Source organism: Arthrobacter sp. UNCCL28 (genome assembly GCF_900102805.1).
Classification (GTDB): Bacteria; Actinomycetota; Actinomycetes; order Actinomycetales; family Micrococcaceae; genus Arthrobacter; species Arthrobacter nicotinovorans_A.
The window spans coordinates 56,868-114,514 of the sequence record NZ_FMWE01000001.1 but is presented as its reverse complement, the minus strand read 5'-3'; the positions used below and the strand labels follow the sequence as shown (position 1 = coordinate 114,514).

The following is a 57,647-nucleotide window of genomic DNA, read 5'->3' as shown; positions in this document are numbered from 1 at the left end:
GGGGACATGAGAGACCGTCCGGCCCAACCCCGGGGGACGTGCGAGAACGTCCGGTCCAACCCCGGGGGACATGAGAGACCGTCCGGATGCAAAAATGCCCGCCACCTCGAAAGGCAGCGGGCATTCACGCTTGATGAAGTATCTCTACTTCTTATTGCGGCGCTGGTGGCGGGTCTTGCGAAGCAGCTTGCGGTGCTTCTTCTTGGCCATACGCTTGCGGCGCTTCTTAATAACTGAACCCACGAAAGTTCCTTACAAACTAGAAGTTCCTGTCTGTTGGAACAGATCCGCGGAAGCAGACAAGTACAACTGACAGATTCTTACATTGACGTAAAACGTTCCTTAACAGAGTACCGCTTCAAAGGGGCACCCTGTGACCACGGTCCGCTGGACGGACCGGGAGGCCTCAGGCGGTCTCGGATTGTCCGTCCACCACTGCACCCTTAAGGTACTGGGCAACGGCCTCTTCAGGAACCCGGAAGGAACGGCCGAACCTGACGGCGGGCATTTCCCCTGAGTGGACCAGGCGGTACACGGTCATTTTGGAAACACGCAGGACGTCGGCCACTTCGGCCACCGTCATGAAACGCGCATTCGAGAAGTTAGTCTCTGCGGACATTTCCCATATTCCTTTGCTCTCAGACAGTAGGACACCCCCAGTAGAACGGTGTGCCGATGCTGAGCCATCCAACAACCATGTGCTAGATACTCTAGAGGCTGATGGGGCCAATGTGAAAGCATTTCCGCAAAGTGGGACCACGCTCCCTCCCCCCGCAGCTGACCTGCCGCCGACCTGCCCTGCCCCCACCGCTCACCCGCAGCGCCCGATTCGTGGGCTCGCTGCCGGGAGTGCCGGGCGCACGGCATGTTGCGCAGCAAAGCCACGAAACGGAGCCGGACCAACCTACCGCCGCGCCGCGCCTACAGGGCAACCACTGCCCGGCGCTTCCGGGCCGAAGCCGCGAGCTGCTCCAGCACCGACGCCGTGACATCCCACTCCATGCAGGCATCCGTGACGCTCTGCCCGTATACGAGTTCCTGCTCCCCGGCCAGTTGCTTGGCGGTGTCGAGGTTCTGGGCTCCGCCTACCAGGAAGCTCTCCAACATGACGCCGGCGATGGGCGAGGTCTCCCCTGCCTCAAGCTGCGCGCCGATTTCCAGGGCTACCTCTGCCTGGCGGTGGTGGCTCTTGCCGCTGTTGGCGTGGCTTGCGTCCACGATCAGGCGCGGGTTCAGCCCTTTGGAGGCGAGTTTGGCGGAAGCAGCGGCAACATCGTCCACTGAGTAGTTGGGCCCCTTGCGGCCACCGCGCAGGATGACGTGGGTGTCCGGGTTGCCGGAGGTTGCCACGAGAGCCGCGCGGCCGGCGTCGTCGATCCCCAGGAAGGCTTGCTCAGCGGCAGAGGCGCCGCAAGCGTCAATGGCCACCTGGAGGTCGCCGTCGGTGCCGTTCTTGAAGCCGATGGGCATGGACAATCCTGAGGCAAGCTGGCGGTGGATCTGGCTTTCGGTGGTGCGGGCACCAATGGCACCCCAGGACACGAGGTCAGCCATGTATTGCGGGCTGATGGGCTCGAGGAACTCGGTGGCAGTGGGCAGACCCAAAGCGGTGACCTGCTTGAGGAAGCCACGGGCGGCGCGCAGGCCCGCAGCGATGTCATGGCTGCCATCGAGGTGGGGATCGTTGATGAGGCCCTTCCAGCCAACGGTGGTGCGGGGCTTCTCGAAGTAGGTCCGCATGACGATCAGCAGGTCTTCCTTGTGCTTTTCGGCCTGGCTGACCAGCCGGCGGGCGTATTCGAGGCCGGCCTTGGGATCGTGGATGGAGCACGGGCCAACGATCACCAGCAGGCGGTCGTCAACACCGTCCATGATGGCGCGGACCTGGTCACGGCCGCGGTCGACGACGGCTGCTGAGCGGGCGTCCAGCGGCAACTCGGCGATGAGGTCCTGGGGCGCCGGAAGCGGCTCGAAGCGGGCTACCCGCAGGTTGGAGGTAGCGGGCTGATCCGGATCGGAGGCGGAATCAAGCGAGTCGGTGGGTTCTGCAGCGATGCTGGTCATGTCTGGGTCCTGTTCCGGGATGCGGAGCGGGCCCCTTTTCAGAACCCGCCGGATATGGCGAAGGGCAGAGAATGATCTCTGCCCTGTTGGCTCTGAAGGAAAGTTGGATGCGTGTCAGTTAGACGCGGGCCCCTCCAGAGCCAACGAAAAATACGCATACCAACGGTTTGTCATAGCCACACCATAACCGCGGTTCTTCAGACCGGGCAAATCGCGTCCGTCATGATGACAAAAGTTTGCGAAGGAACTCCAACTGCTTGATCCAGTGGTGTTCCTGCCCGCCTTCGTGGTTGTTGAAGCGGTACACCTCGATGTCCTTTTCGGGCGCACCGCCGGAAACCCCGTAGCTGTTGTAGCTCGCGAAAACAGTGGACGGAGGGCAGATGTCGTCCATTTGGGCAGCTGAGAAGAGTGCAGGCACGGTGGCAGCACGGCCCAGGTGCACGCCGTCGAAGTAGTTGAACACCGCCAGCATCGGCTCATATTTGTCGCGGTGACGCCCCAGGAACCCGGCAATTTCCGGGTACGGGCCGCGCGGGGTGATGTCGATCGCGCGGGGGAAATCCTGCAGGAACGGGACGTCGGGCAGCGCGGCGATCACGCCGTCGAGCCTTCCAGCCGTCAGCCCTGCGGCCGCCACCGTTATGCCGCCACCTTGGCTGACGCCTGCCAAAACTACCTTGGAAGGGTCGACGGTGGGATGGCTCTGCGCCGCTTCCACGGCACGGAACGCGTCCACGTAGACCCGCCGGAAGTAATAGTTGTCCTGATGGTCTGCTCCGCGGGTCATGAGCCCGGCATAGTTGTTCCCGCCCGCTGACGGGTGCGGGTCCGGGGTGTCCCCTGAGACGCCGCCATACCCCTGGCCGCGGGTGTCCATGATGAAGTGGGCGTAGCCGGCTTGTGCCCAGCGGGTGTTCTGGTTGACCAGTCCACGGCCGCCGGAGTAGCCAATGTATTCCACCACTACGGGAAGCTGTTCCTCCGCCTCACGCTGCGCGGGCAAGTGCAGCCAACCCTTGATGCGGTCTCCGCCGAACCCGGAGAAGGACACGTCAAAGGTGTCGATCACGGAGAGGTAGTTGTCCACAGGTTCGAACACGGCATCGAGCGGAAGGGACCTGGCCTCGGAAATGGTGAGGTCCCAGAAGTGATCAAGGTCTGCCGGCGGAACCGCGCTTGAGGTGTAGTCGCGGAGCTGCTCAAGGGGAAGGTCAAAGAGGGGCATGTGGACATCCTACGTCATGGTTTCGTGTGCCCCGTCACAGGGGCGGGCGCGCTAAAGAGGTGCGATGGACAGGTTTCTGTAGGCGGCTTTTAGGGGTGCCATCTGGCGGATCCCGAAATATCCACCCCCGAGCGGTTCCGGGGATGGGTCGGTCCAGGCAAAGAGCGGCAGCCCGTTGATGGAGAAGGCCACATGCGGGCCGTCCTTGACCACCTCGATGCCATAAAACCCATCGGCATCCACCGCAGGCGGCAAAGGATCCGCCCCTTGGGCCACGAGTTCGAAGCCGGCGCTCTTGCGGAGGTTGCAGGTTCGGAAGGCCCGCTCGGAGGCATGTTTGTGCCGGAAATACGAGATGTGGAGGGCGTCGATATCTCCCGAATGGTATTGCGGATAGAAGCCGGTACGCGGAGCCAAAGCGGAAGAAAACAGGTCCTCGCCACTGTGACCCCGTGCAGCGAAGAACACCATGGCCAGGCCCGGCTCCTCCAAGGGAAGGAACTCCCAACTGATCCTGACGTGGTCCGGCAGCTCCTCGGGGCACCAGAGCGTCCAATGGGCGTGGTCGCCGTGCTCGTCCGCGTCAAGGGAGCCCGACAGGACCAGAGCACTGGTGCCGTCGGCACCCAAGCCGCGCCCGCCGACGTCGGCACCCAAGCCGCGCCCGCCGTCGTCGGCACCCACGCCGCGTCCGTCGTCGTCGGCCGCTCCGAAAACCTGCGCAGAAAGCTGGACCGGCCCCTCGGGGATCCAATCAGCAACGTCGGCGGGGCCCCGCAACGGGTTCGAGTGGATCACGCACGCGCCCCCGCGTTGAGTGCCCCCGCGTTGAGCGCCCCCGCCGTGAGGGTGGCCGACAGGCCGTAGCCGAGGGCCTCCAACTGTTCCGCCACAAAGGCTGCGATCCGCTGCGCACCTTTCTCGTGGAAGTGCGTGTTGTCCTCCAGTCCGCCGGCCCAATGCGCGTGCTCCCCTGGTGCGAAATGGCAGAAGAGACCCTTGGAGCCTTCCTCCCCCAGTTCCTCGTAAAGCCCACGTGTCCATTCATTGAGGTCGATAACGTCCAGGCCGAGCTCCTCGGCAAGTTCCCGGACCACCGCCGGGTAGTCCCCCAAAGTGGCTTCCAGCGTGCCATCAAGCCAATGCCGGCGCTCCACGGACGTGCAGAGAATGGGAATGCCACCCTTGCTGCGGACCTCGGCCACCATCCGTTTGAGGTTGTCCGTGTAGCCGGTGCGGGCGGCCAGGTGTTCACGCTTCTGGTCGTTGTGCCCGAACTGGATCAGGACAACGTCCCCTTGGACGGTCTGGTTGATGAGCTGGTACCAAAGACCCTCCTCCCGGAACGACTCAGTAGTGGCACCGCCCTTGGCGTAGTTGTGGACGGCAGCCCACCAGTACGTCCCGGGGGCAAGGTGCGCACCCCAGCCGCTCATCGGATATTCGTAGCTGGGGCAGACAGCAACGGTGGAGTCGCCCGCGAGGAGGATTTTCATGATTGTCCTTTCATGGAAACAGCAGTCCCTAGCCCTTGACCGAGCCGATCAGCATGCCCTTGGCAAAGTGCTTCTGCAGGAAGGGGTAGAAGATCAGGATGGGCAAGGTGGCCACCACGATCACGGCAAACTTGATGCCTTGCTCGGGAGGGATGTAGGACGGATCCACGTTGCCGGTGCCCAGGAGGTCCGAGGCCGCCGTGACCTGGCGCAGATACATCTGCAGGGTCCACATGTTGTTATCGCTGAGGTAGAGCAGCGGAGACATGAAGTCGTTCCAGATCCCCACCGCGTAGAACAGCGCGAACGTGGCCAGCACCGGCTTGGACAACGGCAGCAGGATCCGCCAAAGGATCCCGATCTCAGTGGCGCCGTCCATTTTGGCGGACTCTTCCAGCTCGGCCGGGAGTTCCTGGAAGAAGTTCTTGATGATGATCAGGCTGAACGGGTTGATGGCTGCCGGCAGGATCAACGCCCAGTAGGAGTTCAGCAGGCCAAGGTCCTTGACCAGCAGGAACGTGGGAATCATGCCGCCGGAGAAGACCATGGCGAAGACCACCAGGGACATGATCAGCTTCCGGCCGCGAAGGTTCTTCTTCGCCAACGGGTAGGCCATGGTGACTGTCAGGATGAGCTGGATCAACGTGCCCACCAGCGTCACCAGCACCGTGGTGACCAGCGCCCTGGTGAAGGCGGGTGTGGAGAAGATGTACTCATAGGCGCCAAGGGTGAACTGCTCGGGCCAGACGAAGAACGCCCGCCGGGTGATCTCGGCCTCGTTGGCGAAGGAACCGGCAATCACGTAGATGAACGGCAACAGGGTGATGATGCCGATCAGGCTCAGGAAGACGTAGTTCGCGGCATCAAAGACCCGCCCGCCCCGGGTGTTGTGAATCTTCATTAGAACAGTCCGCTCTGGTTGAACCGCTTGGACAGCCAGTTGGTGCCAAAGATCAGCACGATTCCCACCAGGGACTTGAAGAGCCCGACGGCGGTGCTGTAGCTGTAGGCGCCTTGGGTAATGCCCACGAAGTACACGTAGGTATCAAAGACGTCTGCCACGCTGCGGTTGAGTGCGTTGGTCATGAGGTAGATCTGCTCGAAGCCGGTGTTGAGCATCTGCCCGATGGCCAGGATGAGCATGACGATGATGGTGGACCGGATGCCGGGCAAGGTGATGTGCCAGACGCGGCGGAACCTGCCGGCGCCGTCGATGATCGCTGCCTCATACTGGTCCTGGTCCACGGTGGCCAGCGCGGCGAGGAAGATGATGGTGCCCCAGCCGGTGTTCTTCCAGATTTCCTGGAGGACGATCAACGGCCGGAACCAGTTGGGATCGGACAGGATGTCCACGTTGGTCCCGAACAGGCCGTTCACGAACTGGAACAACGGTCCGATGTCCAGGGCGAAGAGCAGGAAGCTCAGTGACGCCACGATGGTCCAGGACAGGAAGTGTGGGATATAGACCAGCGTTTGGACGGTCCGCTTGAGCACCGAAAGACGGACCTCGTTAAGCAGCAACGCCAGGATGATGGTCAACGGGAACGCGATGCCCAGGTTCAGGAACGCCAGGATCAGCGTGTTGCCGAGCAGCCGCGGGAAGTCGGGGTTGGCAAAGAAGTCCGTGAAGTTGGTGAAACCCACCCAGGGACTGCCGTTGACGCCAAGGAACGGAACGTAGTCCTTGAAGGCGATGGACACCCCGTACATGGGCCCGTACCGGAAGATCGCGAAGTACAGGACTCCGGGCAACAGCAGCAGATACAGCCACTTGTAGTGCGCGAAGTGGACGGCGAACCCGCGCCGCCGCGACGGGGCGGGCGGCTTGGTGGCCACCCGCTCCGAAGCTTTGGCTTCTACAACCGGGGCAGTCACTTCTTGTTTTCCTGCCAGAGCTTATTGATTTCTTCCTTGACCTTGTCACCGCCGCTGGTGTTCCACAGCTTGATGGCGTCCTTCAGGCCCTGCTCGTCGGTCTGCCCGGCCAGGTATTTGATGCGGGCATCGGCCACGATGTTGTCCAACTGCGCGCCCTTGGCAACGTAGGTGGGTGAAACGAAGGCGGCTGCCGGGTTGTACACAGCGCTCTTGAGGTCCTCGGCCATGACGGATACGCGGTCATCGAAGACCTTCTGCTCGTACGCGGAGGCCTGCTTGACGGGGTAGAAGTTGTTGCCCGTGACGTTGGTGCCCAGCTGCGCGAAGCTCTTGATGTCGGTGTTGACCACCTTGCCCTCCGGGGTTTCGGGCTTGATGGTGGCGGCCAGGCCGTCCTCCACGGTGAAGTTCACGCCTTCGATGCCGTTGTTCATCAGGACGGCAACTTCCTTGCTGTTCAGCTTGTCCAGGAAGGTGAGGACGTTCTTCAGGTCCGCCTCGGTCTTGACGCTGGATTTAGGGATGGCCAGGAAGCCGGAGTAGCCGTCGGTGGGGTGCGCGTGCAGTTCCCCGTCGGGGCCCTTGAGGCTGCCGACGAAGCCCACTTTGTTTTCAAAGTCGTTCGGATTGGCTTGCTTGAAGAGGTTGATCAGCACACTGACGCGGGAGTCGACGTCGATAATGATGCCGCCCTTGCCGTTGAAGAACGGCTCGTTCCATTTGGTTCCGTCGAACGTTGCGAAATCGGGGTTGATGAGCTTCTCATCGACCATCTTCTTGACGAACCGGTTGGCTTCGAGGAACTCGTCGGTTTCGAAGCTGGGAACCAGTTTGCCGTCGCGCTCGGTCCAGCGGTTTCCGGCGCCGTACCAGGTTTCGATCAGGTCATAGGGGCTGTTGGTTCCCAGCGCACCCCACTTGGGGATGGTGATTCCGTAGGTGTCGTTCTGGCCGTTGCCATCCGGGTCCTGTTCGGTGAATGCCTTGGCAACCTTGTAGAGGTCTTCGGTGGTTTCGGGCGCTTTGAGGCCCAGCTTGTCCAGCCAGTCCTGGCGGAACATCACCGCAGCGCGGATCGGGTTGCGGCCGCGGTACACCCCGTAGACCTTGCCGTTGACGCTGGCGTTCTGCTGGACTTCCGGGAAGGTGGTCTTCAGGTTCGGGTAGTCCTTGAGCTTGTCCGTCAGGTCCCAGAAGGCGCCGGCTTCGGCGTTCTTCACGAAGCCGGGGGTTTTGCCCTGGACCACCAGGACGTGCGGGATCTCCGAGGACGCCAAGGTGATGTTCATCTTGTCTTCATAGGACGCGTTGGGCGTCCAGGTGATGTTGACGTCCTTGCCCGTGAGTTCCTCGAGCTTCTTCTGGACGGCGCCATCGGCGGTGGGAGGCTGCGCTTCCAGGAACGGCGCCATGATCTTGACGGAGGAAAGGTCCGACGCCGGCGCTTCGCCACCGCAGGCGGTCAGCGCCAGGGCTGCGGAAACTACGACGGCGGCGGCCAACGTGTGTTTTCTACGGATCATTGTCTTAACTGCTCCACTTCATCGGGGTTGGTGTCTTTCGACTCTTGGTTTGACGGCACACCGGGGAACCTTTTAAGGCTCCATATGTGCTGCCCACTTGCATCTTGATACGTTTCATTAGTACTCGTGCCAGAGGAATGGGCTACCAACTCACTGCTTCCTTGGACATCAAGGGAACGGTGAAGGACGGGCCGGCCTCCAAAGGCGGGTCGAGGACGGTTGAGCTCAGGCAAGGCTGGCCTCCGTAGTGGGGGTTGACGTGGGAACAGGACCGCCGGCCGCTACCGGCATTCGGCCAGCCCTTGGGGTGGCGGGCACCGGGACGGCGGCGGGCACCGGGAGGTTTGCAGGCGTTGCACCTGCAGTGGTGGGGGTTGACGTGGAAACAGGGCCTGGCATTGCACCGGCGTCGGCTGACATCGCTTCGTCGTTGGCAGTAAAGAAGCGGTCGCAGAGCCAGCCCGTGACGTACAACCAGGCGCCCACGCCGAAGAACGGGATCAGCCCCGGAACCGACCGACAGACGAACACGGCCGCGGCGGTCACGAACAGGAGAATCACGGTTCCAGCGAGGTGCCGCATGGCAAAACGCGAGGACATCAGGAAGTACTGCGGAAGGGACAGTTCATAGCGGGCGAACATAGGGAAGAGGTAGCAGACCGTCCCTGCAGCAAAGAGGGCGGCCAGCAGGATCCCGGCCGAAGCGATCTGCGAACCAAAATCCCAGCCCGCGGAGAAGTAGCCCCAATTCAAGGACAGCGCGACACCCACGACAATCAAGGGCAAACCCAGTGCGTTGCCCTTGGCAAAGTTCTTGAAGTACTCCCTGGCAAAGCGCCGCATCAAGGGTGCAGCATTTCCCCGCACCTTGTCACGCACCAGGACGTGGGCGGCAGCAGTACTGGGCCCGATCCCGAGGACAACTCCCCCGAGCACTGTGAAGGTCATCCACAATATGTTCAGGCAGGCAATCCACACGAGTGTGTCGAAGAGCGTGTAAGCGCGGAAGCCAAATCCTCCAGAGGCCATGGCGCTCCCCCCTTTCTCCATCGTTGCAGAACAGGCCCGCATGACTGCCGCTAGGATTCGCCGAAGAGCTTCGGAGCAACCGTGGTCGCCAGTCAGTTGGGGTAGGCCCCAGTGGGCCATGTCACTAAAGTAAACGCTTTCCCAGCAACTTAGACGCCGGGGAGGGGTCCAGTCAAGGCGTTTCTTGAATCGTTACATTTGGACTGCAGCCGCGATACACTGGGCGGAACCGGAACTGGGAAAGCGCTTGCTAGGTATAGCCTGAACCAGCCTGAACACTTACGTAACAACCCCGACGAAGGCGTCGCCGCCCTCGTTGCAGCGCCAGCAGAGGAGAGCCATGGACACCCCTTCCATCGAGCCCATCACCAGCCCTGACCCGCACCGGGCTGCCCCGGCGCCCAAGAACGCACCGGCCCGGATTGCCTTGGTGGGAGTCCACGGTTTCGGAACACACCACCTGAACAATCTCCAACGGCTGGCCAGGATGGGAGCAGTTGACCTCGTTGCAGTGGCGGACCCCAATCCCCCGGCAGCCGGCGCCCTGCCTGAAACCACAGCTGTTCACGCCACGCTCGATGACCTGTTGGCCGGGGACCACCGCCCGGACGTCATCATCGTGGCTACGCCGATTCAAACCCATGCACCGCTGGCCCTCTCCGTCCTTGCCTCCAACGCGGACCTCTACCTCGAAAAGCCCCCGGTGGCCTCCATGGCCGATTTCCTCCGCCTCCAGGACGCGGCCGCCGCAGCTGGGCGCAGTGTCCAGATCGGATTCCAAAGCCTGGGCTCCCACGCGCTCGCCCCGCTGGCACAGTGGGCCGCCGGCGAACCATCGGAACAACTGCCCGGTATCGGCACGCTCAAAAGCATTTCCGCTACGGGCCGCTGGGTGCGGGACCGCGCCTACTACAAGCGCTCGCGATGGGCCGGCAAGCGGAACCTCGACGGCGTGGACGTTGTGGATGGCGTTGCAACCAACCCCCTGGCCCACGCGATCGCCACTGCCCTCCGCATCGCCGGAGCCCGCAAGGCCGAAGACCTTGCCTTTGTGGATACGGATCTCTACCGGGCCAACGACATCGAAGCGGACGACACCTCCGTGATCCGAATGCAGACCACCAGCGGATTGCCCATAACGTGCGCCCTCACACTGTGCGCCTCCGAATCCGTGGAACCGTACGTCACACTGCACGGCACCGAAGGCACTGCTGTATTCCACTACACCGAGGATCGTGTGACCGTCCGAACCGAGGCCGGCGAGACCTCCCGGATTTTTGGGCGGGAAGACCTCACCGGAAACCTGCTCCAGCACCTCGCGGAGGGCACCGCGTTGCTCAGCCCCTTGGACCACAGCGGCGCCTTCATGAGGGTTCTCGAAGCCATCCGCACAGCTGAAGCTCCTGCCCTGATCCCCACGGAATTCGTCACGTGGGTAGGGGACGGAGACCAGGCCCACGCTGTGATCCCACAGATCGAGGACATCCTGGAACGGGCCACGATGGCCCATGCCACGTTTTCCGAGCTCGCCCTCCCCTGGGCTCGGCCTGACACAACCTCCACCGAGGCACTCTTCGCCGACGCCGCTGCCGACGCTGCCATTCCCGTCGTCGGCTCTCCTGACGACGTTGCCACGCCCGCCGTCAGCTCCCCAGACGACGCTTCTCCCGCCGACACCGCCGCCGTCCTCCGCCGCGGCACCGGCCTTGATACAGCGTTGTCGCCGCGCCCTTACCTGCATCCGGTGACCACCCGGGGTGGCATCCTGGTTACGGACCATATGGCGTCCGACCATGTGTGGCACTTGGGCGCCGGTTTCGCGCTCCAGGATGTCAACGGCAGCAACTTCTGGGGCGGCCGCAGCTATCGAAGGACCGCAGGGAAGTACGTGGACCTGAACGATCACGGCAGGATCGTGGTCGAGGGCATTACCCACGGTTCGGACCAGACCACGGCCGACCTCCAGTGGCTGGGTGCCGATGGCGGACTGCTGCTCCAGGAGCGGCGCACTTTCCGTCGCACGCTCCTTGACCACCGCTCGCTCCTCGACCACCGCACGTGGCGACTGGATATCACCACGGAACTCACCGCCGTCGTTGATGTTTCGCTGGGGAGTCCGGGGTCCCATGGCGCGGCCGGCAGCGGGTATGGCGGCTTTTTCTGGCGGTTGCCTGCCAACGCAGATTCCCGCGTCTTCTCCTCCACAGCCGTCGGCGAACATGCAGTGCACGGTTCGGTGACGCCGTGGCTGGCTTGGTCCGGAGAGTTCGACGGCGGCCCTGCAACGCTGGTGTTTGGCGCACCTTCGGAATCGCCCGATCCTTGGTTTGTCCGCTGCAGCGGTTACCCAGCGGTCGGCTCCGCGCTGGCTTGGGATACCGCCGTCGGGCTGGCAGAGAACCAGTCCCTCTCCCGTTCCGTGACCGTATGGATCAGTGATGGAACGTTGGATATGGCCGGGATCGAGGATTTGGTGGCCGCCCGATGACCTCTGGCACCCCGGCTTCGCCATTGGTCGCCACAAACCTCATGGTCGAGGGATCCACGGAATGCTTGATGGCACCGCTCTCGCCAAGCTTCGGCTGGTTGCTTGATGCGGGCCCCTCTGCGAGCGCGGGGCAATCGTTCCAAAGTGCCTATCGCATCAGGTTGATGGACCGGGCCGGGGCGGAAGTATGGGACTCCGGCACTGTGGTCGCGGACCAGCAGCACCACCTTCCCTACACAGGCCCCCAGCTGCGCCAGGACAGTGACTACCAGTGGACCGTGCAACTTACTGACTCCGGGGGCGCGTTAGGTAGCGCCAGCCCTCCGGCGCGGTTCAGCACCGGGATCTTCGACGACGCAGGCAACGGTTGGGCTGCGGAATGGATCCACCGAAATCCAGGCGGACGTGCTCCGATGGAACTGGTGGACGGGTCGCTGCGCGTCAGCGGATCACCCCACTTGCCCTGGCCTGTTTCTGCAGGCGGCAGCACAGTCATCACTGCCCGCTTCCGTTTGCGGCTTGGTACGGCCGGGATCATCCTCCGCAGCAACGGGCCGGGCAACGGTGTGCTGCTGGAACTCAAACCACATCGCACGGCCGTCCTCCGCATGGCACCTGACTGGGAGATCGGGGCCATGACCGCGCCGGCAACGGAAGTGGTTGCTGAAACCCCGGCCTTTGAGGCGACCCCCGTGTCGCGCGCCGGTGCCATGGCCGGCGAGGACTGGCAGGACCTGGTGGTCACCGATGACAACCGGCGGATTACTATCACCATTGACGGCGCCACGGTCCTGGAGACGGACGTTGCGCCCAGCACCGGAACAAGCACCGGAACAGGCATCGCCTTCCACCAGGCACCGCGCAGCCAGTCCGAATACCTGTCCGTGAACGTCAGCAGTGACGGAAAGACCGTCCTCAGCAGCGATTTCGCCGCCCCCGGAGCCCTCAGCGATTGGAACACCGCCACTCCCCTCCGCCAGCCCGACGAATGGACCCTCGCCAAGGCAACCTTCGCCCTCAGGCGTCCCGTGGTCCGCGCCCGCCTCTACGCTGCAGCAAGCCACCACGCTGCGTTCACCCTCAACGGCACTCCCTGTCTGGAGACCACCAATTTCGGCTACCCGGGCGAGCACTTCTACAACGCAGCCGACGTCACCGATGCACTGCGTTCCAGCAACACCGCCGCCTTGACCGCCGTCGCGCATTGGTACGGACCTGGCCAGGGCCGCGCGGCGGGCAGGCCGGGGCTGCTGGCCCAGTTGACGGTGGAGTACGACGACGGCACGCGGGACGTGTTCGGCTCCGGCCCCGGGTGGTTGGTGGCCGAGGGACCCTACCGCCAGGGCGGATACCGCAACGACGAAGGCGATCCGATCGAGCACCTCGATGCCACTGCATGGCCGGCACCGGAGAACTGGTACCCGGCGCTTTCACTCGGAGCCCACCCCGTAGCCGACTTTCCCGTGCTGGCCCCGAACTACGCCGGCGTCGCACGGAACCAGGTCTCCGCCGTCGAACTCTTCACAGCCGGGGACGGCACTCCGGTGGCGGACTTTGGAAGGGTGGTTCCGGGTAGGCCGGTGGTGGAGTTCCGCCAGGGCCATCACGGCCGGACCGTGATGCTCCGCGCGGGGTATACCCTGCAACCGGATGGCCGCGTGGATAGGGGGAAAACCGCCAGCCAGAACACGGATATGACCTTCCCGTACACGCAGAAGGATGGACCCCAGCGCTATGAGGCGGCTGTCCATCTCGGGTTCCGCTACCTTGAGTTTCCGGGCGTCCAGATGGAGGAGCTCGGTGCGGTGGGGGCACGGGTTATCCGCGCCGGGCACCCCTTCGAAGGCAGCTTCCATAGCTCCGACCACACCCTGAACCGGGTCTTCACCCTCCTGCGGGACTCAGCGCTGTTCGGTGCGCAGGAACAGTTCGTGGACACGCCCACCCGTGAGAAGGGCCAGTTCCTGGGCGATGCCGTCAACATCTCCTACGCCACCATGGCTTTGTTCGGTGAGCGGCATTTCACGGCCAAGGCCCTGCGGGAGTTCGCGGGATCTGCCAAGCGCTACTGGGATTCGTCCGAAGAGCGGGGGCGCTACAACGCCGTCTATCCCAACGGCGATGGCAAGCGGGACATCCCCGATTTCTCGCTCATGATGCCCGAATGGGTGGAGGATTACTACCGGCTCAGCGGGGATAACGCGCTGCTCCACGAGCTGCTTCCCTGCCTCCTGGACACGGCCGGGTACGTGCTGCGGCACATTCCCGGCAGTGGCCCCACCGCCGGGCTGGTTACCGATCTCGGGGGCGGCGCGGGTCCCTACCTGCACGGCATCGTGGACTGGCCGGCGCCGGGCCGTTTCGGGTACGACATGGACTGCGTGGCCCGCACCACCGTGAACGCCCAGGGCTGGTCAGTGCTCGACGCCGTCAGCCGGCTCTGTGCGGCAGCGGGCTTTGAGCGTGAGGCGGCCAGGCATAGGGACGCGGCGGATGAGTTGGCAGGGCATATCAACGCCCGGCTGCGCGTGGACGGGGTCATGGTGGACGGCCTGTACGCTGACGGCCGGCCAAGCCTGAACGCGTCACAGCATGCGACGTCGTTCCCGTTGTCCATGGGCATCACGCCTTCCGAGCATGCGGCCAAGGACGCCGGGCGCCTCGCTGGAATGGGCATGCGGCAGGGTCCCATGACCGTGCACCGGCTGCTCCGTGCACTGCTTTCACAAAACCATGTGGATGCTGTCCTGGATCTCCTGACCAATCCCACACAGCCCGGGTGGGCACGCTTGCTGGAGGCCGGAGGGTCCTTCACCTGGGAGGCCTGGGAGCTCGAGGCAGGCACTGACTACAGCCAGTCACACGCGTGGTCGGCCTCGGTGGTGCGGGAGATCCTTGAGTACCTCCTCGGTGTCCGGGTGACCGCGCCGGGTGCGTCCGCCGTCGTGATTCAACCGCCTGTGTGCCGCCTGGAACAGGCCTCCGGTAGCGTGCCCACCCAACGCGGAGTGGTTGCCGTGTCCTGGAAACGGACGGCCGACGGCATGGAGTTGGAGTGCACTGTCCCCGCGGGCATCAGTGCGCAGGTGGTGCTCCCGGACCGGACCGTCGCGGCAGGTCCGGGAACGTGGCGATTCACCCCGCGGGATGGCATTTAGTGACAATGTTCCCGCCCGGAACTGTTACCAAATGCCACCTCGCGGGCGTGAACGGGACCTAGCTCAGTGCGCTCTTCGCCTCGTCCATGGCCTTTTTGGCGGCGTCAGCAGGTGACATCCGGTTGAAATGCACTTCCAGGCCATAGCGGCCAAAAGCTTCGACGGCAGAGCTGGAACCTGCCGGCGGCACCGGGACGGCGTCTCCCAGTTCGGAGGAGATCTCGTCGATGAACTTTGCCGTGGCTGCGTCTTCGGGGGTCAACTTGGGAAGGACAGCAGCACGGACCTCCGAATTACCCGGGATACCGCGGTCCGCGAGGGCTATCTCTCCGGCCTCCACATTGTTGGCCAGGAAGTCGATGAGTTTCTGGACTTCGGCCGGGTGCTTGGTACGGGAGCTGGCGGACCAGAACTGCGAGGACTTGTAGAACTGCTTGGCACTCGCCGCGCTGCCGTCCGTGCTCGGCGGCCGGTGGATCTCCAGCGGCTGGCCCGAGGCCTTGGTGAGGGCGCTTAGCTGGTTGGACCAATACCAGGCGAGCCCGAACCTGTTGGTGGCCAGGCCCTGCTGGTCCACCGAAGCGGTGGCGTCCTCGGTCATGACCGAGGCGGGAGGCACGGCCTTGGAATCGCGCAGCTCGGCCTGGTACTCGTACCAGCCCGCCAGGTCTTCCTCGTCGAAGCCAAACTTGCCGTCGGAGGTGAACAGCGACTTGCCGTGCTGGCGGAACCAGAGATTCATGGGGGCGTCGCCGCTCACAGCTCCGGAGCCATAAACACCGCTTTTGCTTCCCTCGGTGATGGCTGCCGCAGCCTTGTTGTATTCATCCCAGGTCCAGGTCTTGTCATCGGGCAAGCTGACACCGCTGGCGGTCAGGAGCGAGGGGTTGGCCAGGACCACTTGGGCGTTGACGCCGGCCGTGACGGCGTACTGTTTTCCATCAACCTTCCCGGCATCTGCCACGGCGGAATCGAACTTGCCGAGGTCTACGTCCTTAAGTTCCAGGAGGGCGCCGCGTTCGGCATATTCACCCAGGTAGGCGGCATCCATCTGAATGAGGTCCGGAGCGTCCTGGGAGGCCACCTGGGTGGCGAGCTTGTCCCAGTACCCGGACCAGTCGCCGTATTCGCCTTTGACTTTGATGGTGGGGTTCTCTGCTTCGAAAGCATCGATAAGTTTTTGGGTCATTTTGTGGCGGACATCCGAACCCCACCAGCTGAAGCGCAGGGTGACTGTTCCGTCGGAGGCGGCCTGCGGCGAGCTGCCGCATCCGGTCATGGTGATGGCCACAACGGCCGCGGCGGCTGCAGCTTTGAGCGCGAACTTCTTTGTTGCACGAATCGACATCTGGGGTCCTTGTCTGGGCAGGGTGGGCTCTTGCAGATGCACGTCGGAGAAAACGCTTTCTCAGCCTAGGTGTGCTCTACATCACCAGTCAAGGGAGTTTTTGTTTGTTTGAGCTATCACTTATAACAAAAGCGCTCAGGCCGCGGTGCGGGCACGCCGCACCGAATAACGCCACAGCAAGAACCCGATCACAGCTGCCGACGCCATGCCGAGCGCACCGGTAACCACCAGTCCTGCCCTGACGCCAAAGTCCTCCGTCAGCCATCCCGCCAACAAACCACCCAGCGCGTGGCCACCCAGGAGCAACGGGAAGTACAGCGCCAGCACCCTGCCGCGAACGCTGGCCCCGGCTTCCAGCTGAACGGCCGTGGCTGCGCTGGTCAGGAACAGCAACGTCATGAAGCCCACCACAATGAGCATCACCACGAACCACTCCTGCGTGGGCATCAAGGCTGCCAGCAGTTGCGTCAGGCCGAAGAGCCCGGCGCTGGCCACTATCCCCTTTCGACCGAACCGCTTGATCCGGGTTGCCACCAATGCGCCCACCAGCGCGCCCAAAGCGCTGACGGTATTGAACAGGCCGAAACCGGCGGGACCACTGTGCCAGACCCTGTCCGCGAAGGCAGCCAGGACAACCGGGCCGTTCATGCCGAAAGCGCCCAGCAAGCCAGCCAGCAGCATGGTCAACAGCAGGGGTGGCCGCTCGCGGACAAAGCGGAATCCGGCAAGGATCTGGCCACGCCGCGGTTCCTGCCCACGGACCTCGGGCGAATGGTGCAGCTCACCGGGCCTGATGGAGACGATCATGACCATCACCGCTGCGCCAATGCCGGCATTGGCCGCGAAGGCCGCTGCCGGACCTGCCTGGGCAATGACCACTCCGGCAAGCGCGGGACCGGCCATGGCGCCGAGCTGGGCCACCGCACTGTTCAACCCGATGGCGGCAGGAAGTCCGGCGTCGCCCACAACCTCATTGACGAAGACTTGCCGTGCCGGCCCGTCAATGGCGCTGGTGATGCCCAGGGCAATGCAGGAGGCGTAGACAACCCAGACCTCGGTGCCGCCCATGGCGTTCCACACCGCGAGTCCAGCTGCCAGCAACGCTGCAACCGCCTGGCAGGCCAGGAGGATGCGTCGCTTGGGGAAAAGGTCCACCAGCACGCCGGAGAGAGGCCCAACCACCAGCATGGGCAGGAATTGGAGGGCGACGGCAAGGCCCACAGCGGCCGGGCTTCCCGTGAGCTGGAGAACCAGCCAGTCCTGCGCCAGCCGTTGCATCCACACCCCGCCGCTTCCCACCAGGGACAAGGCCACGAAGATCCGGTAATTGTGGTGCCGCAGCGGATAGTGCCAGGTTTCCGTGGAGCCGGCCCGTGGAGCAGGTTTGGTGGACTTGGTGGATTTAGCGGATTGGGGGCGCAGTGGGAACGGGCGCGGCGACACGGGGTGGAGTGCTCGATTCAGCTCTTGGGGTCGGTTTCTTATGGAGTTTTTGTACAGCTAATGCCCCTAAGGAGGCTCCTAAAGGGCATTAGCTGTACAAAAACTCAGCGATGGGAGCGGATCTTGATGGCTGCGGCTGCCAGGACCAGTGTTCCTGGAACAATCACGAACAACGCCTGCAGCATCCAGACGAAGACCACCGCCATGAAAAGGGCCGCAAGCAGCAGCAAGGTACCGCTCCAGTCGCGCACGGAATCGTTCTTGGCGCTTGAATAGGCATCGGACCAGCGTTGCGCCCCCGGTACTTCAGCGGGTGTCCGGTCGGCATCGCCGTCCCAAGTGACGCTGCCGCTCCAGTTGGCAGCGGTGCGGAGCAGCAGAACCGCCCCTGCAGCGGCCAAAATCAGCGTCGCCGGCAGGATAAAGGCACGCCCGGGCAGTTGACCCACCAGTGCGAGCAAGAGGTTCAGGACAATCACGACGGCGGCTGCCGCCGTCGTGATTCCCAGCTTCCAACTGCCGGGCAGCGCGCGGCGGAAATTCCCCCACAAGCTGCGGAGGGAGTCATCCCTGCCGCTGAGGTGCCTTTCGAGGTGTGCGACGCCGGCCGCATAGGCAGCCGGCGCCGTCACCAGGGGGACGGAGAGGAGGAGCACGATGACCCCGGCCAGGATGGTCTCGGCGAAGAGGGCGAAGCGGTTGACCGGGATGCCGGACTTCGGCGATGACTTGCCTGTGGCGTTCATGGTGCTCATTTCTGTATTCTCTTCCGTGTCCGTCAGCCTTTGAGGCCTTGTGTGGAGACGCCTTCTACGATGTAGCGCTGGAAGACGAGGAAGAAGACCAGCACGGGCAGCAGCGCCAGGACGGACATGGCGATCATGGCTCCGTAATCCGAGCTCTGGGTCTGGTCAACAAAGAGCCGCAACGCCAAGGGAAGCGGATACTTTTCGGGAGTGTTCAAGTACAGCAACGGGCCCAGGAAGTCGTTCCAGCTCCAGATGAAGGAGAAGATCGACGTGGAGATCAGGGCAGGTTTCATCAGCGGAAGCATGATGGACCCAAAGATCCGGGCGTGGCCGGCGCCGTCGATGCGGGCCGCCTCATCCAGCTCGGCCGGGAGGCCCCGCATGAACTGGACCATGAGGAAGACGAAGAATGCGTCGGCGGCCAGGAACTTGCCGATCAACAGCGGCACGTACGTGTCCACCAGGCCGAGCTGCTGGAACACGATGTACTGCGGGATGATCACCACGTGGAACGGCAGGAGCAGGGTGGCGATCATCATGCCGAAGAACAGTCCACGTCCGGGGAAGTTGATCCGGGCAAAAGCGTAGGCCGAGATGGATGCCGAGAGGACGGTTCCCACAACAGCGCCCACTGCCAGGATCAGGGAGTTGGTGAAGAACGTCAGCGTGGAGACCCCGCCGATACCGTCCATGGCAGTGACAAAGTTGTCGAAACTGAAGTTGGCCGACCACAGGGCGTTGTTGCCACCGCCGATCTCGGAGTTCGGCTTGAACGAGGCCGAGATCATCCAGATGGCCGGGTAGAGGACCACGGCCACCAGTGCCAAGGCAACAATGTGGAAGATGGTGCTCTTGATGCGCTTGGCTGTGGTGGACTCGGACTTCGGGTTGTAAGCCTGCGCCGCCGGGGGTTTGGTGGGAGCGGGCTGGGTGGGGGTTGCCATGGTTGTCATTTCGAATCACCGCTGTAGTGGACCCAGGACTTGGAGGTCTTGAAGAAGATCAGCGTGATGATGCCGACCACGATCACCAGGAGCCAGGCCATCGCCGAGGCGTAACCCATCCGGAAATCGGAGAAACCGCGCAAGTACAGGTAGAGGGTGTAGAAGAGGGTGGAGCCTGCCGGGCCGCCTTCACCGTTGGAGATGATGTAGGCGGACGCGAAGATCTGGAAGGCGTGGATGGTCTCCATGAGCAGGTTGAAGAAGATCACCGGGGACAGCATGGGCCAGGTGATGTTCATGAACTTCCGGACCGGACCCGCGCCGTCCATCGAGGCTGCCTCGTAGAGGTCCACCGGGATCTGCTTAAGGCCGGCCAGGAAGATGACCATCGGAGCGCCGAACTGCCAGACGGTCAGCAGGATCATCATGCCCATGGTCATGTTGGGGTTGCCAACCCACCCGCCCAGGTTGATTCCGAAGAAGGACAGGCCTTGGTCAACCGGTCCGGAATCGCCGAACATGGCCTTCCAGACGATGGCGATCGAGACCGACGCGCCGATCAATGACGGAGCATAGAACGCGGACCGGTAGAAGCCCTGTCCGCGGCGCTTGCTGTTGAGGAGCATCGCGATCGCCAACGCCGCCGCCAGCTTCAACGGAGTACCAAAGACCACGTACTGCATGGTCACGCCCACGGACTGCAGGAACCGTTCGTCCTGGAAGAGGGACGTGTAGTTGTCCAGGCCAATCCACTTGGGGGCGTCGAAGAGGTTGTAGTTGGTGAAGGAGAGGTACAGCGAGGAAATCATCGGTCCTACGGTCAGGGCGATGAATCCCAGCAGCCAGGGCAACAGGAAGGTGTAGCCGGCGCGGGTGTCCGCTCCCCGCCGCCGCGATTTACGCGGCTGCGAGGGAGCGGAGGCGGCGCGCCTGCTCAAGGTTGGGCTTTGCGTCACGAGAGTAGTCCGTCAGTCATGAAAGCCTGGATCAGGCGTTCTGCTTGATAAGGTCTTCGGCTTCCTTGAACCACGCATCAGCTGCGCCGTCGATGGTCAGCTTTCCGTAGTTCAGGTCCGAGCTGACGCGCTTGAACGTTGATTCGAGCGTGCCGAAACCAACGATGGGCGGCTCCGGGGCGTCCTTGAGGTACTTCTCGATGGATTTCTCGTAGTCCACCACCAGCTTGTCGGTGCCTTCGAAGGTGGTGCCGTCGCGCTGGGTCTTCGACGCCGGCACGCCGCGGGAGGTCTTGAAGATCTGGCCGACCTCGGGATCGTTGACCATGAAGTCGATGAAACGTGCAGCAGCGTCCTTGTACTTGGTCTTGGCGCTGGCCACCATCAGCATGGAGGGCTTGAGGAACAGGCCCAGATTGTCCGGGTCATCGGAGGGAACGGGCACGAGCTTGAGTTCCTTCGCGCCGCTGTCAGCGAGGTATCCGGCCATGAAGTTGTCCCAGGTAACCTCAGTGGCAGTGACGTTGGAACCAAACGGGGACTTGGGCAACAGCTGTGTGGTCTTGTCTTCTCCCACAATGGCGCCTGTGCCGCGCAGGTCTGCGCTGAGGTTCCACCACTTCTTCAGGTCGTCTTTCGAGAAACCAAGCTTGCCGTCCTCGGTGAAGGCCTTGATGTCGTTCTGGCGCAACCAGATGTTGAAGTTCCACCAGACCCCTGTGTAGTCGGTGCCTCCAAACAGGGTTCCGTTGCCCTTCTGGCCAACCTCGGAAAGGAACGCGTTGAATTCCTTGTAGTTCCAGGAGCCATCCGGCTCGGCGATACCCAGGGAAGCGAGCTTGGCGGGATCGTAGTACACAGCGAAAGCATTGGTGCTGGTGGGGATTCCGTAGGTCTTTCCCCTGATCTGGCCGGAGGGCAGGAGCGACTTGTCGAAAGCGTCCGTGTTGATCTTCACGGTGCCCAGGTCAAGGAGCTGGTTCCGCTGGCCGTAGTCGCGGAGGTAGGAAAGATCCCACTGCATGACGTCGGGGAGGCCGCCGCCGGCGGCTTCGGTGGCGCGCTTCTGCCAGTATCCGGCGAAATCGGAGAAGTTGCCGTTGACCTTGACGTCCGGGTTCTTGGACTCGAACAGCGCAATCGCCTTGCGGGTGCGTTCTGCCCGGTCGTCGTTGCCCCACCACGTGTAGGTGATGGTGACGGGGTTGTCCGCGGAGCCGGTTTGGGCCGGGGAAGAGGACTGGCCACAGGCAGCCAGGAACGCGGCAGATGCGGTGCCGAGTGCCACGGTTCCGAGGAATTTCCTTCTATCAATCATGAGAGCCTCCTTGCTCAGTTGGTGCAAGCTTCCGGGATCTCTACAACGTGGCAGTGATCTCGCTTACACTCGTTCTGAATCGATACAATATCCCTAAATGTGAATCTGGGCAAGCGTTTTCCAATGGAGCTCTTTCCCGCCTGTTTCCTCCGCTACGCTGCTTGCATACCCTCGGACCACCACAAAGACTGAACCCGCCACATGACGAAGGAGTCCCCTTGACCTCCCCCGAAAACACCGGCAGTCCAGCTGTCTGGAACGCCATCGATGGCCTCGCCTACGGCGGGGACTACAACCCTGAGCAGTGGCCGGAAGACATCCGCCTCGAAGACATCGAACTGATGAAGGAAGCCGGGGTGAACTTCCTGAGCGTCGCCATCTTCTCCTGGGGACTCCTGGAACCCACCGAAGGCAACTACGACTTCGGCTGGCTGGACGATGTCCTGGACAACCTCAACGGGGCCGGAATCAAGGTGGCCCTGGCGACGGCCACCGCTTCTCCCCCGGCGTGGCTGGCCCGCAAACACCCCGAAATACTGCCCGTCACGGCGGAAGGAGTCCGGCTGGAGCGAGGCTCGCGACGCCACTACACGCCGTCGTCGGCCGTTTACCGCAAGTACGCCACCACCATGACGCGCGTCATCGCCGAACGCTACAAGGATCACCCCGCCTTGGCGCTCTGGCACGTGGACAACGAACTTGGCTGCCACGTTGGTGAGTTCCACGGCGACGAAGATGCCGCCGCTTTCCGGGCCTGGCTTGAGCGACGCTACGGCACCATCGAGGCCCTCAACGAGGCCTGGGGTACAGCGTTCTGGTCCCAGCACTACGCCTCATTCGCTGAAATCATCCCGCCCGGCGCAGCTCCCACCACGCTCAACCCGGGCCAGCAACTGGACTTTGCCCGTTTCAACTCGTGGGTGTTCATGGACTACTACCGCGAACTGCTGGCAGTGCTGCGCGAGGTCACCCCCAATGTCCCGGCCACCACCAACTTCATGGTCTCCAGCGCCACCAAAGCTTTGGACTACTTCGATTGGGCCAAGGACATGGACGTGATCGCCAACGACCACTACCTGGTGGCCGCGGACCCTGAGCGCGAAATCGAACTCGCCTTCAGCGCCGACCTCACCCGCGGCGTAGCATCCGGTCAGCCATGGATCCTCATGGAACACTCCACGTCCGCGGTCAACTGGCAGCCCCACAACCAGCCCAAAATGCCAGGCGAAATGCTCCGCAACTCCCTGGCCCATGTGGCCCGCGGTGCGGACGCCGTCATGTTCTTCCAGTGGCGGCAAAGCAAGGCCGGCTCGGAAAAGTTCCACTCGGCGATGGTCCCCCACGGCGGTCGCGACACGCAGGTGTGGCGCAACGTGGTGGACCTGGGCGAGGCATTGAAGAGGCTGGAACCCCTCAAGGGGTCCCGGGTGGAATCACGGGTAGGGATCGTCTTCGATTACGAGGCCTGGTGGGCCTCCGAACTGGACTCCCACCCCAACAATTCCCTGAAATACCTCGACACCATGCGCGCCTTCCACCGCGCCCTGTACCTGCGCGGAATCACTGCGGATTTTGTTCACCCCACCGGCGACCTCTCCGGTTACGACCTGATCCTCGTGTGCACTTTGTACTCTGTGACGGACCAGTCGGCCGCCTCGATTTCCGCCGCCGCGGAACGTGGTGCAACGGTGCTGGTCAGCTACTTCAGCGGGATCGTCGACGAACGGGACCACGTCCGGCTCGGCGGCTACCCGGGTGCTTTCCGTGACTTGCTGGGGATCCGCAGCGAGGAATTCCACCCCCTGTTCCCGGGCACATCGGTGACCTTGAGCGATGGAACCGTGGGCTCCGTGTGGAGCGAGCACGTGCACGTTGCCGGGTCCGCCGGTGATTCGGCGGAGGTTCTTGCGACCTTCACCGATTACCCGCTCGACGGCGTTCCAGCCCTGACGCGCCGATCCGTCGGAAACGGTTCGGCCTGGTATTTGGCCACGCTTCCGGACGCGGCCGGCATCGAGGCCCTGACCGCCCGGCTGGTGGAGGAAGCGGGGGTGGGAGCCGTGGCCGAGGCGAGCGCCGGCGTCGAACTTTCCCGCAGGCGCGCCGACGACGGCCGTACGTTCCTGTTCGCCATCAACCACAGCCGCGAGGATGTCACGGTCAAGGCCGACGGCGCCGAGCTCCTCAGTGGACTGCGCTTCACGGGTGTGGTTCCCGCCGGCGCCGTGGCAATCATCGCGGAGGACTAACCAAAGCAGGTGACAGCACATGGGCATTGGGTTCCCAAAGCCCCATGTGCTGTCGCCAGGCTGGTCGGCAGACAAAAACTTCGCAGTCCGGCCGGCACACAAGGCTGGCGCACGCAAAAAACCGCGCCCCGGCCGGATCACGAATGATCCGGCCGGGGCGCGGTTGTGCTTCAGGAAAGTCAGCTGATCGCGGACTTCATTTCGTCCACAGCCTTCTTGCCGGCCTCTTCAGTGGAAAGCCTGTTGAACAGGACCTCCGAGGTGTAGCGCTTGATGATTTCCTGGATGGCACCTGCGCCCTTCGGCGGAGCCGCAGGGGCATCGCCAAGCTCACCCTTGATCCCGTCAATGAAGCTGACAACCTTGACGTCTGCCTTGGCCAGCTTGGGGGCGATGGCCTCGCGGACCTCCGAGTTGGGGTACACGCCGCGGTCTGCCAGGAGTGCCTCGCCGGCCTTGACGTTGTTGGTCAGGAAGTCGATGAACTTGGCGGTTTCCTCCGGGTGCTTGGTGCGCGATGATGCGGACCAGAACTGGGAAGCCTTGTACCAGAGCTTGGCGTCGTCAGCCTTGCCGGTCTTGGACGGGAAGCGCAGGATCTGCAGTTCACCGCCGGCAGCCTTCTCGAGGGCCGGGAGCTGGTTGGACCACCAGAAGGCCAGTCCGTTCTTGCCGGTGGCCAGGCCGCTCTGGTCCAGCGGAGCAGCTTCGGCTTCAACAACTTCAGAGGCCGACGGAACAGCCTTCTTCTCGCTCAGTTCCTTCAGGAAGCCCCACCATTCGGCGATGTCCGAGGGCTCGAAGCCAAGCTTGCCGTCTTCGGTGTAGAGGGACTTGTCGTTCTGGCGGAGCCACACTCCAAGGGAGGCTTCGTCCGTACCGTAGGCGGCAGCGCCGTAGGTGCCCTTGGGCGACTTGGCGGTGACCTCGGCAGCAACGCGCTCGAAGTCTTCCCATGTCCAGGTCTTGTCATCAGGGATGGCAACCCCTGCCGCCTGGAACACCGCGGGGTTGGCAAGGATGGTGGCGGCGTTGATGCCGGCGGCAATACCGGTCAGGCCTTTCTCGCCCTTGCCTGCTTCCAATGCGGCCGCGTCAAGTTTGGAGGTATCGATCTTGTACTTGGAAAGGTCAAGCAAGGCCCCGCGGGTGGAGTACTCGGTGATGTATTTCTCGTCCATCTGGATGATGTCCGGAGCGTCGTTGGCTGCCACCTGCGTGGCCAGCTTGTCCCAGTAGCCGCTCCAGTCGCCGTACTCGGGCTTGATCTTGATATTGGGGTTCTCTGCCTCGAACGCAGCGATGGCTGCCTGGGTGACCTGGGCGCGCTTGTCGCCGCCCCACCATGCGAACCGCAGCTCCACCTTGCCGTCGGCGCTCTTGGCTTCGGATCCTCCTCCGCCGCCGCAGGCGGTGAGGGCAAGGACGGCTGCTGCCGTGGCAGCTACCAAGGCCGAGGCGCGAAGCTTGCGCTTGGTCCTCCGGGCCTTCGGTGCTGCAGGTGTGTGCGCTGCGGGGGCGACTGCTTCACCCTTGTGATGTTCCGGCACTGTTGTCTCCGATCTTCATTGATCCTGATGCGAATGGGAAAGCGTTTTCTTACTGCTCATTATGATACAAGTCACAATCTTGTATTACAAGATAGAAACTTGTCCTAGTTGTTGGATTACCCGACGCCGGTACCCACCAGCGGCGGTCCGCCCGACGCCGGTACCACCAGCGGCGGTTCGCCCGACGCCGGTACCCACCAGCGGCGGTTCGCCCGACGGCGGCACTCACCAGCGGCGGTCCGCCCGACGTCGGCGGGACCGTCCGCCGTCGATTGGCTGCTCCGGCGTCGAACGCCCGGCAGTTGGCGGCATCCGTCGGAAGGGGGAGGCAACCGCCACCCCCTTCCGTCGATAGTTCCGGCCTATTTGATGCCGGTGGTGGCGATGCCCTTGATGAGGAACCGCTGGCCGAACAGGAAGACGAGGAACACCGGGAGCAAGGACACGATGGACATTGCGAACAGCGATCCCCAGCTGGTGGCCGACTGCGAGTCAACGAAGGCCCGCAGTGCCACCGGAACGGTGAACATGTCCGGATCCGTGAGGTAGATCAGTGCGCCGAAGAAGTCGTTCCAGGTCCAAATGAACGTAAAGATGGTGGTGGTGGCCAGGGCCGGGACCATCAGGGGCAGGATAACGCGGAGGAAGATCCTGGGGTGGCCGGCGCCGTCGATGCGTGCTGCTTCATCAAGGTCCTTGGGAATGCCGCGGATAAACTGGACCATCAGGAACACGAAGAACGCGTCGGTGGCCAGGAGCTTGGGCACGATCAGCGGCCAGAACGTGTTTACCCAGCCGATCTGGGAGAACAGGATGTACTGCGGCACGATCACCACGTGGAACGGGAGCATGATGGTCAGGAGCATGATGCCGAAGAAGATCTTCTTGCCGCTGAACTGGAGCCGGGCAAAAGCGTAGGCAGCCATGGAGCAGGAGATCAGGTTGCCCAGGATGGAGCCCAGGACAACGATCGCCGAGTTGATCATGTAGTGACCGAACGGGTGCGTCAGCGCGGACCAGCCATCGGTGTAGTTGCTCATTTCCAGGTTTTCCAGCCACAGGCCCGGTTCGCGGAAGATGAGGTCGTTGGGCCGCAGGGAAGAAACCACCATCCACAGCAGCGGGTAGATCATCACGCCGCCCACGATGATCAGGATGGCGTGCTTGACCAGGCCTTTGATGCGGGCGCTGCGAGAGAAAGCGAGGCTGCCGCGGGATTCGCGGCGGCGTGGGCCTTTTCCGGACCTGCCGGCCTTGGCGTCGTCGGAGGATGCTGCGGGGAGGGTCTGGAGTTTAGTCATCGTAGAACACCCAATACTTTGAAGCGATGAAGTTGATGGCAGTGAAGGCACCGATGATGACCAGCAGGAACCAGGCCATCGCTGAGGCGTAACCCATATCGAACTGGCCGAAGCCCTTTTGGTACAGGTACAGGGTGAAGAACATGGTGGAGTCGGATGGTCCGCCGTTGCCGCCCGAGACGATGAACGCCTGGGTGAACGACTGGAACGAACCGATGATCTGCAGCACCAGGTTGAAGAAGATGATGGGGCTCAGCATCGGCAGGGTGATCCGCCAGAACTTCTGCAGTGTGGTGGCGCCGTCAACTTCGGCAGCCTCGTAGTACATGGTGGGGATCTGGCGCAGGCCGGCCAGGAAGATGATCATGGGACTGCCGAACGTCCAGACGTGCAGCAGGATGATGGAACCAAGCGCGGTGTTGGGATCCGAGATCCAGCCCGGCCCCTCGATGCCCACCATCGCCAGGACCTGGTTGACCAGGCCCGTAGTGCCGAAGATCTGCTTCCAGAGGATGGCAACTGCCACCGAACCGCCCAGCAGGGACGGCAAGTAGAAGATTGACCGGTAGAACGGAAGTCCGCGGAGTCCCTTGTCCAGGACCAGGGCAATCACCAACGCAACTGCCAGCTGCAGCGGAACACCCACCAAAACGTAGGTGAAGGTGACGCGCAAGGAGTTGTGGAGCCGGGCGTCGCCGAACATGCGGACAAAGTTGTCCAGGCCCACCCATTCCGGGGGCTGCAGGAGGTTGTAGTCCGTAAAGGACAAGTACAACGACATCAGCATGGGTCCCACGGTGATCAGAGCAAGCCCAATCAGCCAGGGAAGAAGGAAGACGTAGGCGGCCTTGTTGTCGCGGCCGTTGGCCTTCTTCTCTTCCTTCGTCATGGGGCCCTTGCGGCGGGTCATCGTTGAGAGTTCGCCTATGGCGCTCATCGCTTCCCCCTCGCCGGCCCGCGAACGCCTTGCGGCGTCCCCGTGTGTAGTACAGCGGCCATGTGGTCTCCTTTGGTCATCGTGGCCATCCACGGACTTCGAGTCTGGTTGGTGCTTGCCTTCGGGGGCGCCGGTGTTCCTGGCACTTCCCCTGAGGGACCAGGATTTGGGTCCCGGGCTTCAGCGGCTCCGTACCAAAGTAAACGTTTTCTTGACCCATGTACAGCCTTTTGCTAATTTTTGAGAAAGCGTTTTCTGATGAAGCCGCCGAATCTGATTTCCCCACGCTGAAGACGCCCGGCGTGCGCCCCCGCACACCCTTGACGCATCGATAAGGCAGGACACTATTGTTCCCCACCGACTGCGACTGCCATGAGCGCGGCTGACATGGCAGATACGCCCATCCGCCCCAGCGCTGTGGCCCGCTACGAAGACTGGCCGGACTATGCCGTCCGCCACCGCTTCACCGCGGCCACCCCCGCAGCACAGCAACTGGCCGACACACTCGGCGTGCCCTCCGTAACACCGGATCTTGACTACACAGTGCATAGCGAAGCCGATCGTGACGGCGTTACCACCTCGCATTTGTCGTGGCAGCTGGGGTTCGGTCCCAGGACCTCGGCTTGGTTCGTCCGGCCCACCGGCGAAACACGTCCGCTTCCCGGCATTCTTGCCCTCCACTGCCACGGCGGAGAAAAGGCTTACGGAGCCGAGCGGCTCGTGTCCCTTCGGGAGGGCGCCTTTGCGGAGCGCTCCCTTCCGGACGGCCCCTTCGCGGAGGGCGCCCTTCCGGACAGGAAACAGACTGACGACGGCGGAACCCCCACCGGTGTCTTCTCCGGTCACAACCTGCAGCCCTTCGGCCCGATCCCGGCCGAGGTGAGGGAAAAGCTCTACGACGGCCGTGCACTCGCCACCTGGCTTGCTCAGCAGGGCTTCGCCGTACTGGCCCACGACACCTTCATGTGGGGAAGCCGCCGCTTTGGCCTGGACACCCCGCCCTGGCGGACCGCCGCCGCCGTCAACGGCCGGCAGGCACTGTGGCGGGAGGCCGGCGTCGAACCTTCCGCGGCGGAGATGTACAACGCAGCGGCCGCTGCCCACGAGGAAACGGTGGCCAAAGCCGCAACACTGCTCGGCAGCAGCGTCGCGGGCACTGTTGCGCATGACGACCTCGCCGCGCTGGACATCCTTTCAATGCTCCCCGGAGTGGACGCCGAGCGGCTCGGCTGCCTGGGATTCTCCGGCGGCGGCGGGCGCGCCATGGTCCTCGCCGCACTGAGTCCGCTGATCCGCAGCTACGTGGTGACCTGCATGATGACCACGTTCGGCTCACTGCTCCCGGCCTACCTTGACGCCCATTCCTGGCTGCTTCATTCCCCAGGCCTGTCCAGGCTGGGCGACTGGCCGGACCTTGCCGCCCGTTCGGCCGTCGAAAAGGTCCTGGTCCAATACGGGCTGGCCGACCCCCTGTTCCCGGAACAGGGAATGCGCGATGCCCACAGACACCTGCTGGAGCACATGCCCGCACGCTACACCGGCAGCTTGTGGCACGAACCGCACGTCTTTACCCGGGCCATGCAGGAAGAGGCTTCGGCCTTCCTCGCCGCAGCCCTGCGCCCTACCCCATCCGGGATTTCCCCAACACCTGAGCCCGCTAGGACAGACTCATGACCCAGCCCTTGACCACAACCGCTCCGGAAGTACGCCCCCGGCTCCCCCGCGTAGCCCTGGTGGGTGTCCACGGATTCGGCGAAAGGCACCTTGCCAACCTGGATCGGCTCACGGCTGCCGGCACACTGGAACTGGTGGCTGTGGCCGATCCCCGCCCGCCCGCCGAGGGGAAACTGGCCCCCGGTGTGGAGGTCTTCCCCTCCCTGGACGATCTGTTGGCGGCAGGAACCGCGCCGGATGTCGTCATCATTTCCACGCCGATCCAGACACACGCACCGCTGGCACTTGCTGCCCTCAAAGCCGGGGCCCACGTGTACCTGGAAAAGCCGCCCGTAGCGTCCATGGCGCAGTACCAGGACGTCATGGCCGCGGCTGCGAGCGCCGGCCGGCTGGTGCAGGTGGGCTTCCAAAGCCTGGGCTCCGAAGCCCTTCCCGCAATTGACGCCCTGGTGGCCTCCGGTGGGATCGGTGAGGTCCGCGGTATCAGTGCCACCGGGTTGTGGCTGCGGAACCGGGCCTACTTCAAACGGTCGCGGTGGGCCGGGAAGCGCAGCCTGAACGGAACGGACGTGGTGGACGGCGTTGTCACCAACGCCTTGGCGCACGCCGTGGCAACAGGGCTGCGGCTTGCCGGCGCCCGCACGGTCTCTGACGTGGCCTCGGTGGAGACGGACCTCTACCGTGCCAACGACACCGAAAGCGATGACACCTCGGTGGTGCGTGTCCGGACCTCCAGGGGAGACGGATTCAGCGGCGCACCGGTAGTAACCTGCGCCCTGACGTTGTGCGCCCCGGCACAGTCCGCGCCCACCGTGACCATCTACGGCACCTCGGGGCAAGTGACGCTTTTCTATACCGAGGACCGTGTGGACATCACCACTGCCGACGGCACGCGGAGCCAGGTGTTCGGACGGACGGACCTGTTGGAAAACCTCTTGTCCGCACGCACGGAAGAAGACCTGCTCAGCCCGCTCAGCGGCGTGGGCGCCTACGTTTCGGTGCTGGAGGCGATCCGCACGGCCGAGCCGCCCCGGCAGATCCACCCGGACTTTGTTACCTGGGAAGGCGAGGGCGATGACGCCCACCCCGTGGTGCACGGCATCGAGTCCCTGATCCGCCGGGCAGCCCTGGGACAGGCGACGTTCGCCGAGCTGGGCGCGCCGTGGGCCGCTTCAGCCGGGCCCGTTCCGGACACTCTGGAGATCAACGGCACCCCCGTGGCTGCAGTGCAGGACGGCACCCTGGTCCGGCCCACGTCCTCGCCGCGGCCCTACCTGCACCCTGTGCGTACGCTCGCCGGAACCATAGTTACCGATCACATCCCCGAGGACCATGTCTGGCACCTGGGAGCAGGGGTTGCCCTCCAGGACGTGGACGGCATCAACTTCTGGGGCGGCCGGACCTACACCCAGGACGCAGGCGCCTATGTCTGGCGCAAGGATCACGGCATGATCGTCACTGATTCGGTGGAGCACACCGAAGGTCAGCGACGCGAACAGTTGAGCTGGCTGGCGCCTGACCGGTCACCGGTACTGCGCGAACAGCGCCAGTGGCGGTGGTCCGCCGTCGGGGATTCAGCGTGGAAACTAACGCTTGACTTCACGCTGGACTCAGCCACGGGACGTCCTGTGCTGCTGGGCAGCCCGGGTTCCAATGGCCGGCCGCAGGGCGGTTACGGCGGCTTCTTCTGGCGGCTTCCCAAAGTTGGCGATGCGACGATATGGACGCCCGACGCGCGGGGCGAGGACGCCGTGCACGGGAGCGTGTCGCCATGGCTGGCGTGGTCCGGGACGTTCGACGCCGGAACAGCCAATCCAGCGCATGTCACCGGCGATCCCGGGCTGGGGCACCCGGCGACCCTCGTGTTCCTGGCCTCGCCGCAGGCACCGGACCCATGGTTTGTCCGCCACGAAGGCTACCCCGGCGTCGGCCTTTCGCTCGCCTGGGACGCTCCGGTGACCACAGAACCGGGCCACCCGGTCCAAAGGACTGCCACCATCCTCATCACGGATGGCTTCCTGGCCACACAAGACATTGAACGACTCATCTCAACTTTGGGGGAACAGGCATGACCACACCTACTCAATCGACACCCATGGCCGGGCAGGCCCCGACGCCGGCATTGGCGCCGGCCGGACGCACTGCTCCCGCCAGCGCCGCCGACCGCGCAGTGAAGCGCCGCCGCGTGCTGGACATCCTTGATGCCGCCGGCCGCGACTCACTCCTGCTCACCTCCAACACCGCCCTCACCTGGTACCTGGACGGGAGCCGGGTACACATCAGCCTTGCCGGCGACCCCATCGCGGCCCTGCTGGTGGACCGCGAGGGCGACCATTTGGTGACCTTCAACAACGAGGCCGGCCGGATCGCGGCCGAGGAACTGCCTGCGGATGTCAGCCTCCACACGGTGCCGTGGCACGGCCAGCTGCATGCAGTCGCCGCCGGGTTGGCCGTTGATGGTGATCCGTTGGTCGAAGCGGCGGTCACCACCGAACTCCGTGCCGCCCGCCAACAGCTCCTCCCGGCCGAAGCCGCCCGCTATGCCGGGCTCTCAGCCGATGCCGCAGCCGCCATGACCGATGTCCTCACTGCTGCGACCCCGGAAACCACGGAATTCGAGCTCGTGGCTGAACTGGCCGCACGGATTGTTTCAGTGGGCGCCGAGCCGCTGGTCTTGCTCTGCAACGGTTCGTCCCGGAGCGACTTCCGCCATCCTTTGGCAACGCACTCCCCCATCGGGCGCCGTGCCATGGCTGTGGTGTGCGCGCGTCGGAACGGCTTGGTTGCCAACGTGACCCGGTGGGTGGCGTTCGACGCCGGAACTCCCCAGGAGCTCGACGCCGAGGCACGCATCGCTGCCGTTGAGGCCGACATTTTCCGCGCCACCGTCCCCGGTGCAAGGCTCAACCAGGTGTTCTCTGAAATCCAGCAGGCCTACGCCCGGCACGGTTTCGGCGAGGACCAGTGGACGCTGCACCACCAGGGCGGCCCGGCTGGTTATGCCGGCCGTGATCCCCGAGTCACCGCTGAAGTCACTGACACGATTGTGCTGAACCAGCCCTTTACCTGGAACCCGTCCGGCCCCGGGGTGAAGATCGAGGACACTGTGCTGCTCACGGAATCCGGTCTGCAGGTCCTGACCACTGACGACCGTTGGCCAACCACCGACGTTGACGGCCGCCGTCGTCCGCTGACGCTTCGCCCGTAACACCTGGCTCCCCACACGAAAGGGGCGGGGTCACCGTGATGGTGACCCCGCCCCTTTTTGTCTCCCCCGACCCAAGTAGGTCGTAATCAATTGGGCCCCGTTGGGGTGGGTTAGCTGAGGGTCAGCACGCCGTCCACGCGCCGGGGGATGCCCAGCGGGTTGGCATCGTGCAACGCCGGGTGCAGGACGGACTCGGGGGCGTCCTGGTAGGCCACCGGGCGCTGGAAACGGCGGACCGCGGTAGCGCCTACGGAGGTGAACAGGGACGTCGTGGCCGGGTACGGGCCACCATGCTGCTGGGCCCAGTTCACGGCAACCCCGGTGGGCCAACCGTCGAACAGGACGCGTCCGGCGAGCCCGCTGAGCTGCTCCACAAGGGCGGATACGTCCTCGCCCGGCTGTGCGTGCACGGTGCCAGTGAGGCTGCCCGGGACCTTGGCCAGGGCAGCGGACAGTTCTTCCTGGTTGGCGTACTCGATCAGCAGCGTGGTGGGGCCGAAGCACTCCTCCAACAACTCTTCCGGACGCTCCAGGACGTTCGCGGCACTGGTGGAGAAGACCACGGGCGCGGCGCCGTCGGCCAGGCTGTCCTGCTGCACCATACCGCTGACGACGGCGACACCCGGCTGGTCCGCGACGTTCCGCAGCCCGTCCGGGTAGGCCTCGGCGATGCGCTCGGTGAGCATGGCCGCGGTGGGCTTGTCCTTGCTGGCCTCGGCCAGGTTGGATGCGAAGTCCGTGCCTGCCGGGATGAAGACCAGCCCGGGTTTGGTGCAGAACTGCCCGGCGCCCATGGTGAAGGAACCGGCCAGGCCCGCGGCAAGCTGCTGTCCACGTTCCGCAAGCGCGTCCGCGGTGATGACCACGGGGTTCAGGCTGCCCAGTTCCCCGTAGAACGGGATGGGCTCGGGTCGCGAGGCTGCGAGGTCGAACAGGGCACGGCCACCGGGGATGGAGCCGGTGAAGCCGACCGCCTTGATGGCCGGGTCCTGAACCAGTGCCGTGCCTGCCTCGCGGCCACTGACCAGGGCGAAGATCCCTTCCGGGGCCCCTGCCTTGGCAAGGGCTTCGGTGACAACCTCGGCGGTGCGCTCAGAGAGCCGGATGTGGCCGGAGTGCGCCTTGACGATCACCGGGCAACCCACGGCCAGCGCGGAGGCGGTGTCGCCACCGGCCACGGAGAAGGCGAACGGGAAGTTCGACGCCGAGAACACCGCCACCGGGCCGATGGGACGAAGGATGCGGCGCAGATCCGGCTTGGGCGGGGTGGACGTCGGATCAGCGTGGTCAATGACGGCTTCAAGGTAGGAGCCTTCGGTGATGACGTTGGCGAACAGGCGGAGCTGGCCGCTGGTCCTCGCCACCTCACCCGTGAGCCGGACGGTGCCCAGGCTGGTTTCGGAATCGGCAATGGCCACCAGTTCGGTGACGTTTGCGTCCAAGGCATCGGCGACGGCGGTCAGCCAGGCGGCGCGGTCGGCATCGGATGCTGCTGCGGTCACCTTGGCTGCTTCCGTGGCTGCTGCGGTGATGGCTGTCAGGTCAAGAGTTGCTGTACTCAATGCGGTTTCCTTTACTGTCGGTAACGGCGCTGGTGGTAACGGCGCTGGCGGGGACGGCGCTCTCGGCTACGGCGCTGTCGCTGGCGGGCAGTTGTGCCGGCTTTCCGAACTCGAAGCCGAGCCCCGGACGGTCTGTGCTGGTGAGCAGGCTCCTGCCGGTGCTGTTGCTGATTTTCACCGGCGAAGGTCCGGCCAGGATTCCGAGCTGCCCGAAGGACGCATCTTCCACGTCCTCCACGCTCACGGCATCGGCAAGGGTGAGGGCCAGCTGCCCGGAGAGTTCCGGAAGCAGGTGCGGCGCCACCCGGATGCTGTTGGCACGGGCCAATTCAGCGATCCTGCGGAACGGGGTTATGCCGCCCACCCGCACGATATTGGGTTGGATGATGTCCACAGCTTCGGCTTCGATGAAGTCGCGGAAACGGTAGATGGTGTGGACGTTCTCCCCCAAGGCGATGGGGACCGGGGACTGCTTGCGCAGACGCCGGTAGGCCCAGAGGTCATCTGCGCGGAGGGGTTCTTCCAGCCATTCGAGTCCGTACTCCCCCAAGATATCCAAGGCACGGAACGTATGGGCAAGGTCCCACCGCTGGTTGGCGTCGATCATGAGCAAACGGTCTGGGCCGATGACCTGCCGGACAGCTGCAACGCGTTCGGCGTCTTCCCGGAGTTCGGGCTTGCCCACCTTGATCTTCACGGCGTTATGCCCGGCAGCAACCCATCGCTGCGCCTGCTCCACGAGCTCCTCCAGGGTGTAATGCAGGTTCACGCCGGAGCCGTAAACCTCCACCGATTCCCGGCGCTGGCCCAGCAGCCCTGCGACCGAGGTGCCGGCCTGCCGCGCTTTCAGGTCCCACAAGGCCAGGTCCACGCCGGCCATCGCAATGGTGGTCAGGCCTCCCCCGCCGGCTTCATGGAGCCGTTTCCACAACTGGTCCCACACCATGTCAGGGTTGGCTTCGAGGCCAAGGATGAACGGGGCAATATCGTAATCCAGGAGCGCTTTGACCGCTTGCGGACCAATGGTGGGTGTCCACGAGAAACCGTGGCCGGTGCCGCCGTCGTCGGTGGTCAGTTCGGTGACGACCACATGGTTTTCGGGCGCCTCGGCACCCCAGCTGCGCAGCAGCGGGACCGTGATCAGCCGGGTGGTGAGGCCCGTGATGCGGGCCGGCATCAGCTGCCGGCCAGCTCGTGGCCCTTGGCCAGGATGGACTTGAGCTCCAGCAGTTGTTCCTCGGAGGGGTCCACCAGGGGCGGCCGTACCGGGCCAACCGGGAGCCCGGCAAGGCGAAGGCCCGCCTTGATCAGTGAAACGCCGAAGCCCGGAGTCTGGTCACGCAGCCGGACCAAGGGCGCATAGAACCCTTCAAGCAGCGCATGGCGGCGCTCTTCATCGCCGGAGATGTAGGCGTCGTAGTAGGCTTTGGCGATCTCGGGGGCCATGGCGAACGCTGCCGAGGAGTAGAGCGGGATCCCCAGGCCACGGTAGGCGCCCTGGGTCAGCTCGGCCGTCAACAGGCCATTGAAGAGCGCGAAATCGGTGCGGCCGCTGGCGTTGATCGCCGAGACGATTTCCTGGGCCAGTCCGACGTCGCCGATTCCGTCCTTGAAGCCAACAACCTTCGGGTTAGCGGTGAGGCGGGTGATGGCTTCGGCAGTGAACTTTGCCGTGCCGCGGTGGTACACGATCACCGGCAGGCTGCTCGCGGCGGCGATGGCCTCCACATAAGCCACCACACCATCGGTGGGGCCGGTCACCAAGTACGGCGGAAGCACCAGGAGGGCGTCCGCGCCGGCTTCCTCAGCCACCTTCGCGGCGGCAATGGCGTGACCCAGCGGTCCGCCGGCACCGGAGACCACCGGCACGGCCCCTGCAACAGCCTCGACGGCGGCAGTCACCACGGTGCGGATCTCCTCAAGTGAGAGCGCATGGAATTCGCCTGTGCCGCATGCAGGGAAAACGCCGCCGGGGCCAAAAGGCAGCCGGGAGGTGATGTGTTCCTTCAACAGGGCCACATCGACGCTGCCGTCCTCGGCGAAGGGAGTGACGGGGAAGAACAGTACGCCGTCGAAGTTCATGGTGTCTCCTTGGTTGCTCCCGCCGGGACCAGGCCGGAGGGATTCTCGTCGTTGAGTGCTGCGTGATTCAGTGCTGACTGATTTAGTGTTGCGCCGTTCGGCGCTGCGCCGTTCAGTGCGGCATTCTGTGCTGCGCCGTTCAGTGCGGCTTGTTCGCTTGCCGCTGTGTCGGCCCCTTCATAGGGCGGGGCCAGTTCGGTGCGCCAGGACCGCTTCGGTTCCCAACCGAGGAGCTCACGGGCTTTGTCGATGGAGAACGCCGGGCTGGTCCCGGTGAGGTGCTCCGTGAGGGGTCCGCTGCCCGGCAGGAAGCGGGGGAACAATTCCGAGAGCGGCGCGGTAGCCAAGGCATCCTTGGCGCCCACGAAGAAGACCTGGCCGTTGGGAATGCTGTCCATCTTCTCCAGCAGCACATCCAGGAAGTCAGCCACATCCCGGGCGTCTACATAGTTGAACAGAGCCGGCGCGGACAACGCGGGATCATCCAGGCGTTCCCGGATGGTGTGGCCTTGCTGCGTCAGGGCCCCTTCCCACTCCTCCGGGGAAAGGACGTAGCACGGGCGGAAGGCCGCATACCGGATCCTGTCGCCCTGGGCTGCGGCGAACATCTGCACTGTCTGCTCGGCAATCAGTTTGGACAAGGCGTACGCGTTCCACGGCTTGGGCGGCGTCTGCTCATCCAAGGGGAACGACGGCGGCAGCCACCCTGCCGGTGAGCCATAGCCCAGGGCGGTGGGGCTGGACGCCGTCACGATTTTCGGCACACCCGCGTCGGTGGCCGCACTGACCACCGCATAGGCGAGCCGGGTGTTCGTGCTGAAAATGACATCCTCGGGTGCGCTGAAAGGTACGGCAATAGCAGCGAGGTGAATGACGGCGTCGGGCGCTGTTTCCCGGATGAGCCGCTCTGCTTCCCCGGGTGCCAGGAGATCAGCGGTGTGCTGTTCGGCTCCGGCGGGCAATTGCTCGGCGGGGATGGCATCCCGGTCCACCGAGATCACCTTGTGGCCGGCGTCCGCCAGCCCGGCAACAACGCTGCGCCCCAGCCGACCGGAACCTCCGGTGACAAAAATCCTGCTCATGGTGTGTTCCTTGCTTGGTAGTGAACGGGTCAGGCCTGGCTGCGGCTGAGATCGACGCCGAGGCCAAGTTCGCTGATCCGGACCGGGAGGTCGGTATCCAGGGACTGGTTGCCGGCAATTCCCACCGAGACGGAACGGAGTCCGTCGATGTAGCCGGACGGACGGCCCAGCGGATCGATGCCGGGGCCGTTGAAGAGGTCCGAGAGCAGGAGGTTGTCGCCGCCGCCGTGGCCGCCCTCGCCGTTGACGATCGGGACTTCGTAGGCTGCTTCCCAGTGCCGCTGGACCACCAGGCGCTCGCCGTTCCGGCGCACGGCGTCATCTTCCTCGATGGGCGTGGCGCTGGGGTCAACCACGGTCTTCTTGTCGGTGGAAGACTCGACGGCGGCGCGTTCCACCACTTCGAGCTCGGCGCGGCCTTCGGTGCCGTTGACAGTCACGCGGTAGCCCTCCCACGGACTGTGCGCATTGAGCGAGTAGCTCAGGGTGGGTCCGCCCTGGTAGTCCACCACGAGGGCCAGGTTGTCCTCGATGGTGATGCCCTCGGTGAAGACGTCCTGGTCGCGGATGTAGCCGTCGAACTTTTCGTTGTCGTAGTACAGGGCCTTCAGGCGCTCGTCGTCGCGCATGTCCAGGCGGAAGGGATCGTGCCCCAGTCCATCAACCGTGCCGCGCTCGGGGCGGGCACCCAGGCCACGCTCGGCAGCGTTCTTGTCGCCGTAGAAGCGCAGGCCACCGGAGGCGAAAACGCGCTCCGGAACATCGTTGATCCACCAGTTGACCAGGTCGAAGTGGTGGGAAGCCTTGTGGATGAGCAGGCCGCCGGAGTTCTTCTTTTCGCGGTGCCAGCGGCGGAAGTAGTCGGCGCCGTGCACGGTGTCCAGGACCCAGCTGAAGTCGATGGAGGTGACCTTGCCGATCACGCCGTTCTGGATGACTTCCTTCAGCGCCGTGTTGCGGGGCGAGTACCGGTAGTTGAAAGTCACCACCACGTTGCGGCCGGTCTTCGCCACGGCCTCGGTGATGCGGCGGCAGCCATCCACGTCAATGGTCAGCGGCTTTTCAACCACGACGTCGGCACCGGCCTCGAGCGCTTCGACGATGTAGTCGGCGTGGGTGTAGTCGGGCGTCGTGACGATGACGCGCTCGATGCCGTTGGACTGGATGAAGCTGGTGAGCTGGCCGGGCTCGAAGGATGCCACAGGTTCCGTTCCGCCAAGTTCGCGGATGAGCTCCTGGTAGAAGTCCACCCGGCCTTGGTTGACGTCGGAGAGCGCAATGAGTTCGGCTACGTCAGCGTGCTGGCCGTAGATGGCCCGGATGTACATCTCGGAGCGGCCACCGGTTCCAATGAGGGCAATACGGGTCCGCTTGCCGCCTTCGGGCTGGGCTGTGGGTGTTGCCGATGCTGCTGATTCTGTCTGGGTCTCGGCTGAGTCGACGGTGACCATGTGGGATGCCCCTTTCAAAAGGCAGGAGTGAACCGCTTGACGGCCCGGCTTCGTGTGGGAAGAATCATGAGAAAGCGTTTTCTCAGAGCGTTATAAGCTTTGTATCAAGACTCTGGTGGTCACGTCAACCACTGCACCAACGACGGCGCATACGGGAGACGACCAATGGGAAGGGGCCACATGGCACGCAGGAACACCAACAGGCGCGTCGGGATAGCTGACGTCGCGGAGAAGGCCGGCGTTTCGCACGCCACCGTCTCCCGCGTCATGAACGGTAACGCCGCAGTGGACCCCGGGATCGCAGCGCGGGTCCGGGCAGCCGCCGCTGAATTGAAGTACCAGCCCAACCCTGTGGGGCGCAGCCTTGCCCTGGGCAAGACCGACACCATCGGCATAGTTGTCCCGGACCTGGCCAACCCCACGTTCCAGGCCATCCTCCGCGGTCTCAGCATCGCTGCAGCCCAGGACGGATACCGCGTCCTCATTGCGGACTCCTCCGAAGTCACCAGCGAGGAAGCCATCCTTGCTGGGGAAGCCCGCCGCCGCTGCGATGGCGTGGTCCTGTGCGCACCCCGCATGGCGGACGCCGAACTCGAGGAACTGGCCCCCACCCTGCACCCTCTGGTACTCATCAACCGGACCACCATCGCCACCAACACTCCGAGCCTGAGCGTGGACTACGGGCAGGGTATCCAGGAACTGGCGCAGCACCTGGTCTCACTGGGACACCGCCGGCTGGTTTTCCTCTCCGGTCCCGAGCACAGCGCCTCCAACCGCCAACGCCTGGTGGGCCTGGACCAGTTCCGCGCCAAGCACCCGGAGATCGATTTGCAGATGCTCCATGGCGGTTCCAACTTCGATTCAGGCCACGAATCCACCGAGGCCATCATTGCCAGTGGCGCCACCGGAATCCTGGCCTTCAACGACCTCGTGGCAATGGGCCTGCTCAGCGGCCTTCACGAGCGCGGCATCCGCGTCCCGGAGGACATTTCCGTGACGGGGTTTGACGATATTCCGTTCGCCAAATACACCACGCCCCCGTTGACCACCGCGGCCGTGCCCATCAACGAGCTCGGCAGCCTTGCCTGGCGGAGGATGCGGGAGCAGATCCAGCAGGCCGGCGAAGCCACTACCCAGGCGCAGGACGAGTTCTCGCCCAGGGTGGAGATCCGCAAGAGCACCGCGGCGCCGGCCCTCAAGCCCGCCTAGATGCAACGCGGGGTCACTTATGGCCCCTTTAGGCGGTTCTACGGGGCCTTGAGTGACCCCGCGTTGCCCTGGTTCGGGGCAGGGTTTGCGCCCACGCCGGCCTCTTTGTAGAAGCCCTGGATGTGGGCGGCAACAAGCTCAGCTGCTTTGGCGCCGTCGTGGTTGTTGACGGCGGTGAGGATGGCGCGGTGCTCGGCCCGCAGCCTGCCTGAGGTCGCGTTCCAATCCGGAAGGTTTCCCGTCAGCTCGCCCGCGTAATTCTCGATCGCACCCCGGAGCGAGGCCATCATGGCGCTCACCACGGTGTTGCCGGCCGCCTGCGCCAGGGCCACATGGAAGCGGGCATCGAGGGCCAGGAACGAGTCAATGTCCTGCGCAGAGTCCATCTGGTCCAGGAGCTCCGCGGCCTCCTCCAGCTCCGGCACACCCACGTGGGCGCGTTCGGCCGCCCAGGATTCCAGCAGGACGCGGGTCTCCACGATGTCCGCCACGGGAAGGTGCCGCGTTGCCACGTGCAACCTCAGGGTGGAGCCCAGTGCGGAGCCCGGCTCGGCGATGACCACCGTCCCGGCATCCTTGCCCGAACCCACCCCCGCGCGGACCACTCCCATTGCCTCCAGGATCCTGACGGCCTCGCGCACCGACGTCCGGGAAACCTTCAACTGCTCGGCCATGGTGCGTTCGCCCGGCAGCCTGCCACCGAGGGCAAGGTCACCGTCGGACAACTGCTTCTCGATCCATTGCAGGACCAACTCGTGGGTACGCATAAACGAAATACTAGTTGATGTGGTCCAACCACATGGATTACAGTGTGGTTAGACCACAGTGGCAGGACCACAGAATTCAAGGGAGAACCGCATGACCGACACCCTCGATCCCAAGATCACCGCCGAGCCCGCCAATGCCGGGAGCGATCAGAACGTGACCCGGCAGCAGCAGCCGGCGCCCGCCGTCGTGCACCCATCCTTGGTGCCTCCGGCATTGAAGCGGCGCATCCCCAAGGTCTCGGACCTCGCGCCGCTGATGCAGTTCAAGAAGCCCGAATTCAGCAAGACCGCCCGGCTCAAGCGCGCCAGCACCATTTGGGAATTGCGGGACATCGCCAAGCGCCGCACCCCGCAGGCACCGTTCGACTACACCGACGGTGCCGCCGAAGAAGAGATCACCCTGCGCCGAGCACGCCAGGCGTTCCAGGACATCGAATTCCGGCCGGGCATCCTTCGCGATGTTTCAAGGATTGACCTCCGCACGGAAATCCTGGGCAAGGAATCCCGCCTGCCCTTCGGCATCGCACCTACGGGATTCACGCGCATGATGCAGTCCGAGGGCGAATATGCAGGCTCGCAGGCCGCCGAAGCTGCCGGAATCCCCTATACCCTCTCCACCATGGGCACCGCCTCCATCGAGGACGTGGCCACCGCCGCCCCGAACGGCCGGAACTGGTTCCAGCTGTACCTGTGGACGGACCGCGACCGCTCCCTGGAACTGATCGAACGTGCCGCCAAAGCCGGCAACGACACCCTCATGGTCACCGTGGACACCGCTGTTGCGGGCGCCCGCCTCCGCGACGTCCGCAATGGCATGACCATCCCGCCGGCACTGACCGTCAAGACAGTCCTGGACGCCTCGTACCGCCCGGCCTGGTGGTTCAACTTCCTCACCCACGAGCCCCTGACGTTCGCCTCGCTCTCGCGCTACACCGGCACCGTGGCCGACCTCATCAACTCCATGTTCGATCCCACGCTGACCTACGAGGACCTGGACTGGCTCCGCGAAACCTGGAAGGGCAAGCTGGTGGTCAAGGGCATCCAGACCGTGGAAGACGCCCGGCGCGTTGTTGACCACGGTGCTGATGGAATCATCCTGTCCAACCACGGCGGACGCCAACTGGACCGTGCACCCATCCCGTTCCACCTGCTGCCGGAAGTCACCACAGCACTGAAGGCGGACAACAGCGAGGCCGCGGTCATCCTGGACACGGGCATCATGAGCGGCGCGGACATCGTGGCAGCCCTGGCACTGGGTGCGGACTTCGCCCTGATCGGCCGCGCTTACCTTTATGGCCTGATGGCGGGCGGACGCGAAGGCGTGGACCGCACCATCCAGATCCTCGAGAAGGACATGACCCGCACCATGGCGCTGTTGGGCGTCAGCAAGGTGGAGGACCTGAACCCGGACCACGTGCGGTTGCTCCAGCGCTAAAAGCACCCATGCAGGCAACAGCCCCTGTTCGCAACGGACGTCCATTGCGAACAGGGGCTGTTGCGTTGTTTGGGTAAAGGGTTAGATCAGGCCCTGGGCCAGCATGGCGTCGGCAACCTTGACGAAGCCTCCGATGTTGGCACCCACCACGTAGTTTCCGGGCGCACCGTAGGCGTCGGCTGTTTCGGCACAGCGATCGTGGATGCCCACCATGATCTCGGTGAGGCGCTGTTCGGTGTGCTCGAAGGACCACGAATCGCGGCTGGCATTCTGCTGCATTTCCAGCGCAGACGTTGCAACACCCCCGGCGTTGGCGGCCTTGCCCGGTCCAAACAGGATCCCGGCTTCCTGGAACACCGATACCGCGGCACGGGTGGAGGGCATGTTCGCACCCTCCGCCACCGCAATCAGGCCGTTGCTGACCAGCTTGGCGGCAGCATCGCCGTCGAGCTCGTTCTGCGTGGCGCACGGCAAGGCCACCGTGCCGGTCACGTCCCATACGGAACCACCGGCAACATGGTTGGCCCCGGAACGGCGCGCGGCGTACTCGGTGAGGCGTCCGCGCTCCATTTCCTTGATCTGGCTCAGAAGCCCGACGTCGATCCCCGCCTCGTCCACGATGTAACCGGCCGAATCTGAACAGGCCACCACGGTGGCGCCCAGGGACTGCGCCTTGGCGATGGCATGGATGGCAACGTTGCCCGAACCGGAAACCACCACCCGCTGGCCGTCAAAGGACTGGCCCCGCGTCTTCAGCATCTCCTGGGCGAAGATCACCGTGCCGTAGCCGGTAGCCTCGGGGCGGACCAGGGAGCCGCCCCAGGAAATTCCCTTGCCCGTGAGGACGCCGGACTCGTAGCGGTTGGTAATGCGCTTGTACTGGCCAAAGAGGTAACCGATTTCGCGTCCACCCACGCCAATGTCGCCGGCAGGGACGTCGGTGTACTCACCGATGTGGCGGTAGAGCTCGGTCATGAAGGACTGGCAGAAACGCATGATTTCGGCGTCGGAACGCCCGCGCGGATCGAAGTCCGAGCCACCCTTGCCGCCGCCAATGGGCATGCCGGTGAGCGCGTTCTTGAAGATCTGCTCGAAGCCAAGGAACTTCACGATCCCCAGGTATACCGAGGGGTGGAACCGGAGCCCGCCCTTGTAGGGGCCCAGGGCGGAGTTGAACTCCACGCGGAAGCCGCGGTTTACGTGGACGCGGCCGGCGTCGTCGGTCCACGGGACGCGGAAGATGATCTGGCGTTCGGGTTCGCACAGGCGTTCCAGGACGGCACCTTCGAGGAATTCGGGGTGGCGGTCATGCACGGGGCCAAGGCTTTCGAAGACCTCAGTGACGGCCTGGTGGAATTCCTTCTCCCCCGGGTTCCGCGCCAACACGGTGTCGCGGACAGCTTCGAGCCTTGAATCCATGCGTGTTCCTATCCTCAGTGCGCCGACCCGCGGCGAGACGATTAGTCCCGCCCATGGTTGCACCGAGGGACATAGGATCTCCATCCGGAGACAATGTGACCCTCAAAGCTGAGTTAACACAACTGTAGAAAATCGTTGAAAACACAAGGAAGCGGAAGGCAAACAAAAACTCACAATGTGATGAGGATCACGTTAAGTCGTTGCGCGCTACCGCTTACGGCCAAACTTTGGCAGGTTGGGCAGGTTCGGAAGGTTGGCCAGGAGGTCAGCAGCCTTAGTGGCAGCGCGGCCAACAGTACGGCCAATCTGCTGGGGAACGGTGTCGTCGGAGGCAGGGTCAACCGAAACAGGCGTTTCACGCGCGTGGACCTTGACGGCCTGGCTGATGGCGTCGGCACGGTTCGGGACCGGTGCAGCAGTTTCAACTGGAGGTGTACTGACTGCGGGAATTTCCGCAGGGGCCGGAGACGCGGGGACGGCAGGCGCCACAGCGGCAGGTAAGACGGCGGCGGGAGCCGGGCCGCCGACGTCGAACGTTTCAAGCCAGCTCGCGACGCCGGCAAGCGGCTTGGGATTGAGCGCATAGAAGCGCTTCTGGCCTTGCGCGCGCATGCTGACAAGATCAGCCTCGCGGAGCACCTTCAGATGCTTGGAGATAGTGGGTTGGCTCGCAGCCAGTTCTTCCACCAGTTCGCCTACTGCTTTATCCCCAGAGCGGAGGGAAACCAGGATGTCGCGCCTGGTTGCCTCAGCTATGACGGCAAATACGTCGTCAGTCACCATGCCTCCCACCCTAGCGACATATACGCCGATTGGCATCCCTGTTTCTTTGTGATGCAGGGGCTTTGGAGCGTGGCCTCCGTCAGTCGAACCAAGGGTCCAGCCCGTAGAGCGGGAAGATTTCCTTGCGCGTGGCAATGACTGTCCGGTCCACCTCATCGGCGGGGTCATAGCCCACTTCCCAGGAGCGCCACCACACGTCCACGTCATCGCCCATGGACTCCGGAGCCCACACGCCATAGGTTTCCCGCACATACGTCCGCCACGCTTCAGGCACGGGCGCACTGAGTGGCACCGGGCGCTGTGTCACCATCCCGATCAGGTGGCTCCACGCACGCGGCACAACACCGGTGACGTCATAACCGCCGCCGCCAGTGGCAATCCATCGGTTCCCGCAGTAACGGGCCGCCAGGCTCGCGACGGCGGAGGCAGCCTCACGCTGACCGTCGACGCTGAGGGTGAGGTGCGTCAGGGGGTCGTCGCGGTGGGAGTCGCACCCGTGCTGGCTGACGATGACCTCCGGCTGGAAGGCACCCACAAGCTGCGGAACCACTGCATGGAAGGCCCGCAACCAGGCGGCATCACCCGTAAAAGTGGGAAGCGCGACGTTGACCGCAGTCCCTGGAGCGTCCGGCCCGCCGGTTTCATTGGCAAAGCCGGTCCCCGGGAAGAGGGTCAGGCCCGTTTCGTGCAGGCTGATGGTCAGGACACGGGGATCGTTCCAGAAGATACTCTGCGTCCCGTCGCCGTGATGGGCATCGACGTCGATGCTGACGATCCGCTGCACCCCGCCGTCGAGCAGTCTTTGGATTGCCAGCGCGACGTCGTTGTAGACGCAAAAGCCGCTGGCCCGCTCGCGTGCGGCATGGTGCATCCCGCCACTGAAGTTCACCGCCCGGACCGCCTTGCCCGAGAGGATGCTCTCAGCGGCCAGCAGTGAACCGCCGGCAAGCCTGGCACTGGCCTCGTGCATTCCGGCGAACGCGGGGTCATCCTCCGTCCCCAGGCCGCGGCTTTCCTCCGGGGTGGACGGGTCCTCGCTGACGCGCCGGACGGCCTCCACGTAGCCGGCGCTGTGCACCGTTAGAAGTTCGACGTCGGTTGCTACCTCGGGTGCCTCAACCGCCACATGCTCATGGTCAAACAAGCCCAGGGATTCGGCCAACCGTGCTGTCAGTTCCAGTCGCTGGGGAGCCATGGGGTGGCCGGGGCCGAAATTGTAGGCAGTCATGGCTGGGTCCCACACCACCGTCGTTGGCAGTGCGGAGCGGGTAATGCTGGAAGCCGTAGTCCCAAGCCTGGAGTTCATCCAGAACAGGCTACCTGAGGCTGGAGGGCCCCCACGCCCGGTTACGCCGCGGGAATAGTGGTTTACTACTCAGGAAAGCTTGTTTCAACCGAGGAAGAGCGCCATGTCTCAAAGCCAGTCGCGGTCCACGAGCCCGGCCAACTGGCAACCCAACCAGCAGGAGCGGGAAGGTCTGTGGATCTTCACCCGCGTGCGCGACTTCATCGACAACATTGCCAACACCTCCCCTGCCCGTTTGGCGTTGACCGTCTTCGCCGTGGTCATCCTGGTGTTCACGGGCCTGCTGTCCCTGCCCGCGGCGTCCGCTGCCGGTACGGTCACGCCCTTGCATCAATCCATGTTCACTGCGGTCTCTGCCGTCTGCGTCACCGGGCTGACGGTGGTTTCCACCGCTACCCACTGGACCTTCTTTGGTCAGCTGGTGATCCTCATTGGCATCTTCGTGGGAGGCCTTGGCACGCTGACCCTGGCCTCGCTGTTGGCCCTCATGGTCAGCAAGCGCCTGGGCGTACGCGGCAAGCTGATCGCCCAGGAAGCCATGAACAACGCTGGCCGCCTCGGTGAGGTGGGTACCCTGCTCCGGATCGTCATCGTGACCTCGGTGGTGATTGAGGCCGGACTGGCCATCGTGCTGATTCCCCGCTTCATAGTGCTCGGGGAGAGCTTCTGGCAGTCCGTGTGGCACGGCGTCTTCTACTCCATTTCCGCGTTCAACAACGCCGGGTTCACACCGCATTCCGATGGCATCGTCCCCTATGAGACCGATCTGTGGATCCTGGTTCCGCTGATGTTGGGGGTCTTCCTCGGCAGCCTCGGATTCCCGGTGGTGATGGTGTTGCAGCAGAACGGGCTCAATTGGAAGAAGTGGAACCTCCACACCAAGCTCACCATCCAGGTCTCCTTCATCCTGCTGGCATCCGGCGCAGTGCTGTGGGGCCTGATGGAGTGGGACAACCTGCGCACCATCGGCCATATGGGCCTTGGCGACAAGGTGGCCCATTCCCTGTTCGCCTCCGTGATGACCAGATCCGGCGGCTTCAACCTGGTGGACCAAAACCACATGGAATCCACCACGATGCTCCTCACCGATGCCCTCATGTTCGCCGGCGGCGGGTCGGCGTCCACAGCCGGTGGCATCAAAGTAACCACCATCGCCGTCATGTTCCTGGCCATCATGGCCGAAGCCCGTGGCGACGCCGACGTGAAGGTCTATGGCCGCACCATCCCCCAAGGCACCATGCGCGTAGCCATTTCGGTGATCGTTGCCGGCGCCACCCTGGTCTCCGTTGCAGCGTTCCTGCTGCTCTCCATCAGCGGTGCATCATTGGACCGGGTGCTCTTCGAATCCATCTCCGCCTTTGCCACCGTGGGACTGAGCACCAACCTCAGTGCCGAGCTGCCGCCGTCGGGCGTTTATGTCCTGACCGCTTTGATGTTCGCCGGCCGCGTCGGCACCGTAACCCTTGCTGCCGGACTGGCCCTGCGCCAACGAAGCCAGCTGTACCACTACCCGGAAGAGAGGCCAATCATTGGCTAGTACCACGGGGGCTGCCAACCGCCCCGCACACAACGCACCAGTACTGGTCATTGGCCTGGGCCGGTTCGGATCCGCCACAGCTGAGCAGCTGGTCAAGCAGGGCCGCGAAGTCCTGGCCATCGAGCGCGACCGTACCCTCGTCCAAAAGTGGGCGCCCGTGCTCACGCACGTGGTGGAGGCCGACGCCACCAACATCGATGCCCTGCGCCAGCTTGGAGCCCAGGAGTTCAGCTCAGCTGTAGTGGGTGTTGGCACGTCCATCGAGTCCTCAGTGCTCATCACCGTGAACCTGGTGGACCTGGGGATCCAACACCTGTGGGTCAAGGCCATCACGCCATCCCACGGCAAGATCCTCACCCGCATCGGCGCCAACCATGTGATCTACCCGGAGGCCGATGCCGGTGTCCGGGCAGCGCACCTGGTGTCCGGGCGCATGCTGGACTTCATCGAGTTCGACGACGACTACGCGATCGTGAAAATGTACCCGCCCAAGGAAACCGTGGGCTTCACCCTGGAAGAATCCAAGGTCCGCTCCAAGTACGGCGTAACGATCGTCGGCGTCAAAACCCCGGGCGAGGATTTCACCTACGCACGGCCGGAAACCAAAGTGTCCGGCCACGATATGTTGATCGTGTCCGGACACGTGGACCTGCTGGAGCGCTTCGCAGCACGCCCGTAACCGTGATGGAGTTTTTGTACAGCTAACGCCCTTTAGACGCGCTCTTAGGGGCGTTAGCTGTACAAAAACTCCGAGGTCAGCCGAGCTGCTTGGTGATCTCTGCTGCGCGGGCTGCTGCCGCGCGGGCGCCGTCGGCAATGATCTTGGGGATGCCGCCGTCGTCGAAGGCCATGATGGCACGCTCAGTGGTGCCATTGGGGCTGGTGACGGCGATTCGCAGGGCTGAGGGATCCGCACCCGGTTCGGCCAGCATGAAGCCGGCGCCGGCCACTGTTTCGCGGGCAAGCATGACGGACAGCTCCTGGTCCAGGCCCAGTTCGACACCGGCTGCTGCCATGGCCTCGGCCAGGTAGAAAGCGTATGCCGGGCCCGAACCGCTGATGGCAGACAGCGCGTCCACCTGTTCCTCCGGGATCTCCACCACCGTGCCGGCACCAGCCAGCGCGGCTTTGGCCTGTTCGAGCTGCTCAGGGGTGCAATGCGTTCCCGGGGAGACCGAGATGACGCCGCGCCCCAGCCGGGCCGGTGTATTGGGCATGGTGCGGATCACCGGCTGGCCGTCCGGCAGCGCTGCTTCGAGCTGGGCGATGGAAACGGCCGCCGCGACGCTGACAACAATCGTGTCCTTGGCCAGGGCCGGGCTGATCTCCCGTGCCAGATCCAGGACGCCTACCGGTTTAACGCCAAGGATGACCAGGCCGGAGCCCTTGGTAGCCAACTTATTGTTGTCGGGCTCCTCTTCGCCGGCGATGGCCATAACCCCGTGCCGCTGGGCGAGTTCGTCGGCGCGCTCGGCCCGCCGGACCGTGGCCACGATGTCTGCGGGGTCGGTCCCGGCGGCGATCAGGCCTCCCAGGATTGCCTCGTTCATGGATCCACAGCCAAGGAATGCGATTCGGTTGCTCATGGCTCCATCATTGCAGTTGGCCTTGGACGGGGTCTAACGGATTCCGGATTCCCAGCTTGTTCCCAAGGTTATTGCAGGCAGCACTCATTGTTGGTCCGTAACTTAGTAGTTACCTCATTGAGGGTGCGAGTGATGAGGCGGGCATGGGGATGTCCGCCACAAGCACCGGTGGCCGGGCGGGTTTTCCCCCATTTCCCGATTCGGCCGCCGGTGCTTTCGCTTTTAACGGCCGGACCTGGCGCCGCCCGCCCGACACACCGTGTGAGACGGTGCGTCAGGCGAACGGTGCGTCAGGCCAACGGCGTCAGGCCAACAGCGTCAGTCCACCGGCGCGTCAGGCCAACAAGCTCAGAACAGGCTCGACGCCGTTAGTTCTCTACGCTGCGCAGCGATGGTGCGCTGAGGTGCTGCCGCGCGAAGCGCAGGGTTTCTGCCAGCATTTCCTCGCGCTCCCCCGCCACCTTGGCCTTGCGGGTGGAGATCTCGGCCACCACCACGCCATCGAACCCAGTGGACGCCAGGTGCTGGAGGGCGTCGGCGCACTGTTGCGTTCCCGTGCCGGGCACCAGGTGCTCGTCCTTACCGGAACCTGAACCGTCTGTGAGGTGGACGTGGCGGAGCTTGCTGCCCAATGCCTTGATGGCTTCCAAACTGTTGGCCCCGGCAGTGGCCGCGTGCGAGAAATCCCACGTGACGTCGTCGTAATCCTGTCCCAGGGGATCCCAGTGCGGCAGGTAAGCCACAGCTTCCCGGCCACGGACACGCCACGGGTACATGTTCTCCACGGCAATATGCACCTGGTACCTCGCCGCGATCTCCCGGACGCCTTCCACGAAGTTCTCCGCATAGTTGGACTGCCAACGGAACGGCGGGTGGGCCACCACGGTGTCGCATCCTACGTCGGCGGCCATCTGGCACGACTTCTCGATCTTGTTCCAGGCCGTGCCCCACACCTGTTGCGTCAGCAGCAATGTGGGCGCGTGAATGGAGACGATCTCCTGGTGGTAGCGGTGGCTCAACTGGATCAGGGCGGCCGGGTTCTGACTCACCGCGTTGTTGGTGACCATCACCTCCACGCCCTCATAACCCAGGTCCTGCGCCACGGCGAAAGCGTCATGGACACTCAAGGGGTAGACGGACGCGCTGGACAGCGCTACGGGGATCTGGCGGTCATTCACTTCAGGTTCGACGTCGTTGCTCATCTCAGGAGGCCAGCCCGCCTGCCACGGGGGCTGGGATTGGTGCAGGGGACGGGGTGTTCACGGGGACAGGAAATTCCTTGATCCCGGGGTGGGACTCATCGATCCCGGGGTGGGACTCATCATTATCCACCGTCTTGGCACCGTCCTTGGCTGCTTTCTTTTTGGACTTGTCCTTCTTCCGCTTGCCCACATGCGGCGCGGGGTCGAGGGCCTCTTCAAAGACCAGCTGGTCAAGCCGGCGAAGGATCAGGCCCTCCCGCAGTGCCCACGGACAAATCTCCATGGTGGGGAATTCAAAGAGCTCAAGCGCGGCCTCGGCCACCAGTGCACCTGCCAACAGTTGGCGTGCCCGGGCGTCCGAGACACCCGGCAGGTACAGCCGGTCCTCCACTGTCATAGCCGAAATTCGCTGGGCCCACAGGCCGAGGTCCGCGGCGTGGAGTTCGCGCTTCACGTAGGGTCCTGCCGCACTTGGCGCCGCGCCTGCGATGCGTGCCAGCGACCGGAAGGTCTTGGAAGTACCGGCCACGAGGTTCGCACGGCCGAGCTCGTGGAAATTGCGGACCACAGGCTTCAGCGTGGAACGGATGTAGCGCCGCAGTTCCTTGACGCTTTTTGCTGTCGGAGGATCATCGTGGAGCCAATCCCGTGTCAAACGGCTGGCACCCAGGGGAACCGAGGTGGCGAACTCGGGAAGTTCATCGGTTCCATAGGCCATTTCAAAGGAGCCCCCACCAATGTCCAGGTCAAGGATGGGACCTGCGCCCCACCCATACCAGCGGCGGACTGCGAAGAACGTCATGGACGCTTCCTCGCTGCCTGTCAGTTCCTGCAGGGTCACCGTTGTTTCGTGCTTGACCCGTGCCAGGACTTCCGGACCGTTGGTGGCCTCGCGGATTGCCGAGGTACAAAACGCCAGGAGGTCCTCGGCTTTGTGGCTGGCGGCGAACTCCCAGGCTTCCAGTACGAACTCGATGAGCTCGTGCTGGCCGGCGTCGTTGATGTTGCCGTCACCGTCGAGGTACTGCACCAGGGACAGGGGACGTTTGTGGGATGCGAAAGCCACCGGGCGCGCGCCCGGGTGAGCATCCACAAGAAGCAGATGGACGGTGTTGGAACCGATGTCTAGAACGCCAAGACGCATTCTGCCATTATTCACCGATTCCAAGGCCGTGAAGCAACTTGGCGGCGACGTTTCGCCGTCGGATTGGTGTCCAGCGGTTTGGGCACCGGCTATTCGGTGGGCTCCCCTGCTTCATCTGCGCGCTTGAAGTCACGGCGGATGTTGGCGATGCCTTCGGGGTCGATTTCGAAGCCGAACTCGCTGCCCGGGTTAATAACCATGCCGAGTTCATCACCGATGTTTCCCAGGATCGCTGAGCCCATGGTGCCCAGGACGTGCGGGGCCGCTTCGAGGAACCGCTCATCAACGCGGCTTGGGTGGCTGAAGACAGCCAGGACGGGCTGACCGTCAGCGTTGGAGAGCACCAACGGCTCCACCGACGAATCCGGGCCGTCCACGGCTTCGGAGCTGACCAGGTAGACCTCGTTGTTCAGGAAAGCGAGGATGACATCAACCGGGTTGGCGTCCGGCTGCTCGGCCGAGGCGAGCTTGGCCTCGAGGTCGTTCAAGGGTTCGTTGTCCGGTGAAACGGTCTGTTCAGTCATGGTTCTACTCGACCACGATGCCGGCCGGGACGCAATTCGCGCTTGCTGTCCCGGCCTTCATGGTAGCTGCTATATGGCCGCGGCCTACTTCTTGGCCGCGGCCTACGTCTTGGCCGGTGCCTTCATAGTGGCTGCTTTATGGCCGCGGCCTACTTCTTGGCGGTGGCCTTCTTCTTGGCCGGTGCCTTGCGGGTGGTGGTCCGCTTGACCGGGCCCTTGGCCCGCTTCTCGGCCAAAAGTTCGACGGCGCGTTCCCGGGTCAGTTCCTCCAACGAGGTTGAGCGGGGGACGGTGATGTTGGTGACGCCGTCAGTGATGTACGGACCGAAGCGGCCTTCCTTCACCACGATGTTCTTTTCCGAAACAGGATCCGGACCGAACTCGGCCAGCGGAGGCACAGCGGCACGGGCGCCGCGCTGCTTGGGCTGGGAATAGATCTCCAGTGCCTGCTCCAGGGTGATCGTGAAGATCTCCTCTTCCGAGCCGATGGACCGGGAATCCGTGCCCTTCTTCAGGTAGGGACCAAAGCGGCCGTTCTGCACCGTGATGGGGTTGCCGTCGGCATCCTCGCCCAGGACCCGGGGCAGGCTCATGAGCTGCAAGGCCTCGTCCAGGGTCACAGTGTCCACAGTCATGGACTTGAACAGTGAGCCCGTGCGCGGCTTGGCCTTGACAGGTTTCTTCGGCGGCTTGGGCTTGCCGTTCTTGTAATACTCCACCGGCTGGTTGGCCAGTTGTTCCTCGGTCATCTCGGGAATGATCTCGGTGACGTAGGCCCCATAGCGGCCATTTTTGGCCACCACGGTGTGTCCGGTGTGGGGATCGGTTCCCAGCACCCGTTCCTCCGGGGCAGCGGTCTCCATGAGTTCTTTGGCTTTGTCGGCCGTGAGCTCATCCGGGGCCAGTTCCTCGGGGACGTTGGCACGCGCGGATTCCACTACCTCTCCGGTCTTCTCATCCACGGTGGGGATGGAGCTTTCCAGGTAGGGTCCGAACTTGCCGACCCGGAGGGTAATGCCCTCGGCGATAGGTACGGAGTTGATTTCGCGGGCATCGATTTCGCCCAGGTTGTTCACAATGCTCAACAGGCCAGGATCGGCGTCTTCACCATAGTAGAAGTGCTTCAGCCAGGCGGCACCCACGGCCTGTCCGTTGGCGATCTTATCCAGGTCGCCTTCCATGTCCGCGGTGAACTCATAGTCCACGTAATCCGTGAAGTGCTGTTCCAGCAAACGGATCACGGAGAACGCAATCCAGCTGGGGACCAAGGCGGACCCCTGCTTACGGACGTAGCCACGGTCCTGGATGGTGGAAATGGTGGAGGCGTAAGTGGACGGGCGGCCGATGCCGCGCTTTTCCAGCTCAGCCGTCAGCGAAGCTTCGGTGTACCGAGGCGGCGGTGAGGTTTCGTGGCCCACAGCCAGGATGTCGGAAGCGGTGAGCTCATCGCCCTTGGCCACGTTGGGCAGGCGTCGGGCTTCGTCGGATTCATCGTCTCCGCGGCTCTCATCCTTGCCTTCTTCATAGGCGGCCAGGAAGCCGGGGAAGGTGATGACGGTGCCTGAAGCCGAGAATTCGGCGTCGCGTCCGTCAGCAGCCACGGCTCCGAGGCGGATGGTGGCCGTGGAGCCCTTGGCATCGGCCATCTGGGAGGCCACCGTGCGCTTCCAGATGAGCTCGTACAGCCGGAACTCGTCGCCGCTCAGCTGCTTGGCCACCTGGGCAGGGGTGCGGAAGGAGTCACCGGCGGGACGGATGGCCTCGTGGGCTTCCTGGGCATTGGCTGCCTTGTTGGCGTACACGCGTGGGCTCTGGGGTACGTACTCGGGGCCGTACAGCTCGGCAGCCTGGCGACGGGATGCCGTGAGGGCTTCATCGCTTAATGCCGAGGAGTCGGTACGCATATAGGTGATGTAGCCGTTTTCATACAGGCGTTGGGCTACCTGCATGGTGCTCTTGGAGGAGAAACGCAGCTTGCGGCCGGCTTCCTGCTGAAGCGTCGAGGTGGTGAACGGCGCGGCAGGACGGCGGGTGTACGGCTTGGTATCGACGGAACGAACGCGGAATTCGGCGTTCTCCAGTCCAGCAGCCAAAGACGTAGCCAGTTCCTCGTTGAGGTGCACCACGGTGGAGGAGGTCAGCTGGCCGTTGTCGTTGAAATCGCGGCCACTGGCAACCTTGGAACCGTCCACGGCAGCAAGCTTGGCTTTAAAGGACCCCGAGCCGGCACCGAATTGGCCCGTAAGGTCCCAGTAGGACGCGGCCCGGAAGGCCATGCGTTCGCGTTCACGGTCCACCACCATGCGGGTCACCACGGACTGCACGCGGCCCGCCGAGAGCCCGCGGGCAACCTTGCGCCACAGGACAGGAGAGATTTCGTAGCCGTACAGGCGGTCAAGGATACGGCGGGTTTCCTGGGCGTCCACCAGGGCGGTGTCGACATCGCGCAGGTTGTCCATGGCGCGGTGGATGGCTTCCTTGGTGATTTCACCGAAGGTCATGCGGTAGACGGGAACCTTGGGTTTCAGGACCTCAAGGAGGTGCCATGCGATGGCTTCGCCTTCGCGGTCCCCATCGGTTGCGAGATAGAGCGCGTCAGCGTCTTTCAGCTGCGCCTTGAGCTCGGCAACTTTTTTCTTTTTGTCCGGGGAGACAACGTAGTACGGCTTGAAGCCGTTTTCGACGTCGACGGCGAACTTGCCCAGCGAGGTCTTCTTCAGTTCTGCAGGGAGGTCCGAGGGCTGCGGGAGGTCCCGGATGTGGCCGATGGAAGCCTCGACGATGAAGCCCTCGCCAAGGTACTTGGCGATGGTCTTACTCTTGGCGGGAGACTCCACGATCACGAGTTTCTTGCCGGTTTTTGCCTTGCTGGGCACGGTGCTCCTACAGAAAAAATGTGTAATTGGGCTGGTGCCCATATTGGCCTAGTTCACCATAGATTGCAGAATCCTGCGTTCTGGTACGGAAACCAGGGCGGTCATTCGGTGACCCGGCCGGAAGGTTACTGCCCGGGTGCCACACGATCATCCGGGATCATTGACCACAAGGTTGCCACACGTTCGGCACCTTCGGGAATCTGCGTCGGATCCTCCAGCTCGTACTCCCTGACTACCTCACGGATTCTGTCCGCAAGTTCCTTCCGTTGCGGGTGGGTGAGGTAGAGCAGGTTGCTGGAGAGGACCACCGAAACCGGTTCATCTCCCCCTTCACCGCGCTGGCGGCGTTCTCCACGGGCTTTGGCGAACGCCGAAGCCCGTCGGCGGAAAGCATCCAGCTCAAGGTCAACCACGGCTATCTCGGGACTGGCGACGCTGCCTCCGGAGATAGTGAAGTCTGTACCAGCTGCCTTCCAACGCCGCTCGCGCGCGTCCCCCGCATTTTCGGCCGGTGCCACGATTCCCCATTTCTGGAGGGCACGGAGGTGGTAGCTCATGGCACTGGGGGTCAGGCCCGTACGCGCAGCGAGTTCAGTGGCGGTGTGGCTCACCTGGGTGGCGTAGAGCTCGGAGATGACCTCGATGCGTGCAGCGTGCGCCAAGGCACGGATAGCCTTGGGGTCGGTGATCTCAACCGTCTTCTCGGCCCGCTTCCGCCGCGGAACGTCTCCTGACGTTTGGGATGTCTCGTTGTTCGCAATCACTTGATCAGTGTAGTCAGGGTCACTAACCGGACCAGCGGAGTTCATTCCCGCCGGCGTCGCGTCGCTGCTCATGTGCCGGCCTGTGCTGGGTCCGGAAGCAGGAATCCCTCGAGGACGAGGTTGGTGACGTCGCGGTACAAGCCATCCCTGAAGGCGTCCTCGTGAAAGTCTTCACCGCCTCCCAGCAGGGAGACCAGGGCTGCCACGATCTGCCGGACCGAGAGCTCTCCATCGCAGGCAGATGCGAAACCTGCAAGTTCCGTGCTGAGCAGATTGGTCCTTCGGAGACCGGCACCCTGCCTGAGGAGGATAACGCCCGGGTGGACAGCACCGGGGCGTTGGTGTCGTTCTTCGGTCACGTCCTCCGCTACCAGCAGGTGCGCCTCGGGCACTGCGTTGGCAGCCACCCAATCGGCCCGTTCAACGGCCGCACCCAGATGGGGTCCAATGGGTTGCTCGATGGGATAGGTAATCTCCTCGAAACGGCTGATGATGGCCTGCTGCCCGGCCTCCGGGCGGCGTAACCAGATCATGCCGAAGCCCACGCCCTCCACGTTCCGGGACGCGAAGTCATCAAGGTAGGAAGCATAGGACTCTTTGTATTGCTCGCGGTCACGGTTCTGAGAGGCATCCTGCAGCCAGGTCTCGGCATACTGTTCCGGATCCACTTGCTCGCGTTGAATGAACCACACGTCAAGTTCCGCGTCCTTGAGCCATTCCTTGGGACGGTCCTTCCAGTCCGTTCCCTCAGTGACCTCCCAATTTCCCAGCATCTGGGCGGTGCCCCCGGGCGCAAGGACCCCTGAGATCGACTGCACCAACGACGCCACAATTCCGTCTCCGGGAAGCCCACCGTCACGGTAAGTGAATTGGTCCGAGGAGGATTCCCCGCCTTTCCTTGGCGTGATCACGAAGGGAGGGTTGGATACCACCAGTCCGAACTGTTCGCCCGCCACTGGTTCCAGGAGCGATCCGAGCCGCAGGCTTACCCGGCTTTCCAGATCCTGCGGATCCAGTTCAAGTTCCGCAGCGTTCAGCAGGAGGTTGAACCGGGTGAAAGCCAGCGCGCGTTCGGAGATGTCCGTAGCCGTGACGTGCTCGCAATGGTGCAGGAGGTGGAACGTTTGAATCCCGCATCCGGTCCCCAGGTCCAGGGCACGTTGGGTGTGTTCCCTGATGGTCGTCTGGACCAGCGTCGTGGAGGCGCGCCCGATGCCCAGGACATGGTCATGACGAAGGACCCCCGGCTGCTGGTGGGCAGCGAGATCACTGGCTACCCAAAGTTCGGCACCGCCGCTGCCGTCGGCATTCGCATCCCAACCGTAAGGGCGTAAATCAACCGTGACCCGGACAACGCCGGCGTCCACCGTGGCCAGGCCGAGGTCCACGAGTCCTTGGCTGCGGATTCCAGGCAGGGCAGAGTCAACCTCCGCCACGGACTGCGGGACGGCCAACAGCCAGAGACGGACCACCACAGCCAGTGCCCGGACAGCGGGATCGTGCGAGTCCGTCAGCCGCTCGGTGGCCAAGAGGGCGGGCACCACCTGGTCCCGGCCAAGGGCCGCTGAGGCCGACTCCCCCAGGAGGGCAGCAACGCCGTCCACGGTGTAGGAGATGGCCTGAAGGTCCCCGGCGAGAACCTGGAGCAGGCCGGGCTGGTCGCTTCGGGGAGCATCATCGGTATTGCCTGCAGTAAAGGCGAAAGCTGTGTCAGTCACCTTGCAAGTGTAGGTGCGGCGGGCAAGGCCTTGCGGGGCCGATCCGGGCTATGTGGACGAAGGACCCCATTGGAACCCGGTAGCGTGGAATCATGCTCAACTTCTCCTCCACAAGGCGCCGCGCGGGCCTTGTTGCCCTGGCCGCTGCTGTCCTGCTGGGGGCCGGCGCCTGCCAAGCGCCCGTTAACATCGCAGATGCAGACGTTCCTGCCTGGAAGGAAAAGGTCCTTCCGGCAGCAAACGGCGCGGTTCTGGAGGACTCAGGCAAGATCCTCAACAGGGATCCGCTGGTGAAGGAATCGACCAGTGTCCCCGCCGGAACCTACACGCTCACCATGGCCTGCGACGGCGGCGGCAAGGCTTACTTCGCAGTCTCTTCAAGTGGAAACAAGATTGCCGATGCCGCAGCTGCATGCAACGGCAGCCTGGATGTGGTGAAAATCAAAGTGCCCGCAACTGGTCCGATCAACATCTCCACCAGCAGCGTTGACGCCCCGTTGATCTACGCCTACCATCTGGCTCCAACCACAAGCTAGGACCCGCCGGAACCTGGCTCCGCAGGGCCTTCAGACGGAGGCCGCCCGGGCGTAAAGTCAGTGCATGGGCAGCAAGGCAGCTTGCTCGGTGAGGCCACAGCGGCTGGCGAAGGCCGCCGTCGT

48 protein-coding genes (1 of these 48 only partly in view) are annotated in these 57,647 nt (G+C 63.8%); 12 read left to right on the top strand and 36 right to left on the bottom strand.

Annotated features, from left to right (window positions below; translation table 11 throughout):
* Positions 1-144: 144 nt before the first annotated feature.
* The 10 genes from BLQ01_RS00490 to BLQ01_RS00445 form a co-directional block, all read right to left on the bottom strand.
* On the bottom strand, positions 145-243 hold the full coding sequence (locus BLQ01_RS00490) for a 30S ribosomal protein bS22 (protein ID WP_003792170.1): 99 nt from the start codon (positions 241-243) through the stop codon (positions 145-147).
* Positions 244-406: 163 nt separating this feature from the next.
* Positions 407-619 (bottom strand): helix-turn-helix domain-containing protein, encoded by a 213-nt coding sequence (locus BLQ01_RS00485; RefSeq protein WP_017199160.1) that lies wholly within the window; start codon positions 617-619, stop codon positions 407-409.
* A gap of 302 nt (positions 620-921) precedes the next feature.
* Entirely contained in the window at positions 922-2,064 is a 1,143-nt protein-coding gene (locus BLQ01_RS00480) for a 3-deoxy-7-phosphoheptulonate synthase (RefSeq protein ID WP_026541320.1), read from the bottom strand.
* 220 nt (positions 2,065-2,284) lie between these two features.
* A complete protein-coding gene (locus tag BLQ01_RS00475; protein WP_091549712.1) occupies positions 2,285-3,292 on the bottom strand; it encodes an acetylxylan esterase in 1,008 nt (335 codons plus the stop codon).
* Positions 3,293-3,343: 51 nt separating this feature from the next.
* On the bottom strand, positions 3,344-4,090 hold the full coding sequence (locus BLQ01_RS00470; protein ID WP_254779082.1) for a DUF1961 family protein: 747 nt from the start codon (positions 4,088-4,090) through the stop codon (positions 3,344-3,346).
* The gene (locus BLQ01_RS00465) at positions 4,087-4,788 is read right to left on the bottom strand and encodes a rhamnogalacturonan acetylesterase (RefSeq protein WP_091549711.1); all 702 of its coding nucleotides are present in this window, start codon (positions 4,786-4,788) and stop codon (positions 4,087-4,089) included. The genes BLQ01_RS00470 and BLQ01_RS00465 overlap by 4 nt, the downstream gene beginning before the upstream one ends.
* A 28-nt stretch (positions 4,789-4,816) precedes the next feature.
* Entirely contained in the window at positions 4,817-5,689 is an 873-nt protein-coding gene (locus tag BLQ01_RS00460; RefSeq protein WP_091549710.1) for a carbohydrate ABC transporter permease, read from the bottom strand.
* On the bottom strand, positions 5,689-6,663 hold the full coding sequence (locus BLQ01_RS00455) for an ABC transporter permease (RefSeq protein WP_091549709.1): 975 nt from the start codon (positions 6,661-6,663) through the stop codon (positions 5,689-5,691). Before BLQ01_RS00455 ends, BLQ01_RS00460 begins: the two co-directional genes overlap by 1 nt.
* Complete coding sequence (locus tag BLQ01_RS00450) at positions 6,660-8,189, bottom strand: extracellular solute-binding protein (RefSeq protein ID WP_091549708.1); 1,530 nt, start codon at positions 8,187-8,189, stop codon at positions 6,660-6,662. The genes BLQ01_RS00455 and BLQ01_RS00450 overlap by 4 nt, the downstream gene beginning before the upstream one ends.
* 225 nt (positions 8,190-8,414) lie before the next feature.
* Positions 8,415-9,218 carry a YesL family protein gene (locus BLQ01_RS00445; RefSeq protein ID WP_091549707.1) on the bottom strand — a complete coding sequence of 268 codons (804 nt, stop codon included), beginning with the start codon at positions 9,216-9,218 and terminating at the stop codon, positions 8,415-8,417.
* Positions 9,219-9,558: 340 nt separating this feature from the next.
* On the opposite strand from BLQ01_RS00445, the gene BLQ01_RS00440 reads away from it, so the two are divergent.
* Both BLQ01_RS00440 and BLQ01_RS00435 read left to right on the top strand, forming a co-directional pair.
* Complete coding sequence (locus BLQ01_RS00440) at positions 9,559-11,706, top strand: DUF6807 family protein (protein WP_091549706.1); 2,148 nt, start codon at positions 9,559-9,561, stop codon at positions 11,704-11,706.
* Entirely contained in the window at positions 11,703-14,864 is a 3,162-nt protein-coding gene (locus BLQ01_RS00435) for a family 78 glycoside hydrolase catalytic domain (RefSeq protein ID WP_091549705.1), read from the top strand. Before BLQ01_RS00440 ends, BLQ01_RS00435 begins: the two co-directional genes overlap by 4 nt.
* A 58-nt stretch (positions 14,865-14,922) precedes the next feature.
* On the opposite strand, the gene BLQ01_RS00430 is transcribed toward BLQ01_RS00435, so the two are convergent.
* The 6 genes from BLQ01_RS00430 to BLQ01_RS00405 form a co-directional block, all read right to left on the bottom strand.
* A complete protein-coding gene (locus tag BLQ01_RS00430; protein WP_091549704.1) occupies positions 14,923-16,212 on the bottom strand; it encodes an ABC transporter substrate-binding protein in 1,290 nt (429 codons plus the stop codon).
* A gap of 135 nt (positions 16,213-16,347) precedes the next feature.
* Positions 16,348-17,655, bottom strand: a complete 1,308-nt coding sequence (locus BLQ01_RS00425) for an MFS transporter (RefSeq protein WP_091549703.1) — start codon at positions 17,653-17,655, stop codon at positions 16,348-16,350.
* A 104-nt stretch (positions 17,656-17,759) separates the two neighbouring features.
* A complete protein-coding gene (locus tag BLQ01_RS00420; RefSeq protein ID WP_091550307.1) occupies positions 17,760-18,401 on the bottom strand; it encodes a Poxvirus protein I5 in 642 nt (213 codons plus the stop codon).
* 32 nt (positions 18,402-18,433) lie between these two features.
* Positions 18,434-19,357, bottom strand: a complete 924-nt coding sequence (locus BLQ01_RS00415) for a carbohydrate ABC transporter permease (RefSeq protein ID WP_091549702.1) — start codon at positions 19,355-19,357, stop codon at positions 18,434-18,436.
* Positions 19,354-20,304 carry a carbohydrate ABC transporter permease gene (locus BLQ01_RS00410; RefSeq protein ID WP_026541331.1) on the bottom strand — a complete coding sequence of 317 codons (951 nt, stop codon included), beginning with the start codon at positions 20,302-20,304 and terminating at the stop codon, positions 19,354-19,356. The genes BLQ01_RS00415 and BLQ01_RS00410 overlap by 4 nt, the downstream gene beginning before the upstream one ends.
* 31 nt (positions 20,305-20,335) lie before the next feature.
* A complete protein-coding gene (locus tag BLQ01_RS00405) occupies positions 20,336-21,622 on the bottom strand; it encodes an ABC transporter substrate-binding protein (RefSeq protein WP_026541332.1) in 1,287 nt (428 codons plus the stop codon).
* 218 nt (positions 21,623-21,840) lie between these two features.
* Between BLQ01_RS00405 and BLQ01_RS00400 the strand changes: the two genes are divergently transcribed.
* On the top strand, positions 21,841-23,871 hold the full coding sequence (locus BLQ01_RS00400) for a beta-galactosidase (protein WP_091549701.1): 2,031 nt from the start codon (positions 21,841-21,843) through the stop codon (positions 23,869-23,871).
* Between the two features lie 179 nt (positions 23,872-24,050).
* Here the strand turns inward: BLQ01_RS00400 and BLQ01_RS00395 are convergent, their stop codons facing one another.
* From BLQ01_RS00395 to BLQ01_RS00385, 4 genes are all read right to left on the bottom strand, one after another.
* The gene (locus BLQ01_RS00395) at positions 24,051-25,322 is read right to left on the bottom strand and encodes an ABC transporter substrate-binding protein (protein ID WP_254779208.1); all 1,272 of its coding nucleotides are present in this window, start codon (positions 25,320-25,322) and stop codon (positions 24,051-24,053) included.
* A gap of 215 nt (positions 25,323-25,537) precedes the next feature.
* The gene (locus tag BLQ01_RS22045) at positions 25,538-25,753 is read right to left on the bottom strand and encodes a hypothetical protein (protein WP_139183415.1); all 216 of its coding nucleotides are present in this window, start codon (positions 25,751-25,753) and stop codon (positions 25,538-25,540) included.
* Positions 25,754-25,783: 30 nt separating this feature from the next.
* A complete protein-coding gene (locus BLQ01_RS00390) occupies positions 25,784-26,722 on the bottom strand; it encodes a carbohydrate ABC transporter permease (RefSeq protein ID WP_026541335.1) in 939 nt (312 codons plus the stop codon).
* A complete protein-coding gene (locus BLQ01_RS00385) occupies positions 26,715-27,659 on the bottom strand; it encodes a carbohydrate ABC transporter permease (protein ID WP_026541336.1) in 945 nt (314 codons plus the stop codon). Before BLQ01_RS00385 ends, BLQ01_RS00390 begins: the two co-directional genes overlap by 8 nt.
* Positions 27,660-28,046: 387 nt before the next feature.
* Between BLQ01_RS00385 and BLQ01_RS00380 the strand changes: the two genes are divergently transcribed.
* The 3 genes from BLQ01_RS00380 to BLQ01_RS00370 are packed head-to-tail and all read left to right on the top strand — an operon-like array spanning position 28,047 to position 32,541.
* Positions 28,047-29,333, top strand: a complete 1,287-nt coding sequence (locus BLQ01_RS00380; protein ID WP_254779079.1) for an acetylxylan esterase — start codon at positions 28,047-28,049, stop codon at positions 29,331-29,333.
* Positions 29,330-31,405: a DUF6807 family protein gene (locus BLQ01_RS00375; protein WP_091549699.1), complete on the top strand. Its 2,076-nt coding sequence runs from the start codon at positions 29,330-29,332 to the stop codon at positions 31,403-31,405. The genes BLQ01_RS00380 and BLQ01_RS00375 overlap by 4 nt, the downstream gene beginning before the upstream one ends.
* Positions 31,402-32,541, top strand: coding sequence for a M24 family metallopeptidase (locus tag BLQ01_RS00370; RefSeq protein WP_091549698.1), 1,140 nt, complete (start codon positions 31,402-31,404; stop codon positions 32,539-32,541). The genes BLQ01_RS00375 and BLQ01_RS00370 overlap by 4 nt, the downstream gene beginning before the upstream one ends.
* A gap of 110 nt (positions 32,542-32,651) precedes the next feature.
* Here the strand turns inward: BLQ01_RS00370 and BLQ01_RS00365 are convergent, their stop codons facing one another.
* From BLQ01_RS00365 to BLQ01_RS00345, 5 genes are read right to left on the bottom strand one after another with little or no spacing between them, the layout of a single operon-like run.
* Complete coding sequence (locus BLQ01_RS00365; protein ID WP_091549697.1) at positions 32,652-34,103, bottom strand: aldehyde dehydrogenase (NADP(+)); 1,452 nt, start codon at positions 34,101-34,103, stop codon at positions 32,652-32,654.
* The gene (locus tag BLQ01_RS00360; RefSeq protein WP_091549696.1) at positions 34,084-35,280 is read right to left on the bottom strand and encodes a mandelate racemase/muconate lactonizing enzyme family protein; all 1,197 of its coding nucleotides are present in this window, start codon (positions 35,278-35,280) and stop codon (positions 34,084-34,086) included. Before BLQ01_RS00360 ends, BLQ01_RS00365 begins: the two co-directional genes overlap by 20 nt.
* On the bottom strand, positions 35,280-36,185 hold the full coding sequence (locus tag BLQ01_RS00355; RefSeq protein ID WP_091549695.1) for a 5-dehydro-4-deoxyglucarate dehydratase: 906 nt from the start codon (positions 36,183-36,185) through the stop codon (positions 35,280-35,282). Before BLQ01_RS00355 ends, BLQ01_RS00360 begins: the two co-directional genes overlap by 1 nt.
* Positions 36,182-37,267 (bottom strand): NAD-dependent epimerase/dehydratase family protein, encoded by a 1,086-nt coding sequence (locus tag BLQ01_RS00350; protein WP_091549694.1) that lies wholly within the window; start codon positions 37,265-37,267, stop codon positions 36,182-36,184. The genes BLQ01_RS00355 and BLQ01_RS00350 overlap by 4 nt, the downstream gene beginning before the upstream one ends.
* Before the next feature lie 29 nt (positions 37,268-37,296).
* Positions 37,297-38,718 (bottom strand): Gfo/Idh/MocA family protein, encoded by a 1,422-nt coding sequence (locus BLQ01_RS00345; RefSeq protein ID WP_026541344.1) that lies wholly within the window; start codon positions 38,716-38,718, stop codon positions 37,297-37,299.
* A 180-nt stretch (positions 38,719-38,898) separates the two neighbouring features.
* Between BLQ01_RS00345 and BLQ01_RS00340 the strand changes: the two genes are divergently transcribed.
* Positions 38,899-39,927, top strand: a complete 1,029-nt coding sequence (locus BLQ01_RS00340; protein ID WP_026541345.1) for a LacI family DNA-binding transcriptional regulator — start codon at positions 38,899-38,901, stop codon at positions 39,925-39,927.
* Between the two features lie 38 nt (positions 39,928-39,965).
* On the opposite strand, the gene BLQ01_RS00335 is transcribed toward BLQ01_RS00340, so the two are convergent.
* Complete coding sequence (locus BLQ01_RS00335; RefSeq protein ID WP_091549693.1) at positions 39,966-40,694, bottom strand: FadR/GntR family transcriptional regulator; 729 nt, start codon at positions 40,692-40,694, stop codon at positions 39,966-39,968.
* A 91-nt stretch (positions 40,695-40,785) separates the two neighbouring features.
* Between BLQ01_RS00335 and BLQ01_RS00330 the strand changes: the two genes are divergently transcribed.
* Positions 40,786-42,129: an alpha-hydroxy acid oxidase gene (locus BLQ01_RS00330; RefSeq protein WP_091549692.1), complete on the top strand. Its 1,344-nt coding sequence runs from the start codon at positions 40,786-40,788 to the stop codon at positions 42,127-42,129.
* A gap of 81 nt (positions 42,130-42,210) precedes the next feature.
* Here BLQ01_RS00330 and gdhA read toward each other — a convergent pair whose 3' ends face one another.
* From gdhA to BLQ01_RS00315, 3 genes are all read right to left on the bottom strand, one after another.
* Entirely contained in the window at positions 42,211-43,548 is a 1,338-nt protein-coding gene (gene gdhA, locus BLQ01_RS00325; protein ID WP_091549691.1) for an NADP-specific glutamate dehydrogenase, read from the bottom strand.
* A gap of 207 nt (positions 43,549-43,755) precedes the next feature.
* Positions 43,756-44,331, bottom strand: coding sequence for an ArsR/SmtB family transcription factor (locus tag BLQ01_RS00320; protein WP_091550306.1), 576 nt, complete (start codon positions 44,329-44,331; stop codon positions 43,756-43,758).
* Positions 44,332-44,410: 79 nt separating this feature from the next.
* Positions 44,411-45,637, bottom strand: coding sequence for an acetoin utilization protein AcuC (locus BLQ01_RS00315; RefSeq protein WP_026541349.1), 1,227 nt, complete (start codon positions 45,635-45,637; stop codon positions 44,411-44,413).
* Between the two features lie 103 nt (positions 45,638-45,740).
* On the opposite strand from BLQ01_RS00315, the gene BLQ01_RS00310 reads away from it, so the two are divergent.
* Positions 45,741-47,174 (top strand): TrkH family potassium uptake protein, encoded by a 1,434-nt coding sequence (locus BLQ01_RS00310; RefSeq protein ID WP_091549690.1) that lies wholly within the window; start codon positions 45,741-45,743, stop codon positions 47,172-47,174.
* On the top strand, positions 47,167-47,853 hold the full coding sequence (locus BLQ01_RS00305; RefSeq protein WP_026541351.1) for a potassium channel family protein: 687 nt from the start codon (positions 47,167-47,169) through the stop codon (positions 47,851-47,853). Before BLQ01_RS00310 ends, BLQ01_RS00305 begins: the two co-directional genes overlap by 8 nt.
* 76 nt (positions 47,854-47,929) lie before the next feature.
* Here the strand turns inward: BLQ01_RS00305 and proC are convergent, their stop codons facing one another.
* From proC to BLQ01_RS00270, 7 genes are all read right to left on the bottom strand, one after another.
* The gene (gene proC, locus BLQ01_RS00300; RefSeq protein ID WP_091549689.1) at positions 47,930-48,760 is read right to left on the bottom strand and encodes a pyrroline-5-carboxylate reductase; all 831 of its coding nucleotides are present in this window, start codon (positions 48,758-48,760) and stop codon (positions 47,930-47,932) included.
* 368 nt (positions 48,761-49,128) lie between these two features.
* Positions 49,129-49,962 carry a sugar phosphate isomerase/epimerase family protein gene (locus BLQ01_RS00295; protein WP_026546534.1) on the bottom strand — a complete coding sequence of 278 codons (834 nt, stop codon included), beginning with the start codon at positions 49,960-49,962 and terminating at the stop codon, positions 49,129-49,131.
* A gap of 1 nt (position 49,963) precedes the next feature.
* Positions 49,964-51,106, bottom strand: coding sequence for a Ppx/GppA phosphatase family protein (locus tag BLQ01_RS00290; RefSeq protein WP_026541354.1), 1,143 nt, complete (start codon positions 51,104-51,106; stop codon positions 49,964-49,966).
* An 89-nt stretch (positions 51,107-51,195) separates the two neighbouring features.
* The gene (locus tag BLQ01_RS00285) at positions 51,196-51,630 is read right to left on the bottom strand and encodes an SseB family protein (RefSeq protein ID WP_026541355.1); all 435 of its coding nucleotides are present in this window, start codon (positions 51,628-51,630) and stop codon (positions 51,196-51,198) included.
* A 149-nt stretch (positions 51,631-51,779) separates the two neighbouring features.
* The gene (gene topA, locus BLQ01_RS00280) at positions 51,780-54,506 is read right to left on the bottom strand and encodes a type I DNA topoisomerase (RefSeq protein WP_091549688.1); all 2,727 of its coding nucleotides are present in this window, start codon (positions 54,504-54,506) and stop codon (positions 51,780-51,782) included.
* A 125-nt stretch (positions 54,507-54,631) separates the two neighbouring features.
* Entirely contained in the window at positions 54,632-55,342 is a 711-nt protein-coding gene (locus BLQ01_RS00275) for an ArsR/SmtB family transcription factor (RefSeq protein ID WP_026541357.1), read from the bottom strand.
* Entirely contained in the window at positions 55,339-56,988 is a 1,650-nt protein-coding gene (locus tag BLQ01_RS00270; RefSeq protein ID WP_026546536.1) for a DUF7059 domain-containing protein, read from the bottom strand. Before BLQ01_RS00270 ends, BLQ01_RS00275 begins: the two co-directional genes overlap by 4 nt.
* 92 nt (positions 56,989-57,080) lie before the next feature.
* On the opposite strand from BLQ01_RS00270, the gene BLQ01_RS00265 reads away from it, so the two are divergent.
* Together BLQ01_RS00265 and BLQ01_RS00260 are read left to right on the top strand one after the other, a co-directional pair.
* On the top strand, positions 57,081-57,524 hold the full coding sequence (locus tag BLQ01_RS00265) for a hypothetical protein (RefSeq protein WP_026546537.1): 444 nt from the start codon (positions 57,081-57,083) through the stop codon (positions 57,522-57,524).
* Positions 57,525-57,588: 64 nt separating this feature from the next.
* Positions 57,589-57,647: the 5' portion of a hypothetical protein gene (locus BLQ01_RS00260; RefSeq protein WP_026546538.1), read on the top strand. Its footprint extends 472 nt past the window's final position; the window shows 59 of its 531 coding nt (coding positions 1-59); its start codon is at positions 57,589-57,591; the stop codon falls past the right edge of the window.

What these genes read in the sequence shown, in the direction of transcription:
- gdhA (WP_091549691.1), bottom strand. Translation starts at nt 43,548, where the DNA reads ATGGATTCAAGGCTCGAAGCTGTCCGCGACACCGTGTTGGCGCGGAAC.
- BLQ01_RS00405 (WP_026541332.1), bottom strand. Translation starts at nt 21,622, where the DNA reads ATGATTGATAGAAGGAAATTCCTCGGAACCGTGGCACTCGGCACCGCA.
- BLQ01_RS00360 (WP_091549696.1), bottom strand. Translation starts at nt 35,280, where the DNA reads ATGCCGGCCCGCATCACGGGCCTCACCACCCGGCTGATCACGGTCCCG.
- BLQ01_RS00450 (WP_091549708.1), bottom strand. Translation starts at nt 8,189, where the DNA reads ATGATCCGTAGAAAACACACGTTGGCCGCCGCCGTCGTAGTTTCCGCA.
- BLQ01_RS00420 (WP_091550307.1), bottom strand. Translation starts at nt 18,401, where the DNA reads ATGAACGCCACAGGCAAGTCATCGCCGAAGTCCGGCATCCCGGTCAAC.
- BLQ01_RS00390 (WP_026541335.1), bottom strand. Translation starts at nt 26,722, where the DNA reads ATGACTAAACTCCAGACCCTCCCCGCAGCATCCTCCGACGACGCCAAG.
- BLQ01_RS00380 (WP_254779079.1), top strand. Translation starts at nt 28,047, where the DNA reads ATGGCAGATACGCCCATCCGCCCCAGCGCTGTGGCCCGCTACGAAGAC.
- BLQ01_RS00375 (WP_091549699.1), top strand. Translation starts at nt 29,330, where the DNA reads ATGACCCAGCCCTTGACCACAACCGCTCCGGAAGTACGCCCCCGGCTC.
- BLQ01_RS00310 (WP_091549690.1), top strand. Translation starts at nt 45,741, where the DNA reads ATGTCTCAAAGCCAGTCGCGGTCCACGAGCCCGGCCAACTGGCAACCC.
- BLQ01_RS00285 (WP_026541355.1), bottom strand. Translation starts at nt 51,630, where the DNA reads ATGACTGAACAGACCGTTTCACCGGACAACGAACCCTTGAACGACCTC.
- BLQ01_RS00340 (WP_026541345.1), top strand. Translation starts at nt 38,899, where the DNA reads ATGGCACGCAGGAACACCAACAGGCGCGTCGGGATAGCTGACGTCGCG.
- BLQ01_RS00465 (WP_091549711.1), bottom strand. Translation starts at nt 4,788, where the DNA reads ATGAAAATCCTCCTCGCGGGCGACTCCACCGTTGCTGTCTGCCCCAGC.
- BLQ01_RS00350 (WP_091549694.1), bottom strand. Translation starts at nt 37,267, where the DNA reads ATGAGCAGGATTTTTGTCACCGGAGGTTCCGGTCGGCTGGGGCGCAGC.
- BLQ01_RS00445 (WP_091549707.1), bottom strand. Translation starts at nt 9,218, where the DNA reads ATGGCCTCTGGAGGATTTGGCTTCCGCGCTTACACGCTCTTCGACACA.
- BLQ01_RS00345 (WP_026541344.1), bottom strand. Translation starts at nt 38,718, where the DNA reads ATGGTCACCGTCGACTCAGCCGAGACCCAGACAGAATCAGCAGCATCG.
- BLQ01_RS00430 (WP_091549704.1), bottom strand. Translation starts at nt 16,212, where the DNA reads ATGTCGATTCGTGCAACAAAGAAGTTCGCGCTCAAAGCTGCAGCCGCC.
- BLQ01_RS00475 (WP_091549712.1), bottom strand. Translation starts at nt 3,292, where the DNA reads ATGCCCCTCTTTGACCTTCCCCTTGAGCAGCTCCGCGACTACACCTCA.
- BLQ01_RS00460 (WP_091549710.1), bottom strand. Translation starts at nt 5,689, where the DNA reads ATGAAGATTCACAACACCCGGGGCGGGCGGGTCTTTGATGCCGCGAAC.
- BLQ01_RS00335 (WP_091549693.1), bottom strand. Translation starts at nt 40,694, where the DNA reads ATGCGTACCCACGAGTTGGTCCTGCAATGGATCGAGAAGCAGTTGTCC.
- BLQ01_RS00320 (WP_091550306.1), bottom strand. Translation starts at nt 44,331, where the DNA reads ATGGTGACTGACGACGTATTTGCCGTCATAGCTGAGGCAACCAGGCGC.
- BLQ01_RS00275 (WP_026541357.1), bottom strand. Translation starts at nt 55,342, where the DNA reads ATGAGCAGCGACGCGACGCCGGCGGGAATGAACTCCGCTGGTCCGGTT.
- BLQ01_RS00295 (WP_026546534.1), bottom strand. Translation starts at nt 49,962, where the DNA reads ATGAGCAACGACGTCGAACCTGAAGTGAATGACCGCCAGATCCCCGTA.
- BLQ01_RS00330 (WP_091549692.1), top strand. Translation starts at nt 40,786, where the DNA reads ATGACCGACACCCTCGATCCCAAGATCACCGCCGAGCCCGCCAATGCC.
- BLQ01_RS00485 (WP_017199160.1), bottom strand. Translation starts at nt 619, where the DNA reads ATGTCCGCAGAGACTAACTTCTCGAATGCGCGTTTCATGACGGTGGCC.
- BLQ01_RS00440 (WP_091549706.1), top strand. Translation starts at nt 9,559, where the DNA reads ATGGACACCCCTTCCATCGAGCCCATCACCAGCCCTGACCCGCACCGG.
- BLQ01_RS00435 (WP_091549705.1), top strand. Translation starts at nt 11,703, where the DNA reads ATGACCTCTGGCACCCCGGCTTCGCCATTGGTCGCCACAAACCTCATG.
- BLQ01_RS00385 (WP_026541336.1), bottom strand. Translation starts at nt 27,659, where the DNA reads ATGAGCGCCATAGGCGAACTCTCAACGATGACCCGCCGCAAGGGCCCC.
- BLQ01_RS00370 (WP_091549698.1), top strand. Translation starts at nt 31,402, where the DNA reads ATGACCACACCTACTCAATCGACACCCATGGCCGGGCAGGCCCCGACG.
- BLQ01_RS00315 (WP_026541349.1), bottom strand. Translation starts at nt 45,637, where the DNA reads ATGAACTCCAGGCTTGGGACTACGGCTTCCAGCATTACCCGCTCCGCA.
- BLQ01_RS00415 (WP_091549702.1), bottom strand. Translation starts at nt 19,357, where the DNA reads ATGACAACCATGGCAACCCCCACCCAGCCCGCTCCCACCAAACCCCCG.
- BLQ01_RS00355 (WP_091549695.1), bottom strand. Translation starts at nt 36,185, where the DNA reads ATGAACTTCGACGGCGTACTGTTCTTCCCCGTCACTCCCTTCGCCGAG.
- BLQ01_RS00480 (WP_026541320.1), bottom strand. Translation starts at nt 2,064, where the DNA reads ATGACCAGCATCGCTGCAGAACCCACCGACTCGCTTGATTCCGCCTCC.
- proC (WP_091549689.1), bottom strand. Translation starts at nt 48,760, where the DNA reads ATGAGCAACCGAATCGCATTCCTTGGCTGTGGATCCATGAACGAGGCA.
- BLQ01_RS00265 (WP_026546537.1), top strand. Translation starts at nt 57,081, where the DNA reads ATGCTCAACTTCTCCTCCACAAGGCGCCGCGCGGGCCTTGTTGCCCTG.
- BLQ01_RS00290 (WP_026541354.1), bottom strand. Translation starts at nt 51,106, where the DNA reads ATGCGTCTTGGCGTTCTAGACATCGGTTCCAACACCGTCCATCTGCTT.